This window comes from Pseudomonas frigoris (assembly GCF_047758635.1).
GTDB lineage: Bacteria > Pseudomonadota > Gammaproteobacteria > Pseudomonadales > Pseudomonadaceae > Aquipseudomonas > Aquipseudomonas frigoris.
Genome location: NZ_CP180479.1, coordinates 3714447 through 3771432, shown reverse-complemented (window position 1 = coordinate 3771432; position 56986 = coordinate 3714447). Strand labels below are relative to the sequence as shown.

The window sequence follows — 56986 nt, the reverse complement described above, 5'->3', positions numbered from 1 at the left end:
ATGCGCCAGATCTGCTTTGATCAACTGATTTGCGCGGGTTATCACTACATCGGTCTGGGGCAGTTTGTCCGGCCTGATGATGATTTGGCGGTCGCCCAGGAGCGAGGCCGGTTGCGCCGTACCTGTGAGGGTTTTTCCCGTCACGGCTATTGCGATCATGTTGGATTCGGTTTGGGTGCCATCAGCCAGATCGACGATTTGTACACGCAAAATACCGACGAGATTGAACGCTATCAGCAGCAACTGGACATGCGGCAATTGCCGACGTGTCGAGGCTGGCGCTTCGAGGCGGGGGATCAGATCAGGCAGATGGTCATGGAGCGTCTGGCCTGTGATCAGGAACTGGATATCCGCGCCATCGAGAGGCGCTACGGTCTGGTTTTTTCCAAGTACTTTTCCTCTGTCTGGCCGTTGCTGGAGCAATTGAGCCGGGATGGGTTGATTGAGTTGTCAGACCGTTTCATCAGCATCCTTCCCGCCGGTCGGCCGGAAGTGGATGCCATCTGCAACCTGTTTGAAAAGGATTTGGGCGGTGCGAAGCATTAACCCATTGCGAGTTGATCGATCATGAACACGACATTTGATTTCAATCGCGCCCTGGTCGAAAAGTATGACCGACCGGGGCCGCGCTATACCTCTTACCCCACGGCACCGCAGTTTCACCAGGCGTTTGCCGTTGACGACTATCAGCGTGCAGCCCGTGACAGCAATCAGGTGGCCGCGCCGAAACCGCTGTCGGTGTACATCCACATCCCGTTCTGCAAAAGCCTTTGTTACTACTGCGCCTGCAACAAAATCATTACCCAGAAAACCCATCGCGCGGTCGAGTACCTGAAGTACCTCAAGCGTGAAATCGCGATGCAGGCGGCCTTGTTCGACAGCACCCGCAAACTCACTCAGTTGCACCTGGGGGGCGGCACGCCGACCTATCTGACCAGCGAACAGCTGGCGGACCTGATGGACTGCCTGCACCAGGTGTTCAACATGGATGACAGCGATGACCATGAGTTCTCCATCGAGGTCGACCCACGGACCATCAGCACCGAGCAGATTCAATCGTTGTGCCAGTTGGGCTTCAATCGTTTGAGCTTCGGCGTGCAGGATTTCGACCCCGACGTGCAGGCAGCGGTCAATCGCCTGCAAAGTGAAGAGCAGATTTATGCGCTGGTCGCTGCAGCGCGCGAGGCGCAATTCAAGTCGATCAGCGTCGACCTTATCTACGGTCTGCCACTGCAAACCGTGCAGAGTTTCGACGTCACCCTCAGCAAGATCATCGCGCTGCGTCCAGACCGGATTGCCGCCTACAGCTACGCGCATTTGCCGGAAATGGTCCGCGCGCAACGGCTGATTCGCCCCGCCGACATGCCGCCACCGGAGCGCAAGCTGGAATTGCTCGAGCTGACCATCCGCCGTCTGACCGAGGCCGGTTACGTCTATATCGGCATGGACCATTTCGCCTTGCCGGAGGACGAGCTGGCGCTGGCCCGGGCCAATGGCACCTTGCAGCGTAACTTTCAGGGTTACTCCACCCATGCCGACTGCGATTTGATCGGCCTTGGGGTGTCGTCGATCGGCAAGGTCGGCGACAGCTACAGCCAGAGCGTCAAGGAGCTTTCGCAGTACTACGCCCGTATCGATCAAGGGTTGTTGCCAGTGCATCGGGGTTATCGCTTGAACGCCGACGACCTGCTGCGCCGCGAGGTGATCAGCGACCTGATGTGCCATGGCCGTATCGCGTTCGACAAGTATGAGGCGCGTCATGGCATTCGCTTCACCGAGTATTTTGCCGAGGCGCTGGCGCAGCTGGGCGAGCATGTGCGCGATGGATTGCTGCAGATTCACCGCGACGAATTGGTGCTGCTGCCACAAGGGCATTTGATGATGCGCAGTGCCGCAATGGCGTTCGACGCCTATCTGGGTGGTGAACAAAAAGGGCAGTTTTCACGCACGGTCTGAGACCCTGGAGCCTAATGCTGATCAGTTAAGAAATTGCAGCCGCAACGCAAACCTTGTAGCAGCTGGCGAAGCCTGCGTTCGGCTGCGTAGCAGTCGTGGAATCAGACGACAAGATGTTTCAGGAAGACCTCGCACTCAGCTTTTACGACTGCTACGCAGCCGAACGCAGGCTTCGCTAGCTGCTACAAAGAGCGTGTTTTGCCTGCAATTTCTTAACTGATCGGCATTACCCTGGAGCCTGTCTTCCGGGGCTACTTTCTTAAGTTGATTTCAATCAAGGGCAGGGGGCGCAACGCTCCCTAACATGACCGAAAGCCCTTTTGAAATCAGCGAACCCATGACAATCCATCAGCCTTCGATACACGGCAACCTGCGCGCCTGGGGCGTCGGGCTGGTGGTCCTGCTGATGCTGATGCTCGCCACCTTCGAGGCGGTGCAAGCCAAGCAATACGGTGACATCGAGCAGCAGCGCATTGAGAAAACCTTCCCTCAGACCGATTCTGTTTCCGCCCCCGAAGGCCCGTTCAAGGTGCGCACGCTGTCCGCCGCCGGCAAGGTCATCGGTTATGTGTTCCAGAGCCTGGACGTGGTGGATATTCCGGCCTACTCGGGCAAACCGATCAACACCCAGGTGATCCTCGACACGACCGGCATGATTCAGGATGCCTATGTGCTGGAACACCACGAGCCGATTCTGCTGATAGGCATCCCTGAGGCAAAACTTCACGGCTTCAGCGCCAAATACAAAGGCATCAAGGTCAGCCAGCGGGTCGTCGTCGGCCATTCCAGTGACCCGAACGCGGTCACCGTCGATGCGATTGCAGGGGCTACCGTCACGGCCATGGTGGTCAACGAGGTCATCATGCGCGCCGCCCACGAAGTGGCCGTATCGCTGAAACTGATCGAGGACACGGCCGGTGTGGCACGCAAGCCCGCCACCGTACGGCTGGACTTTTTCGAGCCCGCCACCTGGGAACAACTGACCGGCAACGGCGCCATCCGCCGCTTGAACCTGACCCGTGGCCAGGTCGATGCCGCCTTCAAGGGCACCGAAGCCGAAGGCGTCGAAAACGCCGCCGCCGACCAAGTGGATGAGACCTTTATCGAGCTCTACACCGCCGACCTGAATCCGCCGACCATCGGCCGCGCGCTGCTGGGCGACAATCAATATCGATTCCTCATGCAAGACCTCAAGCCCGGCGAACAGGCCATCGCGGTGCTGGGTCGTGGGCTGTTTTCCTATAAAGGCTCGGGGTATGTGCGCGGCGGGATTTTCGATCGGGTGCAATTGCGCCAGTTCGGTAACGTCATCAGTTTTCGCGACATGGACCATCAGCGGCTCTCCGACGTGTTCGCCAAGGGCATGCCGGAATTCACTGAAATGTCGATTTTCATTGTGCGCGAACCGGCGAAGTTCGATCCGGGATCGCCCTGGTCCCTGGAGTTGCTGGTGCGTCGCCAGACCGGGCCGCTCAGTGGCACGTTCAGCAGCTTTGAACTGCCTTATCAATTGCCCGAGCCGTACCTTGAACGGCCGCTGCCCAGCGCCGAAGAACTGGCCGCCCTCGAGGAAGCCGGTCGGCCGATGTGGTTGACCATCTGGTACCAGAAACACTTCCAGATCGGCGTCCTCGGGGCTGCGTTGCTGCTGCTGACGACCATCCTGTTCCTGCAAGACAAGTTCACCCGCCGGCCGCATTTTCTGCACTGGCTGCGCCGCGGTTACCTGGTCTTTACCGTGGTGTTTATCGGCTGGTATGCGCTGGGGCAGTTGTCGGTGGTCAATGTCCTGACCTTTGTGCATGCGCTGTTCGAGCACTTCCGCTGGGAGCTGTTTCTCACCGATCCGCTGATCTTCATGCTCTGGGTCTTCGCCGCCGCGAGCATTCTGCTGTGGGGTCGCGGCGTGTTCTGCGGCTGGCTGTGTCCGTTTGGCGCCTTGCAAGAGTTGATCAACGAGGCCGCGCGCAAGCTGAAAATCCCTCAATACGAATTGCCGTTCGCGGTGCATGAGCGCTTGTGGGCGATCAAATACATCATTTTGCTGCTGCTGTTCGGCATCTCCCTGGAGTCGATGTCCACCGCCGAACTGTTCGCCGAGGTGGAGCCGTTCAAGACCGCCATCACCCTCAGGTTCGACCGCCAGTGGTGGTTCGTGCTCTACGCGGTCGCGCTGCTGGTCATCAACATCTTCACGCGCAAAGTCTATTGCCGCTACATCTGCCCCTTGGGCGCGGCGCTGGCGATTCCGAGCAAATTTCGCCTGTTCGACTGGCTCAAACGCCGCAAGGACTGCGGCACGCCCTGCCAACTGTGCGCCAAGGAATGCGAGATCCAGGCGATTCATCCCGATGGCCGGATCAATGCCAACGAGTGCCACTACTGCCTCGATTGCCAGATGACTTACCAGAACGACAACAAGTGCCCGCCGCTGATCAACAAGCGCAAGAAGCGCGGCAAAGCGGTACCCGCTCCTGTGCAACTGATACCTGTCGTGGAAGTGACCGCTCTGGAATGAACCCCGCGAGCGCCCGTCCGCAGTGACCGTTTTTATCCCTTCAAGGAAAACACCTGATGAACGACACAGAATCCAAAAAGACCACTGAAGTGCCGGAACCGACCGGCCTCAGTCGTCGCGGCTTCCTGGGCACCAGCGCAGTGACCGGTGCGGTACTGGCCGGCGCCACGGCCATTGGTGGCGCGGTCTTCACCCGTGAGACATGGGCGGCAGCGGCCAAGGACGCGCAACTGAAAACCCACGTCGGGCCGGGCGAGCTGGACCAGTACTACGGTTTCTGGAGTGGCGGCCATCAGGGTGAAGTGCGGATCATGGGCATTCCGTCGATGCGCGAGTTGTTGCGTGTTCCGGTGTTCAACGTCGATTCCGCCACCGGTTGGGGCCTGACCAACGAAAGCAAACGGATCATGGGCGACAGCGCGCATTTCCAGAACGGCGACTGTCACCACCCGCATTTGTCGATGACCGACGGCAAGTACGACGGCAAATACCTGTTCATCAACGACAAGGCCAACAGCCGCGTTGCGCGTATCCGTCTGGACATCATGAAGTGCGACAAGATGCTCACCGTGCCCAATGTGCAGGCGGTTCACGGGCTGCGCCTGCAAAAGGTGCCGCACACGAAGTACGTGTTCGCCAATGCCGAATTCGTCATTCCGCACCCCAATGACGGCAGCACCTTCGACCTGCAGGACAAGAACAGCTACACCCTTTTCAACGCCATCGATGCCGAGAAAATGGAAATGGCCTTCCAGGTCATCGTCGACGGCAACCTGGATAACACCGACGCCGACTACACCGGCAAATATGCGGCTTCGACCTGCTACAACTCGGAGAAGGCCTACGACCTGGGCGGCATGATGCGCAATGAGCGCGACTGGGTGGTGGTGTTCAACATCGAGCGCATCGAAGCGGCGATCAAGGCCGGCAAGTTCATCACCTTGGACGGCTCCAAAGTCCCGGTAGTCGATGGACGCAAAAACGAGGGCAAGGACAGCGCGTTCACCCGTTACATCCCGGTGCCGAAGAACCCCCACGGCATCAATATGACGCCCGATGGCAAGTACTTCATTGCCGCCGGCAAACTCTCGCCCACTTGCACGATCATCGCCACTGCGAAGCTGGATGATCTGTTCGACGACAAACTCAAGGACCCGCGCGACGTGGTGGTCGGCGAGCCGGAACTGGGTCTGGGCCCGCTGCACACCACCTACGACGGCCGCGGTAATGCCTACACCACCTTGTTCATCGACAGCCAGGTGGTGAAGTGGAACGTGGAGGAGGCCATCCGTGCTTACACCGGCGAGAAGGTCAACTACATCAAGCAGAAACTCGATGTGCAGTACCAGCCAGGCCACAACCATGCCTCGCTGACCGAAACCCGTGAGGCCGACGGCCAATGGCTGATGGTGCTCAGCAAGTTTTCCAAGGACCGCTTCCTGCCGACCGGCCCGCTGCATCCGGAAAACGATCAGTTGATCGATATTTCCGGCGAGGAAATGAAACTGGTGCACGACGGCCCGGCCTTCGCCGAACCCCACGACTGCGTCATGGCCCGTCGCGACCAGATCAAGACCAAGAAGATCTGGGACCGCAACGACCCGTTTTTCGCCGAAACCGTGGTCATCGCCGCAAAGGACGGCATCAAGCTGGAAACCGACAACAAGGTCATCCGCGACGGTAACAAAGTCCGCGTCTACATGACCTCGATGGCCCCGGCCTACGGCCTGCCGGAATTCACCGTCAAACAGGGCAACGAGGTCACGGTGACCATCACCAACATCGACCAGATTGAAGACGTGACCCACGGCTTCGTGATGACCAACCATGGCGTCAGCATGGAAATCAGCCCGCAGCAGACCTCATCGATCACCTTCATCGCCGACAAGGCCGGCCTGCATTGGTACTACTGCAGCTGGTTCTGCCATGCGCTGCACATGGAAATGGTCGGTCGCATGAAGGTCGAGAAGGCCTGACCGTTGCCCATCGACAGGAGCGAAGCAATGACTAATAGCAAGGGAAACCCGGTGAAGGTCATTGCGCTTGCGCTCCTGTTGATGTCCGGCAGCGCGCTGGCGGTGCAACCCATCACCACGTTGCCGTTGACGGTGGATGCCGATCAACGCTGGCACCTGCCGGCAGGGGAATACCGTGGCTCGTTCAGCGTCGATCAACCGATGCAGATTGTCTGCGAGCCGGGCGCGGTATTTCAGGGCGAGGGGCAGGGCAACGGCTTGATCATCAGTGCGCCGGATGTCGGTATCGAGGGCTGCACCTTTCTGGACTGGGGGCACGACCTCACGGCCATGAATGCGGCGTTGTTCATCCAGCCCAAGGCCCATGGCGCGGTGATTAAAGGCAATCGCCTGCAAGGCCAGGGTTTCGGTATCTGGGTCGACGGCACTCAGGATGTGAGTCTGATCGACAACCGCATTCAGGGTGATCCGGCGATGCGCTCGCAAGATCGTGGCAACGGCATTCATCTGTATGCCGTGCATGGCGCCAAGGTCATTGGCAACCAGGTGCGCGACACCCGCGATGGCATCTACATCGACACCTCCAACGGCAACCTGCTGCAAGGCAATACCCTGGAAGACCTGCGCTACGGCGTGCATTACATGTTCGCCAACGATAACCAGCTGATCGGCAACACCACCCGCCGCACCCGCACCGGCTACGCCTTGATGCAAAGCCGCAAGCTCACGGTGATCGGCAATCGCTCCGAACAGGATCAGAACTACGGGATCCTGATGAACTACATCACCTATTCAACCTTGCGTGACAACTTCGTCACCGACGTGCGCGACGGCTCGACCGGCGACAGCATGATCAGCGGCGCTGAGGGCAAGGCGTTGTTCATCTACAACTCGCTGTTCAACAGCATCGAACATAACCACTTCGAGCACAGCGCTGTGGGCATCCATCTCACCGCCGGCTCGGAAGATAACCGTATCGCCGACAACGCGTTTGTCGGCAACCAGCGGCAGGTCAAGTACGTCGCCACCCGCTTGCAGGAATGGTCGGCGGATGGCCGGGGCAACTACTGGAGCGATTACCTGGGCTGGGACCGCAACAACGACGGCCTCGGCGATATCGCCTACGAACCCAATGACAACGTCGACCGACTGCTGTGGCTGTACCCGCAGGTGCGGCTGTTGATGAACAGCCCCGGCATCGAGTTGCTGCGCTGGGTGCAACGGGCCTTTCCGGTGATGAAATCGCCGGGGGTGCTCGACAGTCATCCATTGATGAAGTCATCCACTCAAACCCTGACCCAGGAGCCCACCTCATGAACGTCATCGACCTACAAGGCGTGAGCCAGCGCTATGGGCATGCCACCGTGTTGCATCAGCTCAACCTGAGCCTGGCGGAAGGTGAAGTGCTGGGCTTGTTCGGGCACAACGGCGCGGGCAAGACCACCAGCATGAAACTGGTGCTTGGCCTGCTCCAGCCCAGCGAAGGGCAGGTCAGGGTGTTCGGCCGTTTGCCCAGCGATCCCCACGTGCGGCGCCTGCTTGGTTATCTGCCGGAGAACGTGACGTTTTACCCGCAGCTGAGCGGTCGTGAGACCTTGCGCCATTTCGCGCGACTCAAAGGCGCCGCGTCCGCTCAGGTGGACGTACTGCTGGAGGAGGTCGGCCTGGCCGGTGCGGCGTATCGGCGGGTCAAGACCTACTCCAAAGGCATGCGCCAACGCCTGGGGCTGGCGCAAGCGCTGCTCGGCGAGCCGCGTTTGTTGCTGCTAGACGAGCCGACCGTCGGCCTCGATCCCATCGCCACCCAGGATCTTTATCGCTTGCTCGATCGCCTGCGCAGCCAGGGCACCAGCATCATTCTCTGTTCTCACGTGTTGCCGGGTGTCGAGGCGCACATCAACCGCGCAGCGATTCTGACCCAGGGCCGCCTGCTGGCTCTGGGCAGTCTGCACAGTTTGCGCGAGGAAGCCGGGTTGCCGACGCTGATTCGCGCCAACGGCCTGAAGCACGCCGGGCCCTTGCAGCAACGCTGGAACAACGCCGGGCACGTCACCGAGCGCTGGGGCGTCGAAGGTCTTGAAGTCGCCGCGCTCAATGGCAGCAAGCTTGGGCTGTTGCGCCAACTGCTCAATGAAGACGAACCGGCTGACGTGGAAATCCATCAGCCGTCTCTGGAAGATATTTACCGCTACTACATGAGCCGGGCCGCTGCGGCGCCGATCGGGGAGGCCGTATGAACGCTGTCTGGAACATGGCCCGCAAGGAATTCAGCGACGGTTTGCGCAATCGCTGGTTGCTGGCGATCAGTGTGTTGTTCGCGGTGCTGGCCATCGGCATCGCCTGGCTGGGCGCCGCGGCCTCCGGGCAATTGGGTTTCACCTCGGTGCCGGCTACCATCGCCAGCCTCGCCAGTCTGGCGACGTTTTTGATGCCGTTGATTGCGTTGCTGTTGGCCTATGACGCCATCGTCGGCGAGGACGAGAGCGGCACGTTGCTGCTGTTGCTGACGTATCCGCTGGGTCGCGGGCAGATCCTGCTCGGCAAGTTCGTCGGCCACGGGTTGATCCTGGCGCTGGCGACACTGATCGGTTTCGGCTGCGCCATGCTGGCCATCGCGGTGCTCGTGGACGATGTCGAACTGAGCCTGCTGCTCTGGGCCTTTGGCCGGTTCATGGCGTCGTCGACGTTGCTGGGCTGGGGGTTTCTGGGGCTGGCCTATGTGCTGAGCAGTGTGTCCGCCGAGAAATCCACGGCGGCCGGGCTGGCGTTGGGTGTCTGGTTCTTCTTCGTGCTGGTGTTCGATCTGGCTTTGCTGGCGCTGTTGGTGCTCAGCGAAGGGCAGTTCAACCCCAAAGTGCTGCCCTGGTTGCTGCTGCTCAACCCCGCTGACATCTACCGCCTGATCAACCTCTCCGGTTTTGAGCCCGGCGCCAGTACCGCGGGTGTGCTGACGCTGGGCAGCGATTTGCCGATGCCGGACTCGATGCTCTGGCTGTGCCTGTCGCTCTGGGTGGCGCTGCCATTGGGCTCGGCCTGGCTGTTGTTTCGTCGCCGGGCGACATGAATTTCCACTTTGATAGATTTGGAGCAGTTGACGATGAGTACGTTTTATCTGACGACGGTCCGCGCTGTGGTGGGCCTGATGATGTGTCTGTTGCTGACGGCCTGTGACAACCCGGCACAAGCCACCTACAGCAGCGCCGCTGCAGCCTTTCATCCCAGTGATGAATGCCATGTCTGCGGAATGATCATCAACGGATTCCCCGGGCCCAAGGGCGAGGTCGTCGAGCGGGCCGGGGTCAAGAAGTTCTGCTCCACGGCGGAAATGATCGGTTGGTGGTTGCAGCCGGAAAATCATCATGGCGATGCCAGACTGTATGTCCACGACATGGGCCGTAGCCCTTGGAATGCGCCGGATGACGCTCACCTGATCGATGCCAAAGACGCGTTCTACGTGGTCGGCACCCAACTCAAAGGTGCCATGGGCGTGGTGCTGGCGTCCTTCTCCAGTCGCGAGGCCGCTGAAAAGCTTGCCGCTGAACAGGGCGGTCACTTGCTGCGGTTCAGCGAGATCACTCCGGCGCTGCTGCAGCAACACTAACGACGTTGAAAAAATATGATCGCCGTCAAGTCGTTTTTTCTTTTCCTGTTCAAAGATAGGGGCTCGCTACGTCCCCAGTGCTTGGCATCCGTGATGCCCAGGATTAAATGATGAAAACCGAGTTTCAGGATCGTTTGGCGGTGGTCACGGGTGCCAGCTCCGGGATTGGCCTGGCACTGTGCGCCGCGCTGTTACCGCGCGGGGTCAAGGTGCTTGCGATGTCGCGGACCCTCGGTGAATTGCCGGCCTTGCAGCAGATCTACGGCGAACGGTTGCAGTGGTTTGCCGGGGACGTCACGAATCAGCAAGATCTGCGCGAACTGTCCGAGCGCGCGGCGGCGATGGGTCCCGTGGACTATCTGGTGCCCAACGCGGGGATTGCCGAAATGGCCGACAGCCTGGATATGCAGGCCTTCCAGCGTCAGTGGGCGGTCAACGGTGCCGGGGCGTTGAATACGCTGGCGGCGTTGCGGGGTGAATTGGCGAACCCGGCGTCGGTGGTGTTTGTCGGGAGTTTCCTGACCGGTTCGAGCTTTCCCGGGTTGGCCGCCTGCATTGCCAGCAAGGCTGCGCTCGCGGCTCAGGCGCGGACGCTGGCGGTGGAATTTGCGAGTTTTGATGTACGCATTAATCTGGTTTCCCCGGGACCGACGGCGACCTCGATGTGGGACAACCTGGGGTTGAGCGAAGATCAGCTTGAGGATGTCGCTACTAACCTCACCAAACGTCTGCTGCCCGGTCACTTTCTCGACGCGGCGGCGGTGGCCAATGTGATTGTGTTTCAGTTGTCGCAGGGCGCTCGGGGTGTCTACGGTCAGGACTGGAAAGTCGACAGCGGTTACACCTTGGTCTGAAGCCGCAGGGAGTCGCTGCGTATACCGGATCGCCAAGATCGCAGCCTGCGGCAGCTCCTACAGGGTGTACGCCATTCGAATGTAGGAGCTGCCGCAGGCTGCGATCTTTTGGGAGCACCGCAGAGCTAGTGCGAAGTCCCCTCGGCAAACTCAATCTTGTTCCCCACGTTGTACTTGCCCGAAGGCTTGTTCATCGGAATACGTTTGATCTCCTTCAGGGAGTTGCTGTCGTAAACGATCAGCGCACCGTCGGTGGCCCAAATGCTCAACAGCAGGAAACGGCCATCACGGGTGAACTCAACGTGAGCGGCGGTTTTACCGGGCATCGGGCGCAAGGTGTGGGCAATCTCCAGCGTCTGTTTGTCGATCAGGTGGATCGCATCGTTGTCGGGCCCGAAGAACACGTCGCTCCAGGCATACCGTGAGTTGACGTGACTGCGCATGAAGAAACCCGGCCCCAGGGTCGGGATTTCCTTGATCAGTTTCCAGGTCTTGAAGTCGATGACCGAGATCAGCCCCTTGCTGATATTCGGCGTGGCGAACACCCACTCGCCGTTGCGTTTCCAATAGGTCCCCGAGCCCAAATGCGGCATGCCTGGCAGCGGTATGTCGGTGACCACCTTGCCGCTGTCGAGGTCGATCACTTGACCGCCCTGGGCTTTGCGCGATGTGGCCAGCAACTGTTTGTAGTCCGGTGAAAAGGAAAAATCGTCGAGGAAATCCCCGGCCGGGATCCGCCGTGGTTTGAAATCCGGTGTGCCGGCCCAGGACAGTTCCCAGACTTCCTTCACGTCCTTGAGCGCCACGATAAAACTGTCCCGCGGCGGGGCGGAGTAGACCGCGCTGACCCGTGACTCGGTACCGTCCTGACCGATGGCGGGAATGGTTTGGACCAGCGACAGATCGCGGGCATCGAGCACTACAAGATTGCCGGGTAAATAATTGCCCACCAGCACCCAGCGTCCATCCTTGCTCACCGCCAGGTTGCGGGTGTTGAGACCAGCGCGGACCTCGGCGATCAGCTTCAGGTTGTGCAAGTCATACAGGCTGATCCAGCCGTCACGGGAGGCGAAGTAGACGAAGCGTCCGTCCGGTGAGAACTTCGGCCCGCCATGCACGGCGAAGTGCGAAGCAAACCGCGCCAACACCTCAAAGCGGTCACCGTCGAGGATGTCGATGTGATGGTCGCCAGCTTCCACCACCACGAACAGGTTCAACGGATCGGCGCCATGCTGGGGCGTGGTGGGCAGCTTGCCGAGATCCGCGAGCATCGAGTGACTGCCGAGAATGTCGTCATTGCTCCAGGTGGGCGGGGTGGCGGGCGGTTGCTGAAGGTAGTCCACCAGCGCATCGATCTGCGTGGGGCTGAACACGTTGGCATAGCCGGCCATCTGGCTCGCGGGGCGGCCGTTCTGGATCACGCTGCGAATTTCGTCCGGTTTGATCCGGCTGAGACTCTCCGGCAACAACGCCGGCCCCGCACCGCCGAGACGGTTAATGCCGTGACAGCTCTGGCAATGCTGCTGATAGTTTTCCGCCGCCTGTTCAAATGCCGGAGCCGCTGCGCCGGCCTGGGCCGTACTGACCCATAAAAGCTGGGCAAGGATCATGCGCCTCATATCGCCACCTTGGCGTGGCGTTGCAGTGCTTGGGCCGGGTAAAGCCGCGCCGGGTATTCCAGTTGTTCTGCGCCAAACAGATCGACCACGGTGCCGATCACCGTCAGTGTCGGAATGCCCGGTGGACAATCCAGCGCCAGGGTCGGTAATTGGTGCAGCTTGCCACGGGCGACGTGCTGGTCGGGACGCGTGCCGTTGCTGATCAGCGCCGCCGGTGTGTCGGCCGACAACCCGGCTTCGATCAAACGCTGAGCGATGATCCCCAGGTTCGACAAGCCCATGTAAAACACCAACGTCTGGCTACTGTCGGCGAGGCTGCTCCAGGGCAGCGACAACTCGCCATCGCGCTGCAAATGGCCGGTAATGAATCGGCAGGAATTGACCAGGTCGCGGTGGGTCAACGGTATGCCTGCGTAAGCGCTGCAACCCGACGCGGCGGTGATGCCCGGCACCACCTGGCAGTCGATGCCGCGTTGCAGCAGGTACTCCAGCTCCTCGGCGCCGCGACCAAAAATGAACGGGTCGCCGCCCTTGAGCCGGACCACGCGCTGCCCTTGATCGGCGAGGTCGGCCAGCAGTTCGTTGATCTGTTCCTGGGGCAGGCTGTGGCAGCCGCTGGCCTTGCCGACGTAATGGCGGGCGCAGGTGAGGGGGATCAACGACAGCAGTTCGGGGCTGATCAGTCGGTCGTACACTACGGCGTCGGCCTGCATCAACAGGCTCCAGGCGCGCAGGGTCAGCAGGCGTGGATCGCCCGGGCCGGCGCCGACCAGGGCAACTTCGCCCGGCCGGAACGGGGACTCAAGTGTGGCCGGTATAGCAATCGATGGAGGCATGGGACGTCCTTGGTGCTTCATCAGGTTGGCCGGCCCCAGCCTTTGTCAGGTGGTTGGCCGGACGGGCTATTCAGTGGGTGATGCAAGGGATGGTGGGTAATGGCGGCACACCGATTTCGTCATCGCTGAGGTGGCAGCCGGGGTCCTGACCCCACAAATCACCCTCGGCCCAAGCACGCGTGCGGGTGTTGCCGTTGCAGATGGGCAACCAGCGGCATTGCGCGCAACGACCGCCGACGGCGCGGGGATGTTCACGCAGGCGCAGCAGCAAGGTATCCGGCTGATCCAGCCACAGCGTGCGAAACGGCGTGCGCCGGACATTGCCCACTGAGTGCTGCCACCAGTAGGTGTCCGGGTGCACTTCGCCGGTGTTGTCGATGTTGGCAATGCCGCTGCCCGACGCGTTGCCGCCCCAGGCGCGCAGCATGTTTTCCAGGCGTGGGTATTGCTCGGGCAGACGAAGGCCTGCCCATTGCAGAAGCAAAATGGCGTCGGCATCGTTGTTGCCGCTGACAAAGTCGCTGTCGCGGCCCTGTTGGATGTCTTCCCAGGCGCGCTCAAAGATCAACGTCATGGCCTCGCGGCTCATCTGCTGGTGCGCGTCGAGTTTGCGGCTGCGTTTACCGCGCCCGCTGTAGTTGAGGTGCGACAGGTAAAACTTTTGCACGTCGTACTCGCGCATCAGCGCCAGCAGTTGGGGCAGTTGTTGATGGTTCTCCTGGGTCAGGGTGGTGCGCAGGCCAACGCGAATGCCCTGTTCGCGACAGAGCCGGATCGCCTGCATGGAGCGGGCGAAGCTGCCTTTGAGTTGGCGGAAGGCGTCATGGGTGGGCTCCAGGCCATCGATGCTGATCCCGACGTAGTCGAAATTCGCCGCGCTGATCTGCGCGATGTTCTGCTCATCGATCAGTGTGCCGTTGGTGGACAAGGCCACAAAGAAACCCTTGGTCCGGGCGTAGGCACTGAGCACAAACAGATCCTCGCGCAACAGCGGCTCGCCACCGGAAAGAATCAACACCTTCACCCCGGCATCGTGCAGGTCGTCGATCACGGTCAGCGCAGCGGCCGTATCCAGTTCATCGCGAAAGACACTGTCGGCCGAGGTGGCGTAGCAATGTTTGCAGGTCAGGTTGCAGCGCCTGAGCAAGTTCCAGATCACCACCGGCGCCCGGTTACTGCCCGGTGGACTGGTTCTGGGCGCAGGCGCCTGGCCGGCCAGCGCACGCAGGTATTGGCTGATCCTCAACATGTAACTCTCCTTGAGTCGGGAACGTGTTCAGCGCGAAGCAATAGTCAAACGCAAGCCTGATGCCCGTAGCAGCTGTCGAGCTTGCGAGGCTGCGTTCGGCTGCGAAGCAGTCGTAAAACCTGTGTGCGTGGTGTGTCTGACATACCGCACTGCCTGATTTCACGACTGCTGCGCAGCCGAACGCAGGCTTCGCCAGCTGCTACAAGGTATGCGTTGCTAACTGACCGGCATCAGGCGCAAGCCGGTTTTTTTCAGGATGCGGCTGCTCACCAGCATCTCGTCGGCCCCACAGGCGTCGCCCAGCAAGTAGCGCAGGTGCTCGCGGTAGCTGTTGATTTCATCGCTGCTGCGGCCATGAACCATGGCGAACAGGTTGTAGCGCCAGTCGGTTCGGCGCGGACGGCGATAGCAGTGGCTGACGAAGGGTTGCGCGCCGATCAGCGCGCCAAGGCGCGGCATCTCGGTGTCGCGCACATCCCAGACCGTCATGCCGTTATGGCGGTAGCCCAGTCGGTAGTGATTGGGCACGGCGGCGATACGCCGAATCGCGCCCTCGGCCTGCAAGCGCTTGAGCAGATCCAGGGTGGCTTCGATGTTCAGCCCCAGCTGTTCGGCGAGCCACGCCCACGGGTCGTCCAGCAGCGGCAGACCGGCCTGGGTCAACACGATCAGACGCTGGACGAGGGTGTCTTCAGGCCGGGAAATACAGACCGACATGGTAGGTCTCCTCTTTGGGCAGGTTGAGCAGCGGCAAGCCGGTCAGGGTTTCGATGCGGTGCAGGGTCTCGGTCAGGTCATGTTCAGTTGCGCAGGCGAGCACGAACCACATGTTCCAGGCGTGTTCGCGTCGGTAGTTGTGCGCCACTTCCGGCAGGCCATGCAGTTGCTCGGCGACGTCTTCAAAACGTTCTTCAGGGACCGCCAACGCGGCGAGGGTGAAGGCGCCGCCCAGGCGTTCGATGTCGAACATCGGGCCGAAGCGCGTGAGCATTCCGTCATCGAGCAGGGTATGCAGTCGGCCGAGTAGTTCAGTGCTGCTGGTCTCCAGTTCGGCCGCCAATACCCGCCAGGGGTGGCGCACCAGCGGCAGGCCCAGTTGCAAGCGGTTGATCAGGCGACGGTCGAGGTCATCCATGGGGCGGTGCTCCTGTTCGCGAGGGCGCAAAGCGGCCGCCGCACTGCTTGAAGACCTGGGTGCTGAACAGCAATTGATGGGGCAGGTCGCTCAGCAGATGCTCCTCCAGCAACGCCTGTATCTGCGCCTCCACCTGTTCACGTTGCCGCCCGTGCACCATGCAAAACAGGTTGTACCGCCACTGCGGCAAGCGCCGTGGCCGCTGATAGCAGAGGTTAATGCCGGGCGCTCGCTCCAGGCGCTGGCCGACTTCGTCGATCAGCGCATCAGGAATATCCAGCACCAGCATGGCGTTGGCGGTAAAGCCCAGCGCGCGATGGTGCAGCACCAGGCCGATACGGCGAAACAGCCCTTGCTCGCTCCACTGGCGCATTTGTTCGAGCACCTGGTTTTCGTCGGTGTTTATCCGTTCGGCGAGTTCCTGATAGGGGCGCGCTACCAGCGGCAATCCGCCTTCAAGGTGCCGGCGCAGCGCCAGCGCTTGTTTGGGGCTCAATCCAGGCTTCATGAGTTTTCTCCCAGGGCAAAGCCGAGGTCGATGCGGTAGGCGGTCAACATCGGCAGGTCCAGCGGCATGAGGCCGGTGTCGTCCTCCAGTTCTTTGAGCACACGGTCGATGTGTTGGCGATCAGGGCCGGTCAGCACAAACCACAGGTTGTAGAAATGCTCCCGTGCGTAGTTGTGATTGACCTCGGGGTACTGACTGACACGATCGGCCACCTGTTGCAGGTGTTCGGCGGGCACGGCGAGGGTGGCGAGGGTACTGGCCCCGGCGCGGCTGTGTTCGAACACCGGACCGATGCGTGAGAGGGTGCCGGCCCGGTCCATTTCTTCCAGGCAGGCCATTACTTGCGATTCGCGGCACCCGAGAATCCGCGCCATCTCTTTGTACGGTGTCGGGCACAGCGGCATGCCGTGCTGGAAGCGGTCGATGAGTTGGCGGCTGAGCAGTTCAAGGTCCATTTCAATACCCCATTTTCTGCGCGCGACTGCTAAAGAAGATGCCGCTTGGCGCGGAGGCTGGCAGGGTACTCAGCAGCTTCAGGCTGTACGGATCCCAGACCTGAACCTGATCGCCGTCGCGTAACGACAGCCACAGCTGGTCGCCGCGTGCGGTGAATTCCATGTGCAGCACCGCTGGCCCCGGGTGCAGATCGGCGACCACGGCATGGGTTTCGGTGTCTATGACCTGAACCCGATCATTGTCCGGGTAGGCGAAGTTGACCCACAGCTGCCGACCGTCCGGGCGCGACGTGACGAACACCGGTTGACCGGCCACCGGGATCACCGCGGTCTGCTGCCAGGTGCGTGAATCCATCACCAATACCTGATGACGACCCACGGCGGGCACGAAGGCCTGGTTGTCGGCAACGGCCCAGCCTTCCAGGTGCGGCATCTTGTAGACCGGGAGTTTCGCCTGGCCTCGTCCGTAGTCGCCGAGTACCCGTTGCACGCCGCGGTCTGGATGCCAGAGGTCGAGTTGCGCCATGCCGTCTTCACCGAACAGGCCGGCCATGTAATAGCGCCCATCGGGGGTAATCAGGGCGTCGTAGGGTTGCTCACCGATGCCGGTGAAACGGCTGATCTGCGGTGTGTTGCCCTGACTGAAATCGGCGGTCCAGATCTCGTCGGTATCGAACAGGCTGAACACAAAACGTTGCCCCGGTGCGTCGACCAGGCCAACCACCCGGGAGCGCTTGGTGCCGTCGGCGAGCGGCGTGGCCGGAATATCGGCCACCTGCTGCAGGGTGTCGGCATCGAACACCTTGACCCCGCCGGGCACGTAGTTGGACACCGCGATCAACTTGCCGTCCTGACTGATGGCCCCGCCAATGCTGTTGCCACCCTGGATAACTCGATGATCGATACGTCGGGTCAGCAAATCGATTTTGCTCAACCCGCCGTCGCGCCCGAACACATAGGCATAGCGCTGGTCACGCGAGAACACCACCGAGGCATGGGACAGGTCGCCGAAACCTTCGAGTCGGGCCAGCGCGGTGTGGGTGTCGCTTTCGATGATTTGCACGCTACCGGTGGCGCGCTCCACGACCACGCCCAGATCACCGGTGCCGCGCAACGGTGGTTGAACGCAAGCGGACAACAACAGCCCGGTCGCCGCTGACAGCAGGATTGAACGGATCATGATGCGGGATATCCCTGGAGAAGAAGATCGACCAGCCAACGGATGTCGCCGGGGCTGAGCAACGGGGCCCAACCGGGCATCGCGGTGCCGGGCCGGCCTTGGCTGACGGTGGCAATCAGGCTGTCCCGTGACTTGCCGGCCAGCGCTGCGCGCGTCAGTTCGGGGCCCAGCCCGCCGGTGAGGTGCAGCCCATGGCAGGCGCCGCAGTCCTGGGTCAGCAGGTGTTCGAGTTGCACCTGACGCTGGGCGTCCGGCGCCGCAACCGCGGTTGCGCAAATGAGGAGGAGGGCCGCCAGAATCACAGCGTGTCGATAAACCATCTTGACGCCCTCCAGGCGGTTATTTGAGTGTCAGTACCCAGGTCGCGAGAATTTTTGCTTCTTCTTCAGTGACAGGGTTTGCCGGCATGGGCATCGGGCCCCAATTGCCTTGTGTACCGTTCTTGATGTGGCCAGCCAGGGTGTCCACGGCCCCGGGTACGCCAGCGTTCTTGGCCGCTACATCCTTGAGCGCCGGGCCGACAATCTTGGTGTCGACGGAATGACAGGCTGCGCAGGGTTTGCTCTTGAACAGCTCCAGCGCGTCTTGGGCCATGGCCGGCTGCACGCTCAGCGCAGCGGTCAGGGCGAACAGTGAGAACAGAGTATTTTTCATGGTGTTTCCTTGCATTGATGGAGCTCAATAGATGTCGTGTTGGGTGTTGTAGACGTTGAACTTCCCGGTGGGTGTGATCAGTCGTTTGTCCTTGATGACTGACTTGAGCTTCAGGGTTTTGTCGTCGATCACCACCAGCGCCGACTCGTCTGCCTGGCCGCTCCACACGGAGAACCAGACTTCATCGCCGGCCTTGTTGTATTCCGGTTGCACAACGCGCATCGCGCCTTGCTTGATGCCCGCGTATTCGGCGATGGGCAGCACGGTGTAGCCGGCGTCGAGTTTGTCGATGTCGAACACCGCGACTGACTGGCTGAGTTTCGCGTCCGGGTTGAGGGTGGTGTCGACGTACAGGTGGCGAGAGTTGGGGTGGGTTTTGATAAACAGCGATCCGCCGCCCTGGCCCTTGAGCGAGGCGACCTGTTTCCAGGCGTATTGCGGGTGTTTGGTCGGGTCGGTGCCGATCAGCGAGATGCCGTCATCACCCAGGTGGCTGGTGGCCCAGACCGGGCCGTAGGTCGGATGGTTGAAGTTGGCGCCGCGACCCGGATGAGGGGTTTTGCCGACGTCCACCAGCGCGGTCAACTTGCGCTCCTTGGAGTCGATCACGGCGACCTTGTTGGAGTTGTTGGCGGCGGTCATGAAGTAGCGGTGCGTGCTGTCCCAACCACCGTCATGCAGAAAGGGCGCGGCGTCGATGTAGGTGACGGTGAGGTTTTTGATGTCCTGGTAATTGACCAGCATGACCTTGCCGGTTTCCTTGACGTTGACGATGAACTCCGGCCATTCGTGGGAGGCGATAATCGCCGCGACCCGGGGTTCCGGGTGATATTCCTGCTTGTCGACGGTCATGCCGCGGGTCGAGACGATCTGCTTCGGCTCCAGGGTTTCGCCATCCATGATGGTGAATTGCGGCGGCCAATAAGAACCGGCGATGGTGTACTTGTCCTCGTAGCCCTTGAACTTGGAGGTCTCGACCGAGCGTGCCTCGATGCCCACTTTGACTTCGGCGACCTTGGTTGGCTCGACCGGCCACAGGTCGATCATGTCGATCCGCGCGTCTCGGCCAATCACCAGCAGGTAGCGACCTGAGGCAGAGATCCGCGAGATGTGCACCGCGTAACCGGTCTCGATGAGTTTGACGATCTTCTTGCTGTCACCGTCGATCAGGGCGATCTTGCCGTCATCGCGCAACGTCACCGAAAACAGGTTGGGCAGGTTGAGTTTGCTCAGTTGCTTCTTCGGACGGTCCTCGGGTTTGACCAGCACTTTCCAGGTTTTCAGCGTCTCGGCCATGCCCCATTCCGGTGGCGTCGGCGGCGTGTGCTGAATGAAATTGGCCATGACCGTGATCTGATTCTTGGTCAGCGCATTGGACGTCCCCCAGTTCGGCATGCCCGCCGGTGAGCCGTAGGTAATCAAGGCCTCCAGATACGGTTGCCCGCGGCTCTGGGTAATGTCCGGTGTCAGCGGTTTGCCCGTGGCCCCTTTGCGCAAAACGCCGTGGCAGCCGGCGCAACGCTGGAAGTAGATTTCCTTGGACGAGTCGAACTCGGCCTGGCTCATGTCGGGAGCGCCAGCGGTTTTGACCATGGGCGGGTTGGCCGCAGCGGCGGCGGGCTCTTCAGCGCTGGCGGCATGACTCACCGCCAGGGCCAGTGCCGAACACAGCGTGGTCAGGGTCAGGGCAAACGTTTTTCTATTGCTGATCAGCATTCCATTTCTCCTCAGGCAAGACCTTTGCGATGTGCTGAAACGGCAGCGCAGAACGCAGGTTCTTAGTGCCGTGCAAGGCTATGCCCGAGCAGGCCAATGTTCGCTTGACGACGATCAAGTTTGCCGGCCATCTCACTTGCCAGGTTGTCGCAGGGGCCCGTAGCGTGTTCGTTGAATCCGCTTTTGGAACAGGCAGCCCATGGACCGTATCCAGTCTTGCGAACACCCGATCGAACCCTTCTACCAACCGCTCAATAATGAAGAGGCGCTGTTCGAACAAGCCTGGCGACACGGCATGCCGGTGCTGATCAAAGGCCCGACGGGGTGCGGCAAAACCCGTTTCGTCCAGCACATGGCCCATCGGCTGAAACTGCCGCTGTACACCGTGGCTTGCCATGACGATCTGAGCGCGGCCGACCTCATCGGCCGTCACCTGATCGGTGCCCAGGGCACCTGGTGGCAGGACGGGCCACTGACCCGCGCGGTGCGTGAAGGCGGCATCTGTTACCTCGACGAAGTGGTCGAGGCGCGTCAGGACACCGTGGTCGTACTGCATCCACTGGCCGATGATCGTCGGGAGCTGTTCCTGGAACGCACCGGCGAAGTGCTGAAGGCGCCGCCGTCATTCATGCTTGTGGTGTCTTACAACCCCGGTTACCAGAACCTGCTTAAAGGCATGAAACCCAGCACCCGCCAACGCTTCGTGGCGATGCGTTTCGGCTATCCGCCGGTGGCCGATGAGGAACGCATCGTTGCCCGAGAGGCTCAGGTGGACAGCGCACTGGCGGCGCAAGTGGTGCGGCTGGGGCAGGCACTGCGCCGGCTCGATCAACATGATCTGGAGGAGGTCGCCTCAACGCGACTGCTGATTTTTACCGCGCGGATGATCCGCTCCGGGATGAGCCCCCGTGAGGCGTGCATGGCCTGCCTGGCCGAGCCGCTCAGCGATGATCCGCTGACCGTTGCCGCGCTGATGGACGTGGTTGATGTCCACTTCGGCTGAGCCCACGGGCGTCTCGCGCCGTCACTTGCCGGGCGATCTGGCGATGTGGTTTTTCATTCTGGCCGAGCTGTCGGTATTCGCCATCCTTATCCTGACGTTCGCCGTGACCCAGGCGCTCAAGCCGCAGATGTTCAGTGAAAGCCGTCTGTTGCTGAACACCTCCACCGGGCTGGCGATGACCCTGAGCCTGCTCACCGCGGGGCTGCTCGCCGCGCTGGCGCAGGAGCAAGTCAGGCGCTCACGATCCCGTTACGGCGCCGTCTTCCTGCTGATGGCGTTGCTCGCCGCCAGTGTCTACGTGGGGCTGAAACTCACGGAATACCGACACTTGCTGGCCTCGGGGCTGGGCATGGAGCACAACACCTTTTTCACGCTCTACTGGATCCTTACCGGTTTTCATTTTCTCCACGTAGTGCTCGGTATGGTCATTCTCGGATGGCTGGCCGAGCGCTGTCGCCGTGGCCTGTACGACGCCAGCAAGCGCAGTGGCTTTGAATCCGGCGTGCTGTATTGGCACATGGTCGATCTGATCTGGGTCATGCTGTTTCCGCTGGTCTACGTGCTGAGTTGACGAGGTTCTCATGTCTGTTTCCAGGGTTTTGCTCGTCTGTTGGGCAGCGCTCGCGACGTTAAGCGTTTGCACCGTGGTGCTGGCTCAAGCCGGGGCGACGTGGTTGTTGTCGATTGCCATTTTGCTGGTGGCAGTCGGCAAGGCGTGGCTGATCACCGATGGCTTCATGGAGATGCGCCACGCTCCGCGACTGTGGCGCCGGTTGATGTTGAGCTGGGCGCTGGTGTTGGCGGCCGTTGTGGGGCTGACACTGGTGTCGTTCCACTGAAGGAACACCGTCTGTAAAACACCGCAACTCCAATGTGGGAGCGGCGGTGCGGCGATCCGACTTGCTCGCGAAGGCGGTGTGTCAGGCACATCAATTGCGACTGACACACCGCCTTCGCGAGCAAGCCCGCTCCCACATTCGATCGGCGTTGTCGGCAATACCCGACCAAAACCATCTGCCTTTCTTGATCGCCATCAAGCAGGTTTCAACCCTTCGCTTCCTATCATGGACGGGCCTAGCAAAGAGGAAGCGACCATGTCAGACACCTTCACCAAAGGCATGGCCAGGAATATCTACTTCGGGGGAAGCATTTTCTTCTTCCTGATATTCCTGGCCTTGACCTATCACACGGAACAGACCTTTCCGGCCCGCAGCAATGAAGCGCAGCTCACCGAGTCAGTGGTGCGCGGCAAGTTGGTCTGGGAGCAAAACAATTGCATCGGCTGCCACACGCTGCTGGGCGAGGGCGCCTACTTCGCGCCTGAGCTGGGCAACGTGTTCCAGCGGCGCGGCGGAGAGGCGGGCTTCAAACCCTTCCTGCATGCCTGGATGAAAATGCAGCCACTGGGCGTACCGGGCCGGCGCGCGATGCCGCAGTTCAAGTTGAGTGACCAGGAGGTGGATGACATCGCCGAGTTCCTCAAATGGAGCTCAAAAATCAACACCAATGGCTGGCCGCCAAACAAGGAGGGCTAAGCGATGAGCATTGCTAATCCGCATCTGAAATTCGCTTCGCAAGCCGTGGCCAAACCGTACTTCGTGTTCGCCCTGATCCTGTTTCTCGGCCAGGTGCTGTTCGGTTTGATCATGGGCCTGCAATACGTGATAGGGGACTTTCTGTTCCCGATCATTCCCTTCAACGTGGCGCGGATGGTGCACACCAACCTGCTGATCGTCTGGCTGCTGTTCGGGTTCATGGGCGCCGCCTATTACCTGATTCCGGAAGAAGCCGACCGCGAACTGCACAGTCCGAAACTGGCGATCATCCTGTTTTGGGTATTCGCCGCCGCTGGTGTGTTGACGATCCTGGGCTATCTGCTGGTGCCGTATGCCGGCCTGGCCAAACTGACCCACAACGAGCTGCTGCCGACTATGGGACGAGAGTTCCTGGAGCAGCCGACCATCACCAAGATGGGCATTGTGGTGGTGTGCCTGGGCTTCCTCTACAACATCGGCATGACCCTGCTCAAAGGTCGCAAGACCACCGTCAGCATGGTCATGATGACCGGGCTGATCGGGCTCGCGGTGTTCTTCCTGTTCTCCTTCTACAACCCAGGCAACCTGGCCCGCGACAAGTTCTACTGGTGGTGGGTGGTGCATCTTTGGGTGGAAGGTGTGTGGGAACTGATCATGGGCTCGATGCTCGCTTTCGTCCTGATCAAGATCACCGGTGTAGACCGGGAAGTCGTGGAGAAATGGCTCTATGTGATCATCGCCATGGCGCTGATTACCGGGATCATCGGCACCGGTCACCACTTCTTCTGGATCGGTGCGCCCGAGGTCTGGTTGTGGGTCGGTTCAATCTTCTCGGCACTCGAACCGCTACCGTTCCTGGCCATGGTGATCTTCGCCTTCAGCATGGTGAAGAACCGTCGCCGGCAACACCCGAACCGCGCCGCCACCCTGTGGGCCAAAGGCACCACGGTCACCGCGTTCTTCGGTGCAGGCGTCTGGGGTTTTCTGCACACCCTGGCTCCGGTCAACTTCTACACCCATGGTTCGCAACTGACGGCGGCTCACGGTCACCTGGCCTTTTACGGTGCTTACGCGATGATCGTGATGACCTTGATCAGCTACGCCATGCCGCGATTGCGCGGGCTGGGTGAAGCGGCTGACGAGCGCTCGCAAACCTACGAAATCTGGGGCTTCTGGTTGATGACCCTGTCGATGGTGATGATTACGCTGTTCCTCACCGCAGCGGGTGTCGTACAGGTTTACCTGCAACGCTGGCAGGCCGATGGAGTCGCGTTGCCATTCATGGCCACGGTCGAACATCTGCAGGTGCTGTTCTGGGCCCGTCTGGGTGCCGGTCTGGGGTTCTTCGCCGGGCTCGCGTGTTACCTGTTCAGCTTCAAGCAGCGTGGCCGCGCAGCCTTGCGCGCCCCGGCTGCCGTGGTTCCTTCATGAGCCGTTGTAACGGCTAGAAAAGGTCGGCCCGGCTGATACAGCGGGCCGTTTTTTTGCTTTACAAAAAGGGCAAGTACCATGGCCTTTACCGTCGAACTGGAAGAGTGGGTAGGCAGTGTCTGGCATCGCTTCATCACCCGGCGCGCCAGCCCGGACTTCCCTGAAGCCCGCGTCGAGCTGGCCAGTCAACAACGACCACTGGCGCTGCTGTTTCGCGCCATGGGCGGCGCCAGCGGCATCGGTGTCGAAGCCGCCAGCGACCGCGATCTGCTGTTGCGACGCAACGTGCTGCAGCAGATCGCCGGCACCTGCAAACAAGTGCCCTTGGCGTGGTGCGACGAGGCGAACCTTCGCCTGCCGTCGAGCCTCGCGGTGTTCCCTGAAGTCGCACTGAACGAGGAACTTTATCGTTGGCTCGCGTTGCTGGCAGCCCAGGCCGGTCAAATGCGGCACTGGGGTCGAGACAATCAGCGCTGGACGCAACAGCTGTTGCGGCGCTATCCCGCGTTACGTGCCCGGTACAAACGCCTGGTCGATGCGCATCTGCAATTGCGCCCGGATCCGGCAACATTGAATACCGGCGAAGCTGCGTTGGAACGAGCGTTATGTCAGGCGCTACGCGATCCCGGCAGTGTCGAACATTTTCCCCGCAGCGAACGGGCCGCCTGGCCGCTGCCGCTGTGGTTGTACCCGCCGCAACACCTCGCGAGTCCGCAGGCGGCCGACCTCGGTGACGAGTCGGAAGAGTCGCTGACGACCCCTCCCGGTGAGCAGAAAGGTGGAAGCAAACGCGCCAAGCGGATCGATGAAGGCAACCGAGATGGCGGGTTGTTAATCGTGCGCCTGGAGAACCTGTTCAGCTGGACCGAACACGTGGACCTGGATCGCTGGTCAGACGACAGCGAAGACCCGGACGCGGCCAGAGTCGCCGAGGACCTGGACGAATTGAGCCTGTCGCGCACCCGTCTGCGCAAGGGCGGCGGCCTCAAGCTGCACCTGGATTTGCCGCCCGCCGATGTTGACGATATTCCCCTGGGCGAAGGCATCAAGTTGCCGGAGTGGGACTATCGCAAACAACAGAGGCAGGACGCCTTCGTCAATCTGCAAATGATGGTGCCCCGCGATTGTGAGGCGCAGCCACTGCCGCCACGTCTGAAATCCTCGGCGCACCGTCTGCGCCGCCAGTTCGAGCAATTGCGCAACGACCGCCAATGGTTACGCCAGCAACCTCAAGGGTCTGAACTGGACATGCAGGCCTGGCTGGATTTTCACGTTGAACGCGAGCATGGCCAGTGTGCGGAACGCGGTCTGTTCATGGAACAACGGCAGACGCGCCGCGACCTGGCGTGCCTGTTGCTGGCTGATGTGTCGATGTCCACCGACGCGCATTTGAACGATGAGCATCGGGTGATTGATGTGATCCGCGACAGTTTGCTGCTGTTCGGCGAAACCCTGTCGGTGCTCGGCGATGATTTCGCCCTGTACGGGTTTTCCTCGCTGCGTCGTCATCAAGTGCGCATGCAGGAACTCAAATCCTTCACCCAGCGTTATGACGACAACACCCGCGGTCGCATTCAAGGGCTCAAACCGGGTTATTACACCCGCATGGGCGCCGCCATCCGCCACGCCACCCAGCTGCTGGGCAAGAGCAAACGACGCAGCAAACTGTTACTGCTGCTGACAGATGGCAAACCGAATGATCTGGATCTGTATGAGGGGCGCTACGGCGTTGAAGACACCCGCGAGGCGGTGCTGGAGGCACGGCGTCAGGGGTTGACGCCGTTCTGTATCACGATTGATCGCGAGGCTGGCGATTACCTGCCTTACATGTTCGGTGCCAATGGCTACACCTTGATCCGCCAGCCCGAGCAATTACCCCTGCGCTTGCCGCAGTTGTACCGTCAGTTGACCCAACCGTGATCGACACGGTCTCTGTAGCAGCTGACGAGCCTGCGAGGCAGCGTTCGGCTGCGAAGCAGTCGTCAAACCAGTCGCCGCGGTGTGTCAGGTAAAAAGGGGACTCAGGATTTACGACTGCTGCGCAGCCGAACGCAGCCTCGCAGGCTCGGCAGCTGCTACAGGGGAAATGTGCGGGGATCAGATACTGCGTGGCAGCCAGAAAAACATCGCTACGCAGAAGATCGTCAGGCCGATGCAGAACCACATGAATCGGCGCAGCCGACGTTGCGCCGCGTGTGCAGCCAATGCCGGCAGGGGCATGCCGCATTGGCGGCACTCGGTTTCTTGCGCAGGGTTTACGTGTTGGCAATACAAACAGACGGGCATGGCACTCACTCGAACTGTTCCAGGCGCAGACGATCGAGAATGGCGATCTGGCGGCCGTCCTGGGTGATGATGTTTTCATCGATCAGGCGACGGATGATCCGCGAAAAGGTTTCCGGCTGGATCGACAGATGCCCGGCAATCAATTGCTTGGCCATCGGCAGCTCGAATTGGCTGTCAACGGTTTGCTGGCGCACCAGCTGCGTCAGCAGATAGCGCACGACCCGGTGGGTGGCGTTTTTCAGGGACAGGGTTTCAATTTCGTTGACCCGTTGATGCAGGCGAACGCAGAGCTTGCCGAGCAGCGCAAAGGTCAGTCGACTATTGCTCTGCAGCAGTCGCATGTAGGTGTTGTTGGATAACCGATAGAGCTGAGTCGGGCAGATCGCTTCTGCCGAGGCCACATAGTTCGGGGTGTCCATCAGCATCATCGCCTCGGCGAAGGTTTGCCGATCGCTGATCACCTCAAACACTTTCTCCTGCCCATCCGGTGTCAGGCGGTAGATTTTCACCGCCCCGGCAATGATGAAATAAAACGAGTCTGCCGGCTCACCCTGACGGAACAACGGTTCGCCTTTGTCGATGCTCAACAAGTGGCTGGTACTCATCAATTCATCCAGCTGTTCTTCGTTCAGCGGCTCGAACAAGTGATGACTGCGCAGAATCTGGTGATGGACGCGATGAAGCACCATAAGAATTCATCCTGAGGATTGAGGAGGGGATGGCGATCAAGTCAAACGAGGCCCAGTGAGACGCCGCTGGCCAACGCCAGAACCGAGGTCAACACCACAAACCAGGCCAGTGGCTGGATGACTTTTTTCATGACGACTCCTGGGGATCGAGAGGGATCAAGGTTTGTTCGATTGCCGAAAGCTTGAGCAAGACGCGGGCCATGCCTGGAGGCCCTTGTTTATTAGGGTTGTCAGATAAGAGGGTAAAAACGACCACAAGCTTTATGGTTTAAATAACCATTAAAGGGTCATTTGTACCCTGAGCCGATCAGCCCTGTGGGAGCGAGCTTGCTCGCGATAGCGGCGGGTCAGCCGACATTGATGCTGAATGTACCGCTGTCATCGCGAGCAAGCTCGCTCCCACAAGGGCAAACTCCCTCGCCACTGGAAAACGAGAAAGCTGCGGGGCACGCCCCTTGCACACTTGATCTGCGACAAAGGCAATTGATCGTCAATACCCGATCATTGCCCCCGGACTTACCTTGACGCGTGCGGGTTTGCGTCAGGTCAGCAGCAAGGTAAAGGAGTGGTTTTATGCAAGTGCTTGACCGCCGTAAAGCGATGGCCATCGCGCCGCTGTTACGTTTGGCCTTTCGGCCATTTTTCCTCGCCGGCTGCCTGCTGGCCGTGCTGGTCATTCCGCTCTGGCTGGCTGCCTTCAGTGGTGGGCTTTCCGGTTGGCAGCCAGCGGGTGGCTGGCTGGGCTGGCATCGACACGAATTGTTATTCGGGTTCGGCTTGGCGATCATCGCGGGTTTTCTGCTGACGGCCGTGCAAACCTGGACCGGTCGTCCCGGCATCAGCGGGCGACCCCTGGCCGCGCTGGCATTGCTGTGGTTGTTGGCGCGCGCGGCCTGGCTGGTTAATGCTCCGTGGCCGGTGCTTGCGGTACTGGAATTGGCGTTCCCGCTGGCGGTGGCCGCGCTCATGGGTTTCACCCTGTGGAAGGTGCGGCAGACACGTAACTACCCGATTGCGGTGGTGCTGCTGTTGTTAGCGGCGGCCGACGGGTTGTCCCTGTACGGCCTGGTCGAAGGTCATGAAGGCTGGCAGCGTCAAGGCGTGCTGACCGGCCTCTGGCTGGTGGCGGCGATGATGGGGTTGATCGGCGGGCGGGTCATTCCGTTCTTCATCCAGCGCGGCCTCGGCAAGGTCGAAGGCGTTACCCCCTGGCCGTGGCTGGATTGGCTGCTGCTGATTGGCTCACCGCTGGTGGCGTTGTTGTATGCCGCCGGACCTGCGCTTGACCCCAATCTCTGGGTGGGCCTGTTGTTCGCCGCGTTGGCCGCCGGGCATCTGGTGCGTCTGGTTCGCTGGCATGATCGCGCCCTCTGGCGCGTGCCGTTGCTGTGGTCGTTGTACCTGGCGTATGCCTGGTTGGCGGTGGCCTGTCTCGCAATGGCGCTGTGGCATTTCGGCGTGCCGGTGAACCCGAGTCTGGCGGTGCATTGCCTGACGATCGGCGCCATGGGCGGCCTGGTGTTGGCGATGATCGCGCGGGTCAGCCTGGGACATACCGGCCGCTCGCTGGAGCCGCCGTCGGGCATGACTTTGGCGTTCATTTTGCTCAACCTGGCGTGCTTGAGCCGGGTCGTGTTGATCCTGTTCTTTCCCCTGCCTGCGTTGTGGCTGGCCGGTCTGTGTTGGGCGCTGGCGTTTGCGCTGTACGCCTGGCGCTATGGGCCGATGCTGCTGCGAGCCCGGGTGGACGGCCATCCAGGCTAAGCAAGTGAATTGATGGAGGCTGCCGGTGTTATATCCCTTTTTACTGGTCACCCACTTGCTGGCGGCGATTGCCTTCATCGGCACGCTGTTTTTCGAGGTGGTGATCTGGCACCGCGCCCGCCAGCAGTTGGCGGATGCCGCGCAATCGACCGCAGATCAAGCGATTGCAGTGCGTTCGCGCAAGGTGCTGCATGGCGTGGTGTTGCTGTTGTATGGCGCCGGCATCAGCCTGGCGTGGCAGCACCGTGGCGTATTGAGTCAGCCGCTGGCCAGCAGTTTTGGCACGTTACTGAGCCTGAAGATCGTCCTGGCCCTGAGCATCATCGGCCATTACTTCCTGCTGGCGTACTGGCTGAAAAGCGCACGACTGACTGCGCCCCGTGCCAGCTGGATTCGCCGCAGCATCCTCGTGCACATGGTGTTGATCGTGATCCTGGCCAAGGCGATGTTCTATTGGCACGGTTGATCGCCAGCCGTCCCTGACAGACAAAACCCACGTCAACCGGTGGGCTGGCGCGGGTAGGGTGTGAGCGGCAATCGATCAATGACGACGGTTCAAGGCGTTAACAAACAACACGTTGTTTTCCAGATGGATGTGTTGCATCAGGTCGTCACGAAACTCCAGCAGCCCACGATACAGGGCACGCCAGGTGTTACAGGCATCGGGCGGCGGGGTGATGTTGTTGGTCAGTGCGAGCAGCTTTTCGAGGGCTTCGCCATGTTGATCATGTTCAAAGCGCAGCACCTGGATCGGCGGCGCGGCCTGAGGGCCGATGCCCTGTTGCAGCATCGGGAAGAGCACTTGTTCTTCCTTGAGCATGTGGCCTTCGAGTTCTTGTTGCATGTCGGTCAGCAGATCGGCCAGGCCGTTGGGGCAGCTGCTGCGCGGACCGTGGACCTGCTCAACGCGACGGGCCAGGCGGATCAGTTCCGGCAGTTGCTCGCGATGGCGAGCGTGGTAGCGCGCCAGAAGGTGGGCGATCAACAGCTCCGACGGTTCGTTGCGCCAGTCGTGTTGGGTTTCGCCGGTGTCTTGCAGCCGGTGCAGCGCATCGGCAATCAGGACCGGATCGAGGTCTTTGCCAGCGGCTGCTTCGCGCAGGTTTTTATGCCCGCCACAACAGAAGTCCAGTTTGAAGGTGTGAAAAATCCGCGTGGCGCCGGGAATGTCGCAAGCCAGTTGGCCGAGGCTTTGTTCCAGTAGGGTCAGGCTCATCAGGGGTTCCTTGTTTGGATTTCAACGGTTCCCCAGGCTCATTGCATCCGGCATGCCATATTTAACGTGTTGAAAAATAACGCTTATTTATTAGTTGTGGTGATAGGCACCCGGACGCTTTAGGGTGAATCCAACCATAGAGGGTAATAACTACCATGCTGCGTGAAAGCCTGGCGGCCGACCTGATTGTCGAGTTGCCCAATGCTGTGCGGTTGCAACGACTGGTCCAGACCCTGCGCGAGTACTTCAACAGTGGCGCCGTGGGATTGCTGCGTCTGGATGACGACAGCCTGAGGCCGGTTGCGACGGTGGGGCTGGTGCATGAAGCGTTGGGGCGCCGGTTCGTCATCGCCCAGCATCCGCGGCTGGCGGCGATCATGGCGTCGCGCGAACCCACCTGGTTCGAGCCCGACAGTCGCCTGCCGGATCCCTATGACGGCTTGCTCGACAATCACGCCGGCGAACCGATGCCGGTGCACGACTGCATGGGCGTGAGCCTGTACGTGGAGGGGCGGATCTGGGGCGCGATCACCCTCGATGCGCTGCACGCCGGGACCTTCGACAGCCGTGCGCGGGAAGAACTCAAGCGCTGCACCTTGCAGATCGAAGCCGCCGTGCGAGTCACCCGGCTTGAGCAGGAAAACCGCAGCCTGCGCTTGTCCCGCAGCGATATTCAAGACGTGCGCAGGCCGGCTGATGAAGGCGAAATCCTCGGGCAGAGTGAGGTGCTGCATCAGTTGCTCAATGAACTGGACGTACTCGCCGATTCCGAGCTGCCGGTGTTGCTGCTGGGCGAAACCGGCGTCGGCAAAGAGCTGTTCGCCCGGCGCTTGCATCGTCTGTCGCGCCGCAGTCATAAGCCTCTGGTGCAGGTCAACTGCGCCGCTTTGCCGGAGTCTCTGGCAGAGAGTGAATTGTTCGGCCATGTCAAAGGCGCGTTTTCCGGCGCCACCAGTGACCGTGCCGGACGTTTCGATGCGGCCAACGGTGGCACGCTGTTTCTCGACGAAGTCGGTGAATTGCCATTGGCTGTGCAAGCGAAGCTGCTGCGCACCCTGCAGAACGGCGAGATCCAGCGCCTCGGCGCCGACAAGCCGTTGCATGTCGATGTGCGCATCATCGCCGCGACCAACCGGCACCTGCCGGATAGCATCCGCGACGGCTTGTTTCGGGCCGATCTGTATCACCGGCTTTCGGTGTACCCGGTGCCGATTCCGCCGCTGCGCGAGCGGGGCAACGATGTGTTGATGCTGGCCGGGCATTTCCTTGAACTCAATCGGGCGCGGCTCGGCCTGCGCGGTTTGCGTCTGTCGCCGGCGGCCGAGCGGGCGCTGCTGGCTTACAGCTGGCCGGGCAACGTGCGCGAGCTGGAACATGTGATCAGCCGAGCCGCATTGAAGCAGCTCAGTCGCGGCACGAGTCGCACCCTGATCATGACGCTGGAACCCGAGATTCTGGACCTCGACAGTGCCATGGGCGGGCAGGGCGCGGTCGTCGAAAGTCCCCTGGACGTGATGGCTGATGAGCCGTTCCAGCCCCTGGGTGAAGCGGTCGACGATTACCAGCGCAAGAAAATCCTCCAGGCCTTGAGCCTGTCCGGGGAAAACTGGGCCAGCGCTGCGCGGATTCTGGAAGTCGATCCCAGCAACCTGCACAAACTGGCTCGGCGTCTGCGTCTCAAATAAGGCTGGGCATGCTCAGTGTTGATGGTGGTCAAGGTGGTCTTGCGCAGTGCATCGCACACTGGGCAGAACCTTTTTGGAGATCACCGGCATGCCCCTTTCCCTGGCACAGATGCGCCGCAACTACACCCTTTTTGGCCTGCAAGACGAGTCGGAGCTGGACGACCCGATGACCATGTTCCGGCAATGGATGCAACTGGCCCGCGACACCGAGCGCGCGCCTGTCGAAGCCAACAGCATGGTGTTGGCGACGGTCGACAGTGAAGGTCGCCCACACTGCCGGGTCCTGCTGCTCAAGGGCTTGAGCGATGAAGGCTTCACATTTTTCGGCAATTACCAGAGTGACAAAGGCCAGCAACTGGCCGCCAACCCGCATGCCGCCATGACCTTTTTCTGGCCGGGGCTGGAGCGTCAGGTGCGTATCGAAGGCCAGGTCTCCAGGCTCGACCCGACGCTGTCGGATGCGTACTTCGATTCCCGCTCACAGGACAGTCGCCTGGGCGCCTGGGCTTCACCGCAAAGCCGGCCGTTGGCCAATCGCGCCGAGCTTGAATCGCTGTTGATACAAACCACCCAACGTTTTGCCGGCAAGACCGTGCCGCGGCCCGAGCATTGGGGCGGCTACTGCCTGCACCCTGATCGTCTGGAATTCTGGCAAGGCCGTGCCGACCGCTTGCATGACCGTCTCGATTACCGTTTGCGCGATGGTGTATGGCAACGCAATCGCCTGGCGCCTTGAGATCCACTGCGCAGGTCATGTAGCGACGCAGGTCAATGTGGGAGCGGGCTTGCTCGCGAAGGCGGTGTGTCAGTCACCATTGATGTTGCCTGACACACCGCCTTCGCGAGCAAGCCCGCTCCCACAAGTTATGTACCCTGTGGAGGTACCTCCTTGGAGGAATAGGCTCACTGCGGATTCCGGTTCAGGCTTTGTCCCATACCCTCATTCACGGGAAGGCTTGGATATGGCCCATCTGGCGCAACGCACGTTTGAACCGCTGAACATTGCCGTGCTGACCATCAGCGATACGCGCACCTTTGACACCGACACCTCGGGGCAGACCCTGACGGATTTGCTGCAAACGGCCGGGCATGTATTGATCGATCGTGGTCTGGTCAAAGACGACATTTATCAGATCCGCGCCAAGGTCTCCCACTGGATCGCCGACCCTCAGGTTCAAGTGATACTGATGACCGGCGGCACCGGTTTCACCGCGCGCGACAACACTCCGCAAGCGGTTTTGCCGTTGCTGGACAAACACGTGGAAGGCTTCGGCGAATTGTTCCGCCAGGTGTCCCTGGCGGAAATCGGCATGTCCAGTCTGCAGTCACGGGCATTGGCCGGGATGAGCAATGGAGTGCTGGTGTGCTGCGTTCCGGGTTCGCCCGGCGCGTGTCGAACCGCCTGGAACCAGATCCTGCTCGAACAGTTGGACAGCCGCACCGGCCCGTGCAATTTCGCCCCGCATTTGAAGCCGCAAGGGCAACGGGTCATCGACGCCTGCGAGACCCGCTCATGACTGGCCGGGTGTGCGACCTCGGCCACCTGATGCCAGTGGACGAGGCCATCAGCCGTCTGCTGGATCAGGCTCCGCCGCCGCCCCTGGCGCAAAAGATCGGGCTGGATCAGGCCTTGGGGCGGGTGCTGGCGGCGGACATTCATTCCCCCGTCAACCTGCCGGCCTGGGACAACAGTGCCATGGACGGTTATGCCCTCAGGGCCGCTGACCTGCCACCGGACGGTGGCTGTTTGTTGATTGGCGGACGAATCGCGGCGGGGGACCAGGCGTGCTCGCCCTTGCTCGCGCAGCAGACGGTACAGATCTTTACCGGCGCGCCATTGCCGCCGGGTGCCGACACGGTGGTGCCGCAGGAGCGCTGCCGGATCGAGGGCGAGCGTGTCTGGTTTCCGCCCGTAAACGCCGGCGATCACGTGCGCAAGGAAGGTGAGGAGGTTCGCCGAGGAGACCTGTTGCTCCAGGCCGGTAAACGCCTGCGTGCGCAAGAAGTGGGGTTGCTGGCCGGCGCTGGCATTGCGCGGGTCGAGGTTTATCGACCGCTGCAGGTGTGCTTGCTCAGCAGCGGCAATGAACTGTGTGAGCCGGGCGATCCATTGGCGCCGGGGCAGATTTACAACAGCAATCGTTACTGCCTCGCGGCGTTGTTGAGTGGCTGGGGCGTCGAGGTGCATGACTATGGCGTCATGGCCGATGAGTTGGCGGCCAGCCGGCATGCCTTGAGCCTGGCGTCTTCGGAATGCGACCTGCTGTTGAGTTCCGGTGGCGTCTCGGTGGGCGAGGAAGATCACCTCAAACAGGCCATCGAGGAACTCGGCAGTCTGGATTTCTGGCGGCTGGCCATTCAGCCGGGTAAACCGCTGGCCTTCGGCGAAGTGGCCGGAAAACCGTGGATCGGCATGCCGGGAAATCCTTCGGCGGCGCTGATTACCGCGTTGGTGGTGGTGCGTCCGTTCTTGCTCAGGGCACAAGGCGTGGTTGACGTGTTGCCGCGGCCATTGGCCGTGCCCGCCGGGTTCGACTGGTTGCAGCGTAACAAGCGTCGGCAGTACCTGCGGGCTCGGCTGACGCCTGGTGCTGACGGCCAGTTGAGTGTGGAGCTGCACCCTCAGCAAAGCTCGGCGATGTTGACCGCCGCGTGTTGGGCTGACGGGCTGGCGGTGATCGAGTGCGAGCAGCAAGTGCTCAAGCACGACAGCGTGATGTTCCTGTCCTTCGCCGACCTGATGCATTGATCGCAATTGATTGCCGTCAAGGCTCTGCCTGCCGGTCTCGCTAGACTGGCAGCGCCTTTTTCGATCGCTGCGCCACAGGCATCGATTGAGGGTCGAGACGCGATTTTCCATGAGGATTACCCATGCAACTGGTCTGCCCGGCAGGGAACCTGCCTGCGCTAAAAGCGGCGGTGCGCCAAGGCGCCGATGCCGTTTATGTCGGTTTTCGCGATGACACCAATGCCCGGCATTTCGCGGGGCTGAACATGGACGACAAACAGTTCGACGCGGCGGTCGCCCACATTCGCCAGCATCAACGCAAACTCTACGTCGCGGTCAACACGTACCCGCAACCCAAGGGCTGGGAACGCTGGCAGCGCGCGGTCGATCGTGCCGCCGATTTCGGTGTGGATGCGCTGATCGCCGCCGATCCCGGCGTGCTCAACTACGCCAGCCAGCGGCATCCGCAGCTGGCGTTGCACCTGTCGGTCCAGGGCTCGGCGACCCATGCCGCGGCATTGGAGTTTTATGCGCAGCGCTACGGGATTCGTCGCGCGGTGCTGCCGCGGGTGTTGTCGCTGGCGCAGGTACGCCAGGTGGCTGCGAGTAGCCCGGTGCCCATCGAAGTGTTTGGCTTCGGCAGCTTGTGCATCATGGCCGAAGGGCGTTGCCATCTGTCGTCCTACATTACCGGCGAGTCGCCAAACCTGTGCGGTGTCTGTTCGCCAGCCAAAGCGGTGCGCTGGAGCGAAGACGCTGAAGGCTTGAGCGCACGGCTCAGTGAAGTGCTGATCGACTGTTACACCCCTGATGAACCCGCCGGTTACCCAACCCTGTGCAAAGGCCGCTTCCTGGTCGGCGGCAAACGCTTTCATGCACTGGAAGAACCCACCAGCCTCGACACTCTGGACTTGCTGCCGGAATTGACGGCCATCGGCGTCGAAGCGATCAAAATCGAGGGCCGGCAACGCAGCCCGGCCTATGTGGAGCAAGTCACCCGCGTCTGGCGCGCGGCACTGGATGCCCATCGTGGCTCGCCGGGCAGTTTTCGGGTCAAGGACGAATGGCGCCGGGTGCTGGCCGGTTTGTCCGAAGGCAGCCAGACCACCCTGGGTGCTTACCATCGATCATGGCAATGAGGGAGGCGACATGAAGCTCAGCCTTGGACCGGTCCTGTTTTATTGGGACAAAGAGCAACTCAGCAACTTTTACGCCGAGATGTCGGCCTTACCCCTGGATGTGATTTATCTGGGGGAAACCGTGTGTTCGAAACGCCGGGCCTTTTCACTGGATCAATGGCTGGGTCTGGGGCGCGAGTTGCAGGAATGCAGCCAGGCACAGTTGGTGATCTCGAGCCTGACGCTGATCGAAGCAGCGTCCGAGCTCTCCAGCCTGCGGCGGCTCTGCGACAACGGCCAATTGCTGGTGGAGGCCAACGACATGGGCGCGGTGCAGTTTCTGGCCGAGCGCAAGCTGCCGTTCGTGGGCGGTCCGGCGCTGAATTTGTACAACGGTCATACGCTCGCGCAACTGCTGGACTGCGGGATGACCCGTTGGGTGCCGCCAGTGGAGTGTTCGGCGGCGCTGATTGGCGATGTGCTCGATCAGGTGCGCGAACTGGGCCGTGAGGTTCCGGAAGTTGAAATCTTTGCCTATGGGCATTTGCCGTTGGCCTATTCCGCGCGCTGTTTCACCGCTCGGGCGGAAAACCGGCCCAAGGACGACTGCCAGTTTTGCTGCATCAACTACCCCGACGGCCTGCCGTTGACCAGTCAGGAAGGGCAGGCGCTGTTCACCATCAACGGTATTCAAACGATGTCGGCCGAGGTGACCAATCTGCTGGCGGATTACACCGGGCTGGTGGCCTGTGGCGCTGACTTGTTGCGTCTGAGCCCTCGCGCTCAGGGCATGGCCGAGGTCATTGCCGCCTATCAACGGGTACGTTTGGGCGAGACGCCGCCGCTGTTCGTCGACGGTTGCAACGGCTACTGGCATGGCCAGGCCGGTATGTTGCGCGTCGAGGAGGTCGGCCTGTGTTGAATCGGAAAAAGTGGCTGTTGAAAGGTGCCGACCGGTTGTTGCCGCTGGTGCGCCGGGTGCCTTTTGCGGTGCAGCGCCTGGCGTTGCAGCAGGCGCTCAATCGCTGCCTCGCCGAGCCGTTGCGCGATGGTGAATTCGAGGTGTTGCGCGGGCGTTGGATGTGCCTGCGGATTCCGGACCTGGGGTTGTCCTGGTTCCTGACGCTGACCCGTGAAGGGTTGCGAATTGCTGAGCGCGCCAACGCGCACGTGACCATCAGCGGTAACTGGCGCGAGTTTTTATTGCTGGCCAGCCGTCAGGAAGATCCGGACACGCTGTTCTTTCGCAGGCGTCTGGTGATCGAGGGTGATACGGAGTTGGGGCTGGCGCTGAAGAACTTGATCGACAGCCTTGATCCTGATGTGTTGCCGGTGTGGCTGTGGCGCAATCTGGAGCGGGCAGGGAAGGGGTTGGCGGCGCAGTAGAACCTGCGCCCCCCGATCCACTGTGGGAGCGAGCTTGCTCGCGATGACGGCGGCACATTCAACATTGATGTCGACTGTTCTACCGCTATCGCGAGCAAGCTCGCTCCCACAGTGGTTTTTCGTTGGCCGTCAGGCCAAAGTTTCCTGCTGGTTTACATGCTGCCGAGCATCACTGGCAATCAACTGCTTGATCCCTTCAAACAACTCATCCCCCTGCGCCTGCGTGCAGTCCTCGCCGTAGCGCTTACGCAACCCGTAATGGCTAAGAATCAAGTGCACATCCGCGTGCAGACCATGCTGCTTCAGGCAGTTTTCAACGCATTGCAACGGGCAACCATCCAGCGCAAAAATCCGCCGTCCCGAGCGTGCCTTGTTGACCAGTGCCGCCACATGCCCGCCAACCCCGACGATGCAGGACATTTCAGCCAGGCCACTGCGATCAAGCCGCACGGCCAGGGTGTTGGCCAGTTGGGCGACGTTGGAGCAGCCTGAGCAAGAGTAAATCAGAGGCAAGGTTGAACGGGACATGAGCGCTCTCCATGGATGGACTTCTTCAGTGTGCAAGGCCGGTGGCGTTGCGCATTGACTGCGGTCAATTCCGTCTACTGGAAGGCCGCCAGATCCTCTTCGGCGAGGATGCTGATGTTGCGCCGTTCCATCGCGATCAGGCCGCTGTCCACCAGTCGGTGCAAGATCCGCGAAAAGGTTTCCGGCTGGATACCCAGCTTCGAGGCGACCAGGCGTTTGGACACCTGCAAGACAATCAAGCCGCTGACCGGGTTGCGTTCCTGGAACAGAAAGTTGATCACCCGACGGCTCGCACTGGCCATGGTCAAGGTGTCGATGTCGCGAAGACGCAGATGCAAATGCACGCTCATGCTCGCCAGGATCGCCAGGCAAACTTTCGGCTGGTCTTCCAGGGCGTTGCGGTAATGGCTGCCCTCGATACTCACCAGCACGCTGTCCTTCAGCGCCGTGGCGCTCACCGGGTAGAGACGGGCCTGGCTGAACAGCAAGGCTTCGGCAAAGGTCTGGCCGGGCTGAATGATCTCCACCAGGTTTTCCTGACCTTCGCCGGTAAGCCGGTACAACTTGATCTGGCCGCTGACCAGCAGGAAAAAGCGCTTGGCCGGATCGCCTTGGTGCATGAGTGTGCTGTGACAGGCCAGGCGTTTGAGCATCGCCAGGCCGCAGACTTCCTCGAAGATTTTCTCCGGGAGCTGGCTGAACAGATGATGACGGCGCAACGTTAAAACGATGGAAGGGTGGGTCAGCATGGCGTACCTCCGCTGACGCTCATAGTAGAGAGCGCCGGACGGATGACCTATGCCTCTGCCGGCCTACCTCCAAGGAGGCATGCCCGTCAGCCGGCATTGCGCAGATGCTCCATGGCCCACACCGCCGCCTCGACCCGCGAGCGCAAGCCGAGTTTGTGCAGCAGGTTTTTCACGTGAACCTTGACCGTGCCTTCGGTGATGCCCAGCTTGTGCCCGATGACTTTGTTGCTGAAGCCGCTGGCGATGGTTTTCAACACCTGGCGTTCACGCTCGGTCAGTTCCACCACGGTCTGACGCTGCGGTGAGCGCAGCGCCTGGGCCATGACTTGGGTCAGCCCCGGGCTGATCACCAATTCGCCGTTCAAGGCATTGCGGATGTACTGAATCAACAGTTCGGGCTCCATGTCCTTGAGCAGGTAGCCGTCGGCATCCAGACGCAGCGCGTCGCGAATATCGTCTTCGGCATCCGAGACCGTAAACAGCAGCACCTTGCCGGTGTAGTGCATCGCCCGTAATTGGCGCAGGGTTTCAATGCCATTCATCAGCGGCATGTTGTTGTCGAGCAACACCAGGTCCGGTTGCAGCGGCTCGATCAGTCCGAGCGCTTCTTCACCGTTGCTGGCTTCACCGACGATCAGGAAATCGTCTTCGAGTTCGAGCATCTGGCGGATGCCATGCCGCATCATCGGGTGGTCGTCGACCAGCAGGATGGTGTGTTGCAGGGACGGGTTCATGTGACGCTACCTTCTGTTTGCTGCCCGAGAAACTCCGGGTGGAATTCCAGTTGGACGAGGGTGCCTTGCGGCTCCCTGGAGCCTATTTCGAGTTGACCGCGCAAGCTGCGGGCCCGCTCATCCATGATTTTCAGGCCATGGTGTTCGCGTTGGTCGACGTTGCCGCTGAAGCCGCGCCCGTCGTCTTCGACGATGAGCCTCACGGTTTCACCGTCCTGACGCAGTTGCAGCCAGGCGTTTTGCGCATGGGCGTGGCGCAGGCAGTTGGAGAGCGCCTCGCGGGTGATCTGCAAGATGTGGATTTGCTCGCTGGCCGATAACTGAAAGGCCAGTGCGTCGACGTGCAGGTGCACCTGGAATTCCCCGCGACGGGAGAACTCCTCGGCGGTGTCCTTGAGTTCCTGCACCAGCCCCGCATCGTGAATCTGCAAGCGAAAGGTGGTCAGCAACTCGCGTAACTGGCGGTAGGCATTGTTCAGCCCCTCGCGCAGTTCGGCAGCCACGTTTTCCAGGGTTTCGACCGGTTCGCCACGACGCATCAGGGTTTGCAGGCGGCTGACTTGCAGCTTCATGTAGGACAGGGCCTGGGCCAGTGAGTCGTGCAGTTCGCGGGCGATGATCGTGCGCTCGTCGAGCAGCAGCAGGCGATGATCCTGTTCCCGTTGACGCTTGAGCGAGAGCGAGGTGCCGATCAGGTTGGCCAAGGCCTGGATCAGTTGGGTTTCCCAGGCTTGCGTCGGGTGCCCGTCGACAAAATGCGCCTTGAGTTCACCCAGTTCGCTGCCCTGATTGCTGATGCTGAAGGTTTGCGGGCTGGCTTTATGGTGCTTCTGACACGTGGCGCAATCGCTGCTGGCGCAGACTTCCCGGATGTTCGCACCGTGGAGGGCGAGCAACTGCTGGGCCGGTGCCTGCAATTGCCCTTGCAGACACAGCGACAGGCGCAAGCCGGGCAGGCGCTGCTGGAAGCGTCGGATCAACTCATCCAACCCTTCGGCATTGGCCAGGCGAGTGGCCAGGCTTCGACTGCTTTGGTACAGCAACTCGAGGGCGGCATTGGCTTGTTGCAGGTTCAGGGTTTTTTGCTGGACCTGACTCTCAAGGGTGCGATGCGAGTCTTCGATCGTCTCGGCCATGGCGTTGAAGCTCATGGCCAACTGGCCCAGTTCGTCTTGGGACTGATGGTTGACCCGCACCTTGAAATCGCCGCGACGAAAGCGCTGGGTCGCATCCACCAACTCTTTCAAGGGCATGACGACCCCGTACTGCAATTCGTAGAGCCCAATCAGCAGGACGAACAGGGTGGTGAACAGGGCCAGGCCCTGGATCACCTGTTGCCAGCCTTGCTTCTGTTCGCTTTGGCGCTGTAACAGGTTGACGAACTGGTTCAGTTGTTCAATGAAGGGCAGGGCCTGGACCTGAAAATAGGCGGCATCACCGCGCTCCAGTGCCGGACGCAAATCCTCGTTCCAGTGTTGCTGGATTTGCCCATAGCTGATTTGCAGGGCGGCGGTCGGGCCATCTTCCAGCACAGCCTTGAGCGACTGGCTGGTGAGACGGGTTTGCAGGCTGTCGGTGATGGCGATGATTTCTTCGCCGGTTGCACCTGCGGCCAGTTTCCAGCTCAGGTGGTAAGTCTCCATACGCACCGAGCCTGCAGTGTTGATGGCGGCCGCATCGCCCTGGCTGAACCAGGCGATCAGTCCGGCGCTCAACGAGCTGGCGAGGGCGAGCACGGCGATCAGGATCACCGCCAGCCCGGCGCGAGCGGGCAGGGAGCTGCGCAACCAGCGGATCATCAGCGCAGGTCTCGGAGAAAGACAGGAAAACAGAGCATGTGCAGCTCCAGGGTGGGGTTTTGCCGCCGATCCCGGGCGCGCTACCTCTAAAGAGTTGTCGACTGATCCTTGTCAGCAAAAACCTTGGCAGGAAACCTTAAGACGCTGATAAACCGCCGGTTTTAGGGTTTCCCTGTACTACCTCCTTGGAGGTAGACAGCACAAGCATAGGCCTATGCCCCCTAGGGCTTCGTTGACATGGATCAAGTTTTTGCGGGGTTCGCCTCTCTAGTCTGCCGCCATGGCTAATTGATTGGAGAGCATTTGTGAACCCACCGCGTGTACGACAAGGCTTGGTGCTGGGCATGAGCACGCTGGCCTTCACTGTGTGTTTCATGGTCTGGATGATGTTTGCCGTGCTCGGTGTACCGATCAAGGACCTTCTCCAGCTCAACGAAACCCAGTTCGGCCTGCTGGCCGCGACCCCGGTGCTGACCGGCTCGCTGGTGCGTTTGCCACTGGGACTGCTGACCGACCGTTTTGGCGGGCGCAGCGTGTTCTTCCTGCTGATGCTGGCCTGCGTGACGCCGCTGTACCTGATCAGTCATGCCACCGCTTACTGGCAGTTCCTGGTGCTGGGCTTGTTCGTCGGCCTGGCCGGCGGCTCGTTCTCGGTCGGGATTGCCTACGTCGCCAAATGGTTCGACAAAGAGAATCAGGGTTTTGCGATGGGCATCTTCGGTGCCGGTAACGCCGGAGCCGCGGTCACCAAGTTTCTCGCCCCGGCGCTGATTGCTGCCGGCAGCTGGCAGCTGGTGCCGAAAGTCTTCAGCGCGATCCTGTTTATTACTGCGCTGTTGTTCTGGTTCCTCAGCGCAGAAAACAAGGACCACCGCAGTGCCACCGGCGCCAGTTTGCGTGAGCAACTCAGCTCGCTGAAGGACCCGGCGGTGTGGCGCTACTGCCAGTACTACTCGATCGTCTTCGGTGGTTATGTCGCCCTCGCACTGTGGATGACCAAGTACTACGTGCAGGAATACGGTTTCAGCCTGCAAAGCGCGGCGCTGCTGGCGGCGTGTTTTTCCCTGCCCGGTGGCGTGCTGCGTGCCGTCGGCGGCTGGATGTCGGATCGCTGGGGTGCGCAAAGCGTGACCTGGTGGGTGTTGTGGGTCAGCTGGATCTGCCTGTTCCTGCTCTCGTATCCGCAGACCCAACTGCAAGTGCAAACGATCAACGGCCCGGTGGACTTCCACATCGGCCTCAATCCCGCGCTGTTCACCGTGCTGCTGTTCGTCATGGGCATCGCCTTCGCGTTCGGCAAGGCCTCGGTCTTCAAGTACATCGCCAACGACTACCCGAAAAACATGGGCGCGGTGTCCGGCATCGTCGGCCTCGCAGGTGGCCTGGGCGGGTTCGTGTTGCCAATCCTGTTCGGCGCCCTGGTGGACCTCACCGGCGTGCGCTCTTCCTGCTTCATGTTGATGTACGGCGTGGTCTGGGTCTCCCTCACCTGGATGTACTTCAGCGAAATACGCAAAAGCGCGGTGCTGGGTAAAGCGCCGCTGCTGACCCCGTCCCCGATTTCCAGCATTGCCCTAGGAGAAGAACATGTCCGTTCTGCAAAAGCCTGACAAAGGCCCGGTCATTCATGACTGGCGCCCCGAGGACCCAGCATTCTGGGGACGTAGCGGCAAACAGACCGCCACGCGCAACTTGTGGATTTCCATTCCTGCGCTGCTGCTGGCTTTTGCAGTGTGGATGGTCTGGAGCACGGTGATCGTGCGTCTGAACGCCATCGGTTTCACCTTCACCACCGACCAACTGTTCTGGCTGGCGGCGTTGCCGGGGCTGTCCGGTGCGACCTTGCGCGTCTTCTATTCCTTTATGGTGCCGATCTTCGGTGGCCGTCGCTGGACGGCCCTGAGCACCGCGTCCCTATTGTTGCCATCGATCTGGATGGGCTTCGCCGTGCAGGACCCGAGCACCTCCTACAGCGTGTTCGTGTTGATTGCCTTGCTCTGCGGTTTTGGTGGCGGCAACTTCGCCTCGAGCATGTCCAACATCAGCTTCTTCTACCCCAAGTCGCAACAGGGCACAGCCCTTGGCCTCAATGCCGGGCTGGGTAACCTGGGCGTTTCGGTGATGCAGTTCTGTGTGCCGCTGGTGATTACCTTCGGTGTGTTCGGTTTCATGGGCGGCTCGCCGCAAGCGCTGCCGGACGGCGGTCAGTTGTGGTTGCAGAACGCCGGTTTCATCTGGGTGCCGTTTATTGTCCTGGTGACGGTGCTGGCCTGGTTCGGCATGAATGACTTGTCCAGTGCCCGCGCTTCTTTCAGCGAGCAGGCCGTCATCTTCAAACGCAAACACAACTGGCTGATGTGCTGGTTGTACCTGGCGACCTTCGGTTCGTTCATCGGTTTCTCTGCCGCGTTTCCGTTGCTGATCAAAACCTCGTTCCCTGATGTCATCGCGTTGAAATTCGCCTTCCTCGGCCCGTTGGTAGGTGCGCTGGTACGCCCATTGGGCGGCTGGCTGGCGGACAAGCTCGGTGGCGCGAAAGTGACCTTGTGGAACTTCGTGACAATGATCGTGATGGTCTTCGGCGTCATGCACTTCCTGCCGCAGAACGGTGAGCCCGGCAACTTCTACGGCTATCTCGGCATGTTCATGCTGCTGTTCATTACCACCGGCATCGGCAACGGCTCCACCTTCCGCATGATCCCGGTGATCTTCCGCACCCAGCATGAAAAAGCCTCGGCCGGCAAACCACCCGCCGTGCGCGAACAAGCGCTGAAGAATGCCGGCAAAGAGTCAGCCGCCGTCCTGGGCTTCAGTTCGGCCATGGGCGCCTTCGGTGCGTTCTTCATTCCCAAATCCTTCGGCACTTCGATGGCCCAGACCGGCGGCCCGGAGATGGCCTTCTACATGTTCGTCGGCTTTTACCTGAGCTGCATCGTGGTGACCTGGTGGTGGTACGCGCGCAAAGGCGCTGCGACACCCTGCTAAGACGACCCGAATCCAACCATTGCGTGGGCGGGGCACAGAACCCCGCAGCAAGCCTGAGAGGACTACACCGTGAGTCATTTACTGGATCAACTGAAGTTTTTCAATCGCAAGCAAAACGAGTTTTCCGACGGTCATGGCGAGACCCGCAAAGAGTCTCGCGACTGGGAAAACGTCTACCGTTCACGCTGGCAGTACGACAAGATCGTGCGTTCCACCCACGGGGTGAACTGCACCGGCTCGTGCTCGTGGAAAATCTACGTCAAGAACGGCCTGATCACCTGGGAAACCCAGCAGACCGACTACCCGCGTACCCGTAACGATCTGCCGAACCATGAGCCCCGTGGCTGTCCGCGTGGTGCCAGTTACAGCTGGTACATCTACAGCGCCAACCGGCTCAAGTACCCGAAAATCCGCAAGCCGTTGCTCAAGCTCTGGCGCGATGCGCGGCAAACCATGGCGCCGGTGGAAGCCTGGGCCAGCATTGTCGAGGACAAGGTCAAGGCCGACTCCTATAAAAGCAAACGCGGCATGGGTGGCTTCATTCGCTCCAACTGGGAGGAAGTCAACGAGATCATCGCTGCGGCCAACGTCTATACGATCAAGCAATACGGCCCTGACCGGATCGTCGGCTTCTCGCCGATCCCGGCCATGTCGATGGTCAGCTACGCCGCAGGTTCGCGTTACCTGTCGCTGATCGGTGGCGCCTGCCTGAGCTTCTACGACTGGTACTGCGACTTGCCACCGGCCTCGCCGATGGTCTGGGGCGAGCAGACCGACGTGCCGGAATCGGCCGACTGGTACAACTCCAACTACATCATTGCCTGGGGCTCCAACGTCCCGCAGACCCGCACCCCCGATGCGCACTTCTTCACCGAAGTCCGTTACAAGGGCACCAAGACGGTCGCGATCACTCCGGATTACTCGGAAGTCGCCAAGCTCACCGACCTGTGGCTGAACCCTAAACAAGGCACCGATGCGGCGCTGGCCCAGGCGTTCAACCATGTGATCTTCAAAGAATTCCACCTGGATAAACCGAGCGCCTATTTCACCGACTACGCCAAGCGCTTCACCGATTTGCCAGTGCTGGTGCTGCTCAAGCAAATGGTCGACAAGGCACCGGGCGCCGGTTACCAGCCGGACCGCTTCCTGCGCGCCAGTGACCTGACCGACAACCTCGGCCAGGAAAACAACCCGGAATGGAAAACCATCGCCCTGGATGTCAGCGGCGAACTGGTGTCCCCTCAGGGTTCCATCGGTTATCGCTGGGGCGAGAAGGGCAAGTGGAACATCCTGCCCCGTGAAGGCGGTGAAGGCCGTGAGATCGATCTGACGCTGAGCCTGATCGGCGATGACGTCGCCGAAGTGGCGTTCCCGTATTTTGCCGGCGAGTCCCACGAGCACTTCCAGCACGTGGCCGGCGATGCCGTGCAATACCGCCGCGTGCCGGTGCATAACGTGGTGCTGGCGGATGGCAGCGTGGCCAAAGTCGCCACCGTGTTCGACCTGTCGGCCGCCAACCTCGCCATCGATCGCGGCCTCGGCGGCGATAATGTGGCCAAGGATTACGACGACGCCTCGGTGCCCGGCACCCCGGCCTGGCAGGAGCAGATCACCGGCGTCAGCCGCGAGAAAGCTATCCAGATTGCCCGTGAGTTCGCCGACAACGCCGACAAGACCAAGGGTCGCTCGATGATCATCGTCGGCGCGGCGATGAACCACTGGTACCACATGGACATGAACTACCGCGGACTGATCAACATGCTCATGCTCTGCGGCTGTGTCGGTCAGACCGGCGGCGGTTGGGCGCACTACGTCGGTCAGGAAAAACTCCGTCCGCAATGCGGCTGGCTGCCTCTGGCGTTCGGCCTGGACTGGAACCGTCCGCCTCGCCAAATGAACGGCACCAGCTTCTTCTACGCCCACAGTTCGCAGTGGCGTCACGAGAAGATGAGCATGCACGACGTGCTCTCGCCGCTGGCGGATAAATCAAAATTCCCCGAGCATGCCCTGGACTACAACATCCGCGCCGAACGCGCCGGCTGGTTGCCCAGCGCACCGCAACTCAACACTAACCCTTTGCACATTTGCCGCGACGCGGCTGCGGCCGGCATGGACCCGAAAGACTACGTGGTCAAGTCGCTGCAGGACGGTTCGCTGCGCTTCTCCTGCGAACAGCCGGACAGCCCGGTGAACTTCCCGCGCAACATGTTCATCTGGCGTTCCAACCTGCTGGGCTCCTCGGGCAAGGGCCACGAGTACATGCTCAAGTACCTGCTCGGCACCAAAAACGGGGTAATGAACGAAGACATCGGCCAGGTCGGTGACTGCAAACCCGAAGAAGCCGAATGGGTCGACGAGGGCGCCATCGGCAAGCTCGATCTGGTCACCACCCTAGACTTCCGCATGTCCTCGACCTGCGTCTATTCCGACATCGTGTTGCCGACCGCAACCTGGTACGAAAAAGACGACATGAACACCTCGGACATGCACCCGTTCATTCACCCGTTGTCAGCCGCGATCGACCCGGCGTGGGAATCGCGTTCCGACTGGGAAATCTACAAAGGCATCGCCAAGGCGTTCTCCAGCATGTCCGAAGGGCACCTGGGCGTTGAAAAGGACCTGGTAACCATCCCGTTGATGCACGACAGCGTCGGCGAACTGGCCCAACCGTTTGGCGGCACCGACTGGAAAAGCGCCGGCGTGGCTCCGGTGCCGGGCAAGAACGCACCGAACCTGCACGTGGTCGAGCGTGACTACCCGAACATCTACAAACAGTTCTCGTCCCTCGGGCCATTGCTGGAGAAACACGGCAACGGCGGCAAGGGCATCAACTGGAACACCGAAGACGAAGTGAAATTCCTCGGTGAACTCAATCACAAAGAAGGCGATGCCGGTATCAGTCACGGCCGTCCGAAAATCGACACGGCCATCGACGCCGCTGAAGTGATTCTGTCCCTGGCGCCGGAAACCAACGGCCAGGTTGCCGTGAAGGCCTGGGCTGCATTGTCGGAATTCACCGGTATCGACCACAGCCACCTGGCGCTGTCCAAGGCCCACGAGGCGATTCGTTTCCGCGACATTCAGGCACAGCCGCGCAAGATCATTTCCAGCCCGACCTGGTCAGGGCTCGAAGACGATCACGTCAGCTACAACGCCGGTTACACCAACGTTCACGAAGGGATTCCATGGCGCACCATCACCGGTCGCCAGCAGTTCTACCAGGATCACCCGTGGATGCAGGCGTTCGGCGAGCAACTGATGAGTTATCGGCCGCCGGTCAACACCCGCACCATCGAAGGGGTGAAAGGCAAGCGCAGCAATGGCGAGATCGAAATCGTCCTGAACTGGATCACCCCGCACCAGAAATGGGGCATCCACAGCACCTACAGCGACAACTTGCTGATGCTCACCCTCAGCCGTGGCGGGCCGATTGTCTGGCTCTCGGAGAACGACGCAAAACGCGCCGGTATCGAGGACAACGACTGGATCGAGTGCTTCAACATCAACGGTGCACTGACTGCCCGTGCGGTGGTCAGCCAACGGGTCAAGGACGGCATGGTGATGATGTACCACGCCCAGGAACGGATCGTGAACGTGCCCGGTTCGGAAACCACCAAGACCCGTGGCGGTCACCACAACTCGGTCACCCGAGTGGTGCTCAAGCCGACCCACATGATCGGCGGCTATGCCCAGCAGGCCTACGGTTTCAACTATTACGGCACGGTCGGTTGCAACCGCGATGAATTCGTTGTGGTGCGCAAAATGTCCAAAGTCGACTGGCTCGATGGTTCAAGTGGCGATGACCTGCCGCGTCCACTGCCGACCGATATTGAGGAGAACTGAGATGAAGATTCGCTCACAAATCGGCATGGTTCTGAACCTGGACAAATGCATCGGTTGCCACACTTGCTCGATCACCTGCAAAAACGTCTGGACCAGCCGCGAAGGCATGGAATACGCCTGGTTCAACAACGTCGAATCGAAACCCGGGATCGGCTACCCGAAAGAATGGGAAAACCAGGACAAGTGGAAGGGCGGCTGGATCCGCAATGCCAACGGCACGATCAACCCGCGCATCGGCGGTAAATTCCGCGTGTTGGCGAACATTTTCGCCAACCCGGACCTGCCGAGCCTCGACGACTACTACGAACCGTTCGACTTCGATTACCAGCACCTGCACACCGCGCCGCTGGGCGAGCACCAGCCCACTGCGCGCCCGCGTTCGCTGATCTCCGGTAAGCGCATGGAGAAGATCGAGTGGGGCCCGAACTGGGAAGAAATCCTCGGCACCGAATTCGCCAAGCGCCGCAAGGACAAGAACTTCGACAAGATCCAGGCGGACATTTACGGCGAGTACGAAAACACCTTCATGATGTATTTGCCGCGCCTCTGCGAGCACTGCCTCAACCCGACGTGCGCCGCGTCGTGCCCGAGCGGTGCGATCTACAAGCGTGAAGAAGATGGCATCGTCCTGATTGACCAGGAGAAATGCCGTGGCTGGCGGATGTGCATCAGCGGCTGTCCGTACAAGAAGATCTATTTCAACTGGAAGAGCGGCAAGTCCGAGAAATGCATCTTCTGCTACCCGCGTATCGAAGCCGGGATGCCGACCGTTTGCGCAGAAACCTGCGTCGGGCGCATTCGCTACCTCGGTGTGCTGCTATATGACGCCGATCGCATCAGCGAAGTGGCAAGCACCGCCAATGAGCAGGACCTGTACGAGAAACAACTGGAGATCTTCCTCGATCCGAATGACCCGGCGGTGATTCGCCAGGCTCTGGAAGACGGTGTACCGCAATCGGTGATCGATTCAGCGCAACGTTCGCCGGTCTACAAAATGGCCGTGGACTGGAAACTTGCACTGCCGCTGCACCCGGAATACCGCACCTTGCCGATGGTTTGGTACGTACCGCCACTGTCGCCGATCCAGAACGCTGCCACTGCCGGCACCGTCGGTATGAACGGGGTGATCCCGGACGTCGACAGCCTGCGTATTCCACTGAAGTACCTGGCCAACCTGCTGACGGCGGGCGATGAAAAACCGGTCAAGCGTGCGCTTAAACGCTTGCTGGCGATGCGCGCCTACAAACGTTCCGAGCAAGTCGATGGCGTTCAGGACCTGCAAGTGCTGAAGGATGTCGGTTTGAGCGTGGCCCAGGTCGAGGAGATGTATCGCTACCTGGCAATTGCCAACTATGAAGACCGCTTTGTGGTACCGAGCGCGCACCGTGAAGACGCCATGAGCGACGCTTTTGCCGAGCGCTCCGGGTGTGGCTTCAGTTTCGGCAGCGGCTGTAGCGGCAGTTCCGACACCAACATGTTCGGGGCCAAGAAAGCCAACCGCCGCGACATCCTGAAAACCGTCCAGTTGTGGGAGGAATGAGCATGCAAATTCTCAAAGTGATTTCGCTGCTGCTCGATTACCCGACCGAGACGCTGATTGGCGGTCGCGACGAACTGGAGCAAGCGATCATCCAGTCACGGGAAATCAGCCCGACGCAGCGCGGTGCGTTGTTCGAATTGCTCGAGCTGATCTGCGCCAATGACCTGATGGACGGGCAGGAGCACTACGGTGCGCTGTTCGGTCGGGGGCGCTCGTTGTCGCTGCTGTTGTTCGAGCATGTGCACGGCGAATCCCGCGACCGTGGCCAGGCCATGGTCGACATGATGGCGCAATACGAAGAAGCCGGTTTTGCCATCGGCGTCAAAGAGTTGCCCGATTACATCCCGCTGTACCTGGAGTTCCTCTCCACCCGCGAAGACATCGAGGCCCGGGAGGGCCTCGCGGATGTTTCGCACTTGCTGGCCTTGCTCGCCGCGCGTCTGGAAGAGCGCGAAAGCGCCTATGCCAGTTGCTTCCGGGCGCTACTGCAAATTGCCGGGGCCGAGCCGCATCAGGCGGTCGCCGACCTGCGGGCGCAGGTCGCGGCGGAACCTCGCGACGACTCCCTCGAAGCCCTCGACAAGATCTGGGAAGAGGAGGCCGTGGACTTTCTCCAGGCTGAACAGCAGGACCGCTGCAGTGGACTGCCAAGCGCACCGGGCAAGGCCCGTGAGGAAAGCGCGGTGCCGTTGCACTGGGTGGATTTTCAGCATGAAGGGCTGGCCGCTGTGCCAGCCAAGGAGGTAGGCAATGTCTAAATGGAATCTGTTGTTGTTCGGGGTCTATCCCTACGTCGCCCTGGCGATTTGCCTGATTGGCAGCTGGGCGCGCTTCGATCTGTCGCAATACACCTGGAAGGCGGGCTCCAGCCAGATGCTCAATCAGCGCGGCATGCGCGTGGCGAGCAACTTCTTCCACATCGGTGTGTTGTTCGTGCTGGCCGGACACTTCGTCGGCCTGCTGACCCCAGCGTCGATTTATCACCATGTGATCAGCACTGAGAACAAGCAGTTGCTGGCAATGGTCTCGGGCGGGTTCTTCGGCCTGCTGTGCCTGATCGGCCTGCTGATGCTGGTTAACCGGCGGCTCAGCGACCCTCGGGTTCGCGCGACTTCCAGCCCTTCGGACATCCTGATTCTGCTGGTGCTGCTCGCGCAATTGCTGCTCGGTCTGCTGACCATCGTCGCGTCCACCGGGCACATGGACGGCTCGGTAATGGTGATGCTCGCCGATTGGGCGCAGAACACCGTGCTGTTGCGTCCGGTAGAAGCAGCGGCGGCCATCGCGCCGGTCGGGCTGATCTACAAGTTGCATGTGTTTCTCGGTTTGACCCTGTTTGTGCTGTTCCCCTTCACCCGTCTCGTACACATGATCAGCGCACCGATCTGGTACCTGGGGCGTCGTTATCAAATCGTTCGTCAGAAGTACTGAGGAGACAATCATGTCAGGTGGATGTGGATGTGGTGGCGGTAACGGGGGCAGCGGTGGCTGCGGTTCTTCAAAAAAAGCAGAGGTCGTTCTCGACATCGCGCCGGTCGCACAGGCGCAGTTTGAAGCACTGCCGGTTGAGCCCGCAGCGGCCGATGATGCCCCGGCGCAGTTGATCGCCAGCAGTGAACAGGAGTGGCCGATCATCAACGTCAACGAGGTGTCGATCACCCCCGAGGCGATGGCCCAGGAGCTGCAATATCACCCGGCCGAAAGCCGGGAGGAGGCGGTCTACCTGGCCGCCCGGGCGCTGGTGATCCGTGAGTTGTTGCAGCAGCGCATCACCGAGCTTGGTGTGTCGCTGGTGATCGGCGCCGGTGAGAACGAAGAAGAAGCGGCCACGCGCTTGCTGCTCGAACGTGAGGTGAAAGTGCCGCAGTGCGACGAGGAGTCGAGTCTGCGTTACTACGAAAACAATCGCGGACGCTTCCACAGCGCGCCGTTGCTGGCGGTGAGGCACATCCTGCTCGAATGCGCGCCGGACGATGTCGAGGCCCGGGAGCTTGCGCATGGTCAGGCGGAAGTCCTGCTGCAGCAACTGGATGAGTTTCCCGGCAGTTTCGCCGAGCTGGCCGTGAAATATTCGGCCTGCCCGTCGAAGGCTCAGGGTGGTTCTCTGGGGCAGATCAGCAAGGGCCAGACCGTGCCCGAACTGGAGCGTCAGCTGTTCACCCTGGCTCCGGGCCTGGCCAGCAAACCGCTGGAAAGTCGCTACGGCTGGCATGTGGTCAGTGTCGATCAGCGAATCGAAGGCATGCCGTTGCCCTACGAAGTGGTGTCGACGGCGATCCGCACGCAGTTGCAGCAAGGCGTCTGGCAGAAAGCGCTGGTGCAATACCTGCAAACCCTGATCGGTGCAGCCGATATCCGTGGCATCCACTTGCAGGGCGCCGACTCACCGCTGGTGCAGTGAGCATTGGGCAAACCGGGAGAAGTGATGAACGCTGTGATGCAGGATGGTTTTGGGCGGCAGATCGATTATCTGCGGATGTCGGTGACGGACCGCTGTGATTTTCGCTGTGTGTATTGCATGGCGAAAAACATGACGTTCCTGCCGCGTCAGCAGGTGCTCACGCTGGAGGAATTGCAGCGTTTGGCGACGCTGTTCGTCGGCCTGGGTGTACGCAAAATCCGTCTGACCGGCGGCGAGCCGCTGATCCGCCCCGGCATTGTAGGACTGTGCCGCAACATCGCCGCCTTGCCCGGTTTGCGCGAACTGGTGATGACCAGCAACGGCTCGCAGCTGGGCCGTCTGGCCCGGCCGTTGGTCGACGCCGGGGTCAAGCGGATGAACATCAGCCTCGATAGCCTGGACGGGCAGAAGTTTCGGGCGATCACCCGTAACGGTGATCTCCACCAAGTGCTCAACGGCATTGAAGCGGCGCGGGACGCGGGGTTCGAGCGGATCAAGCTCAACTGTGTGGTGATGAAGGGACGCAACTTCGATGAAGTCCCGGCGCTGGTGCAATACGCCATCGACCAGCGCATCGACATCAGTTTCATCGAAGAAATGCCCTTGGGCGACGTCGGTCGTTCCCGGGGCGAATCGTTCTGTTCCAGCGACGAAGTGCGCACGCTGATCGCCAGCCAGCATCGGTTGCTCGACAGCACCGAGAACAGCGGCGGACCGGCGCGCTATGTGCGTCTGGAACGCCATCCTGAGACACGCATTGGTTTCATTTCGCCCAATAGCCATAACTTTTGTGGCAGCTGTAATCGGGTGCGGATGACTGTTGAAGGGAAGTTGTTGCTGTGTCTGGGCCAGGACGATGCCCTGGATTTGCGTGGATTGCTGCGGCGTTATCCGTTGGATGATCAACCGGTGATCAATGCGGTGCAGAAGGCCTTGCGCGGTAAGCCGTTACGCCACGATTTCAGCCCCGACGGGGAGGTACAGATTGTGCGGTTCATGAACATGAGTGGGGGTTGAACTGTCCTTCACGGTTCATAAGAACACAGATGATCAAATGTGGGAGCGGGCTTGCTCGCGAAAGCGGTCTATCAGTCAACAATGATGTTGAATGTGATGGCCTCTTCGCGAGCAAGCCCGCTCCCACATTAGATCCTCACTAGCCACAGGATCTCTGCCGCCTTAGGGCGGTTTTTTTTCACCGACAAATCTTGATATCGATCAATTGCAGATCAGCACTTTGTCCGTAGCCTTCACTGCATGTTGTGGTTTTAAGTTTTATTAAGTCTATATGTAGTGTCTGGAGGCCAAATGCAGAGCACGCTGATCGCAGTAGGATGTAACCGCTTGCACAAACGCGATGGCAGTCAGGTCGCCTTCGATGCCGACAAAATCCGTCAGGCATTGATCGCCGCCGGCAAGGCGACGGGGGAGTACGGCGAGGTTGAGGTTGAAGGCTTGCTTCAGGCGGTATTGGCCAGGCTCGAAGGGTTGCCGAGGCTGCACGTCGAGCAAATCCAGGACCGTGTTGAACGGGTGTTGATGGACGCGGGTTTTTTCCTCGCCATGCGGGCCTACATCGTCTACCGCGAACAGCACGGGCGCTTGCGCCGCGACCGTCGGACCATGGTCGAAGTGGCGACCTCGATGAACGAATACCTGGACCGTGAAGACTGGCGGGTCCAGGCCAACGCCAATCAGGGGTATTCCCTGGGCGGTCTGGTGTTGAACGTGTCGGGCAAGGTCACCGCCAACTACTGGCTGGACGAGGTGTACAGCGAGGCCATCGGCCAGGCTCACCGCGAGGCGGATTTGCATGTGCACGACCTGGACATGCTCGCCGGTTATTGCGCCGGCTGGTCGCTGCGCACCCTGTTGCACGAAGGGCTCAACGGTGTACCGGGGCGTGTCGAAGCCGGTCCGCCAAAGCACTTGAGCAGTGCCCTGGGGCAGATGGTGAATTTCCTCGGCACCCTGCAAAACGAATGGGCCGGCGCCCAGGCGTTCAGCTCGTTCGACACCTACCTGGCACCCTATGTGCGCAAGGATCAGCTGAGTTTTCAGGAGGTGCGCCAGGCGATCCAGGAGTTCATCTACAACCTCAACGTTCCCTCGCGCTGGGGCACCCAGACGCCTTTCACCAACCTGACCTTCGACTGGGTGTGCCCGCAGGATTTGCGTGAGCAGATACCCGTCATCGGCGGTGAGGAAATGCCGTTTGCCTATGGCGACCTGCAAGTCGAAATGGAGTTGCTCAATCGCGCCTACATCGAGGTGATGCAGGCCGGCGATGCGAAAGGGCGGGTGTTCACCTTTCCGATCCCGACCTACAACATCACCCACGACTTTCCGTGGGACAGTGAAAACGCCGACCGCCTGTTCGAGATGACCGCGCGTTACGGCCTGCCGTATTTCCAGAACTTCCTCAATTCGGACCTGCAACCCAATCAGGTGCGCTCGATGTGCTGCCGTTTGCAGCTGGATGTTCGCGAGTTGCTAAAGCGTGGCGGCGGCTTGTTCGGCTCGGCGGAGCAGACCGGATCGCTCGGCGTAGTCACCATCAACTGCGCGCGGCTGGGCTATGTGTTCAAGGGTGATACCAGCGGTTTGCTGCAGCGCCTGGACACGCTGATGGAACTGGCGATGGAAAGCCTGGAGGTCAAGCGCAAGGTGATCCAGCACCACATGGATGCCGGTTTGTACCCGTACACCAAGCGCTACCTCGGAACCCTGCGTAACCACTTCTCGACCATCGGCCTCAACGGCATGCATGAAATGCTGCGCAATTTCACCGGCGACGAGGAGGGCATGCACACCGAGCACGGCCGGCAGTTTGCCCTGAAGATGCTCGATCATGTGCGTGCCACGTTGCTGCGTTTCCAGGAAGAAACCGGCCACATGTACAACCTGGAAGCGACGCCGGCCGAGGGCACGACCTACCGCTTCGCCAAGGAAGACCTCAAGCGCTACCCCGACATTCTCCAGGCCGGCAGCGCGCAAGCGCCGTATTACACCAACTCCTCGCAACTGCCCGTGGGCTACACCGAAGACCCCTTCGAGGCGCTGGAACTTCAAGACGAGCTGCAATGCAAATACACCGGCGGCACGGTCTTGCACCTGTACATGGCCGAGCGGATTTCTTCGACCGAGGCCTGCAAGCAACTGGTGCGCAAAGCCCTTGGGCGCTTCCGCCTGCCGTACCTGACCGTGACCCCGACGTTTTCCATCTGCCCGGTGCACGGCTACCTCGATGGCGAGCATGAGTTCTGCCCCAAGTGCGACGAAGCACTGCTGCTGCAAGAACAGAAGCTCGGCACCGTTCATTGAATTCGATCCACTCTACTGCAAGGAGCTTCACCATGACTGCATCGCAAACATTGCCCCAGGCTCAACGTCAACGCTGCGAAGTCTGGACCCGGGTAATGGGCTATCACCGCCCTGTGTCGGCGTTCAATCCGGGTAAACAGTCGGAGCATCGCGAGCGGGTGCACTTCACTGAAAGCGCGGCGCTGGCCGGGCGCCAATGAGTCGAACGCTTCGGGTCGGGGGCATGGTGCCCCTGACCACTATCGACTATCCGGGACAGCTCGCCTGCGTGCTGTTTTGCCAGGGTTGCGCCTGGCGTTGTCGTTACTGCCATAACCCGCAGTTGATCCCGCCTCGTGGCACAGACGAAGTGGATTGGCGGCGGGTGCTGGCGTTTCTGCAACGGCGTCAGGACCTGCTCGATGCGGTGGTGTTCAGTGGCGGAGAGCCCACCTTGCAGGATGGTTTGCTCGGCGCCATGGATGAGGTGCGGGCGATGGGATTTCGCATCGGCTTGCACAGCGTGGGCATCAAACCCGCAGCGTTCGCCAAGGCACTGACCGGGGCCGATTGGGTCGGTTTCGATGTCAAGGCGTTGCCCGAGGATTGCCAGGCGATCACCCGGGTCGAGGGCAGCGGAACCGCCAACTGGCGCAGCCTTGAGCATCTGCTGGCCAGCGGTGTCGACTACGAATGTCGCACCACGGTGCATTGGCATCTGTTCGAACCGGCGCGTCTGCTGATCCTCGCCAAACGCTTGAGTGAACTCGGCGTCAAACGCTTCGCCGTGCAGTTGGTCCGCACCGAGCGGATGTTCGATCCGCTGCTGCCGAGTGTTTCGGCACAAGCCTTGCTGCCTGAGCTGTGGGAGGCCATGCGCGAGTTGTTTCCAGCCTTCGTGTTACGGGGGTAACCGAGGCTGAGGTTTAACGTTTAGCGGTGAGATCCACCATTAGGTTTTCAAAAGCGCTGCCAATCAGCAGGTATCAAACGGGGAGCATTTGATATGGCCAAATTAACTACGGCACAACGTATCGTCATCGGTTTTGCAATCGCGCCGCTGGCATTGATGGGCATGGCGTTTTACGCGTTGCACGATCTGGCAACGCTCAAGGATCAGGCAGTGGTCATCGTCAAGCAGGACTGGCCGAAGATCGATCCGATCATGATCATTGCCACCGGCGTGCGCGATAACGCCAGGAACACCCGGGATTTACTGATCGATAAAGACAATCAGCAAGTGCAGCAGTCGATCGATGCCACCAAGAAACGGATCACTCAGGCGCTCGAAACGCTTGAACCGTTGTTCTATTTGCCAGAGGGCAAAACCACTTATGCCGCGCTGAAAAAGAATCGCGAAGCCTACGTTGCGGCGTTCACTCAAGTGCAGGTGTTGATCCGGCAAGGGGCCTTCGATGACGCCATGGCACAGCTGAAACAAAAGGTCGTGCCGGCCGAGCGCGAGGTTTATGGCAGCCTGGATCAGTTGATGGTGCTGCAAGGCAAAATATTCGCCGACCGGGAACAGTCGGCGAAGGCACTGTACAGCGATGCCCGGCGCAATATGCTCGCGTTGTTTGTGTTCTGTGTGGCGCTGATCATCGCCGCCGCGGTGATCGTCACGCGCAGTGTGACCCGGCCACTGGGTGGCGAGCCGGATGATGCCGCACGGTTTTTGAGTCAGATCGCTCAGGGCGACCTGACAATTGAGGTGCCCGTGAACTCAAGTGTCGGCGGCAGCGTGATGATGAACATGCATCAGATGCAGCAAAGTCTGAATGCCATGGTCAGGCACATCGCGACCTCGGTGGACCAGGTGGCCAGTTCCTCCGAAGAGCTGAGTGCGGTCAGCAGCCAGACCAGCAGTAACCTGCAATTGCAGGGGCTGGAGATCGAGCAGGCAGCCACCGCGGTGAACCAGATGACCGCTGCGGTCGATGAAGTGGCGCGCAATGCGGTCAGCACCTCCGAGGCCTCGCGGCAGTCCGAGCAAACCGCACAGCGCG

54 protein-coding genes and 1 pseudogene (2 of these 55 only partly in view) are annotated in these 56986 nt (G+C 60.7%); 37 read left to right on the top strand and 18 right to left on the bottom strand.

Features of this window, described 5'->3' with window-relative positions:
- The 9 genes from ACMXYH_RS17310 to ACMXYH_RS17270 all read left to right on the top strand — a co-directional run.
- Positions 1 to 546 carry the final stretch of a coproporphyrinogen III oxidase gene (locus tag ACMXYH_RS17310; protein ID WP_415764261.1) on the top strand. Its footprint begins 801 nt before the window's first position, so the window shows 546 of its 1347 coding nt (coding positions 802-1347); its start codon lies off the left edge, out of view; its stop codon occupies positions 544 to 546.
- Between the two features lie 21 nt (positions 547 to 567).
- A complete protein-coding gene (gene hemN, locus ACMXYH_RS17305) occupies positions 568 to 1956 on the top strand; it encodes an oxygen-independent coproporphyrinogen III oxidase (protein ID WP_415764260.1) in 1389 nt (462 codons plus the stop codon).
- A gap of 304 nt (positions 1957 to 2260) precedes the next feature.
- Entirely contained in the window at positions 2261 to 4474 is a 2214-nt protein-coding gene (gene nosR / locus ACMXYH_RS17300) for a transcriptional regulator NosR (RefSeq protein ID WP_415764259.1), read from the top strand.
- 53 nt (positions 4475 to 4527) lie between these two features.
- Positions 4528 to 6450, top strand: a complete 1923-nt coding sequence (nosZ, locus tag ACMXYH_RS17295; RefSeq protein WP_415767715.1) for a TAT-dependent nitrous-oxide reductase — start codon at positions 4528 to 4530, stop codon at positions 6448 to 6450.
- A gap of 27 nt (positions 6451 to 6477) precedes the next feature.
- Positions 6478 to 7767 (top strand): nitrous oxide reductase family maturation protein NosD, encoded by a 1290-nt coding sequence (locus tag ACMXYH_RS17290; RefSeq protein WP_415764258.1) that lies wholly within the window; start codon positions 6478 to 6480, stop codon positions 7765 to 7767.
- Entirely contained in the window at positions 7764 to 8687 is a 924-nt protein-coding gene (locus ACMXYH_RS17285; RefSeq protein ID WP_415764257.1) for an ABC transporter ATP-binding protein, read from the top strand. The genes ACMXYH_RS17290 and ACMXYH_RS17285 overlap by 4 nt, the downstream gene beginning before the upstream one ends.
- On the top strand, positions 8684 to 9514 hold the full coding sequence (locus tag ACMXYH_RS17280) for an ABC transporter permease (protein ID WP_415764256.1): 831 nt from the start codon (positions 8684 to 8686) through the stop codon (positions 9512 to 9514). Before ACMXYH_RS17285 ends, ACMXYH_RS17280 begins: the two co-directional genes overlap by 4 nt.
- 33 nt (positions 9515 to 9547) lie before the next feature.
- Positions 9548 to 10051, top strand: a complete 504-nt coding sequence (locus ACMXYH_RS17275; RefSeq protein WP_129444732.1) for a nitrous oxide reductase accessory protein NosL — start codon at positions 9548 to 9550, stop codon at positions 10049 to 10051.
- Between the two features lie 110 nt (positions 10052 to 10161).
- Complete coding sequence (locus tag ACMXYH_RS17270) at positions 10162 to 10905, top strand: SDR family NAD(P)-dependent oxidoreductase (RefSeq protein ID WP_415764255.1); 744 nt, start codon at positions 10162 to 10164, stop codon at positions 10903 to 10905.
- A 125-nt stretch (positions 10906 to 11030) separates the two neighbouring features.
- On the opposite strand, the gene ACMXYH_RS17265 is transcribed toward ACMXYH_RS17270, so the two are convergent.
- From ACMXYH_RS17265 to ACMXYH_RS17215, 11 genes are all read right to left on the bottom strand, one after another.
- Positions 11031 to 12524, bottom strand: a complete 1494-nt coding sequence (locus ACMXYH_RS17265) for a cytochrome D1 domain-containing protein (RefSeq protein ID WP_415764254.1) — start codon at positions 12522 to 12524, stop codon at positions 11031 to 11033.
- The gene (cobA, locus tag ACMXYH_RS17260) at positions 12521 to 13360 is read right to left on the bottom strand and encodes a uroporphyrinogen-III C-methyltransferase (RefSeq protein ID WP_150655768.1); all 840 of its coding nucleotides are present in this window, start codon (positions 13358 to 13360) and stop codon (positions 12521 to 12523) included. Before cobA ends, ACMXYH_RS17265 begins: the two co-directional genes overlap by 4 nt.
- A 70-nt stretch (positions 13361 to 13430) precedes the next feature.
- Complete coding sequence (nirJ, locus tag ACMXYH_RS17255; protein WP_415764253.1) at positions 13431 to 14609, bottom strand: heme d1 biosynthesis radical SAM protein NirJ; 1179 nt, start codon at positions 14607 to 14609, stop codon at positions 13431 to 13433.
- 216 nt (positions 14610 to 14825) lie between these two features.
- Positions 14826 to 15326 (bottom strand): siroheme decarboxylase subunit beta, encoded by a 501-nt coding sequence (ahbB, locus tag ACMXYH_RS17250; RefSeq protein ID WP_134420280.1) that lies wholly within the window; start codon positions 15324 to 15326, stop codon positions 14826 to 14828.
- Complete coding sequence (locus ACMXYH_RS17245) at positions 15301 to 15744, bottom strand: Lrp/AsnC family transcriptional regulator (protein WP_415764251.1); 444 nt, start codon at positions 15742 to 15744, stop codon at positions 15301 to 15303. The genes ahbB (ACMXYH_RS17250) and ACMXYH_RS17245 overlap by 26 nt, the downstream gene beginning before the upstream one ends.
- Complete coding sequence (gene ahbB / locus ACMXYH_RS17240) at positions 15737 to 16252, bottom strand: siroheme decarboxylase subunit beta (protein WP_415764250.1); 516 nt, start codon at positions 16250 to 16252, stop codon at positions 15737 to 15739. The genes ACMXYH_RS17245 and ahbB (ACMXYH_RS17240) overlap by 8 nt, the downstream gene beginning before the upstream one ends.
- Entirely contained in the window at positions 16249 to 16707 is a 459-nt protein-coding gene (locus tag ACMXYH_RS17235; protein WP_415764249.1) for an Lrp/AsnC family transcriptional regulator, read from the bottom strand. The genes ahbB (ACMXYH_RS17240) and ACMXYH_RS17235 overlap by 4 nt, the downstream gene beginning before the upstream one ends.
- A gap of 1 nt (position 16708) precedes the next feature.
- Positions 16709 to 17887: a cytochrome D1 domain-containing protein gene (locus ACMXYH_RS17230; protein ID WP_415764248.1), complete on the bottom strand. Its 1179-nt coding sequence runs from the start codon at positions 17885 to 17887 to the stop codon at positions 16709 to 16711.
- Entirely contained in the window at positions 17884 to 18207 is a 324-nt protein-coding gene (locus ACMXYH_RS17225; RefSeq protein ID WP_415764247.1) for a c-type cytochrome, read from the bottom strand. The genes ACMXYH_RS17230 and ACMXYH_RS17225 overlap by 4 nt, the downstream gene beginning before the upstream one ends.
- A 19-nt stretch (positions 18208 to 18226) precedes the next feature.
- On the bottom strand, positions 18227 to 18541 hold the full coding sequence (locus tag ACMXYH_RS17220; RefSeq protein ID WP_033062188.1) for a c-type cytochrome: 315 nt from the start codon (positions 18539 to 18541) through the stop codon (positions 18227 to 18229).
- Between the two features lie 24 nt (positions 18542 to 18565).
- Positions 18566 to 20257 (bottom strand): cytochrome D1 domain-containing protein, encoded by a 1692-nt coding sequence (locus tag ACMXYH_RS17215; RefSeq protein ID WP_415764246.1) that lies wholly within the window; start codon positions 20255 to 20257, stop codon positions 18566 to 18568.
- 199 nt (positions 20258 to 20456) lie between these two features.
- Between ACMXYH_RS17215 and ACMXYH_RS17210 the strand changes: the two genes are divergently transcribed.
- The 6 genes from ACMXYH_RS17210 to ACMXYH_RS17185 all read left to right on the top strand — a co-directional run bounded on the left by ACMXYH_RS17210 (position 20457) and on the right by ACMXYH_RS17185 (position 26146).
- Positions 20457 to 21260 (top strand): CbbQ/NirQ/NorQ/GpvN family protein, encoded by an 804-nt coding sequence (locus ACMXYH_RS17210; protein WP_415764245.1) that lies wholly within the window; start codon positions 20457 to 20459, stop codon positions 21258 to 21260.
- On the top strand, positions 21244 to 21831 hold the full coding sequence (locus ACMXYH_RS17205; RefSeq protein WP_415764244.1) for a cytochrome c oxidase subunit 3: 588 nt from the start codon (positions 21244 to 21246) through the stop codon (positions 21829 to 21831). Before ACMXYH_RS17210 ends, ACMXYH_RS17205 begins: the two co-directional genes overlap by 17 nt.
- 10 nt (positions 21832 to 21841) lie before the next feature.
- Positions 21842 to 22099 (top strand): cytochrome C oxidase subunit IV family protein, encoded by a 258-nt coding sequence (locus ACMXYH_RS17200; protein ID WP_415764243.1) that lies wholly within the window; start codon positions 21842 to 21844, stop codon positions 22097 to 22099.
- A gap of 255 nt (positions 22100 to 22354) precedes the next feature.
- Complete coding sequence (locus ACMXYH_RS17195) at positions 22355 to 22795, top strand: c-type cytochrome (protein ID WP_415764242.1); 441 nt, start codon at positions 22355 to 22357, stop codon at positions 22793 to 22795.
- Positions 22796 to 22798: 3 nt separating this feature from the next.
- On the top strand, positions 22799 to 24226 hold the full coding sequence (locus tag ACMXYH_RS17190; RefSeq protein ID WP_150655782.1) for a cbb3-type cytochrome c oxidase subunit I: 1428 nt from the start codon (positions 22799 to 22801) through the stop codon (positions 24224 to 24226).
- A 78-nt stretch (positions 24227 to 24304) separates the two neighbouring features.
- The gene (locus tag ACMXYH_RS17185) at positions 24305 to 26146 is read left to right on the top strand and encodes a nitric oxide reductase activation protein NorD (RefSeq protein ID WP_415764241.1); all 1842 of its coding nucleotides are present in this window, start codon (positions 24305 to 24307) and stop codon (positions 26144 to 26146) included.
- Positions 26147 to 26323: 177 nt separating this feature from the next.
- Here ACMXYH_RS17185 and ACMXYH_RS17180 read toward each other — a convergent pair whose 3' ends face one another.
- A complete protein-coding gene (locus tag ACMXYH_RS17180) occupies positions 26324 to 26521 on the bottom strand; it encodes a protein DnrP (protein WP_415764240.1) in 198 nt (65 codons plus the stop codon).
- Entirely contained in the window at positions 26518 to 27201 is a 684-nt protein-coding gene (locus ACMXYH_RS17175; RefSeq protein ID WP_282381557.1) for a Crp/Fnr family transcriptional regulator, read from the bottom strand. Before ACMXYH_RS17175 ends, ACMXYH_RS17180 begins: the two co-directional genes overlap by 4 nt.
- A 573-nt stretch (positions 27202 to 27774) precedes the next feature.
- Here ACMXYH_RS17175 and ACMXYH_RS17170 point away from each other — a divergent pair.
- Entirely contained in the window at positions 27775 to 28965 is a 1191-nt protein-coding gene (locus ACMXYH_RS17170; protein WP_415764239.1) for an NnrS family protein, read from the top strand.
- Positions 28966 to 28990: 25 nt separating this feature from the next.
- Positions 28991 to 29431 (top strand): CopD family copper resistance protein, encoded by a 441-nt coding sequence (locus ACMXYH_RS17165; RefSeq protein WP_149629718.1) that lies wholly within the window; start codon positions 28991 to 28993, stop codon positions 29429 to 29431.
- Between the two features lie 75 nt (positions 29432 to 29506).
- Here the strand turns inward: ACMXYH_RS17165 and ytfE are convergent, their stop codons facing one another.
- Positions 29507 to 30181: an iron-sulfur cluster repair protein YtfE gene (ytfE, locus tag ACMXYH_RS17160; protein WP_415764238.1), complete on the bottom strand. Its 675-nt coding sequence runs from the start codon at positions 30179 to 30181 to the stop codon at positions 29507 to 29509.
- A 155-nt stretch (positions 30182 to 30336) separates the two neighbouring features.
- Between ytfE and norR the strand changes: the two genes are divergently transcribed.
- The 7 genes from norR (at position 30337) to ubiT (ending at position 37098) form a co-directional block, all read left to right on the top strand.
- Complete coding sequence (norR, locus tag ACMXYH_RS17155; RefSeq protein WP_415764237.1) at positions 30337 to 31866, top strand: nitric oxide reductase transcriptional regulator NorR; 1530 nt, start codon at positions 30337 to 30339, stop codon at positions 31864 to 31866.
- An 88-nt stretch (positions 31867 to 31954) separates the two neighbouring features.
- Positions 31955 to 32602, top strand: coding sequence for a pyridoxamine 5'-phosphate oxidase (pdxH, locus tag ACMXYH_RS17150; RefSeq protein ID WP_415764236.1), 648 nt, complete (start codon positions 31955 to 31957; stop codon positions 32600 to 32602).
- Between the two features lie 226 nt (positions 32603 to 32828).
- A complete protein-coding gene (gene moaB / locus ACMXYH_RS17145) occupies positions 32829 to 33383 on the top strand; it encodes a molybdenum cofactor biosynthesis protein B (protein WP_149629722.1) in 555 nt (184 codons plus the stop codon).
- Positions 33380 to 34615 (top strand): molybdopterin molybdotransferase MoeA, encoded by a 1236-nt coding sequence (locus ACMXYH_RS17140; protein ID WP_415764235.1) that lies wholly within the window; start codon positions 33380 to 33382, stop codon positions 34613 to 34615. The genes moaB and ACMXYH_RS17140 overlap by 4 nt, the downstream gene beginning before the upstream one ends.
- A 122-nt stretch (positions 34616 to 34737) precedes the next feature.
- Complete coding sequence (ubiU, locus tag ACMXYH_RS17135) at positions 34738 to 35733, top strand: ubiquinone anaerobic biosynthesis protein UbiU (protein ID WP_415764234.1); 996 nt, start codon at positions 34738 to 34740, stop codon at positions 35731 to 35733.
- A gap of 10 nt (positions 35734 to 35743) precedes the next feature.
- Positions 35744 to 36634 carry a U32 family peptidase gene (locus ACMXYH_RS17130; RefSeq protein WP_415764233.1) on the top strand — a complete coding sequence of 297 codons (891 nt, stop codon included), beginning with the start codon at positions 35744 to 35746 and terminating at the stop codon, positions 36632 to 36634.
- A complete protein-coding gene (ubiT, locus tag ACMXYH_RS17125; RefSeq protein ID WP_415764231.1) occupies positions 36628 to 37098 on the top strand; it encodes a ubiquinone anaerobic biosynthesis accessory factor UbiT in 471 nt (156 codons plus the stop codon). Before ACMXYH_RS17130 ends, ubiT begins: the two co-directional genes overlap by 7 nt.
- Before the next feature lie 129 nt (positions 37099 to 37227).
- Here ubiT and ACMXYH_RS17120 read toward each other — a convergent pair whose 3' ends face one another.
- From ACMXYH_RS17120 to ACMXYH_RS17105, 4 genes are all read right to left on the bottom strand, one after another.
- A complete protein-coding gene (locus ACMXYH_RS17120) occupies positions 37228 to 37626 on the bottom strand; it encodes a putative zinc-binding protein (RefSeq protein WP_415764230.1) in 399 nt (132 codons plus the stop codon).
- A 74-nt stretch (positions 37627 to 37700) separates the two neighbouring features.
- Positions 37701 to 38375, bottom strand: coding sequence for a Crp/Fnr family transcriptional regulator (locus ACMXYH_RS17115; protein ID WP_033059073.1), 675 nt, complete (start codon positions 38373 to 38375; stop codon positions 37701 to 37703).
- An 86-nt stretch (positions 38376 to 38461) separates the two neighbouring features.
- Positions 38462 to 39109 (bottom strand): two-component system response regulator NarL, encoded by a 648-nt coding sequence (gene narL, locus ACMXYH_RS17110; protein ID WP_129444700.1) that lies wholly within the window; start codon positions 39107 to 39109, stop codon positions 38462 to 38464.
- The gene (locus ACMXYH_RS17105; protein WP_415764229.1) at positions 39106 to 40908 is read right to left on the bottom strand and encodes a HAMP domain-containing protein; all 1803 of its coding nucleotides are present in this window, start codon (positions 40906 to 40908) and stop codon (positions 39106 to 39108) included. The genes narL and ACMXYH_RS17105 overlap by 4 nt, the downstream gene beginning before the upstream one ends.
- Positions 40909 to 41213: 305 nt before the next feature.
- Here ACMXYH_RS17105 and ACMXYH_RS17100 point away from each other — a divergent pair, with 305 nt between their 5' ends.
- The 13 genes and pseudogenes from ACMXYH_RS17100 to ACMXYH_RS17040 all read left to right on the top strand — a co-directional run.
- Positions 41214 to 42518 carry an MFS transporter gene (locus ACMXYH_RS17100; protein WP_282482943.1) on the top strand — a complete coding sequence of 435 codons (1305 nt, stop codon included), beginning with the start codon at positions 41214 to 41216 and terminating at the stop codon, positions 42516 to 42518.
- Positions 42496 to 43893 (top strand): NarK family nitrate/nitrite MFS transporter, encoded by a 1398-nt coding sequence (locus ACMXYH_RS17095; protein ID WP_415764228.1) that lies wholly within the window; start codon positions 42496 to 42498, stop codon positions 43891 to 43893. The genes ACMXYH_RS17100 and ACMXYH_RS17095 overlap by 23 nt, the downstream gene beginning before the upstream one ends.
- 69 nt (positions 43894 to 43962) lie before the next feature.
- Positions 43963 to 47736 (top strand): nitrate reductase subunit alpha, encoded by a 3774-nt coding sequence (locus ACMXYH_RS17090; protein ID WP_415764227.1) that lies wholly within the window; start codon positions 43963 to 43965, stop codon positions 47734 to 47736.
- 1 nt (position 47737) lies between these two features.
- Positions 47738 to 49276 (top strand): nitrate reductase subunit beta, encoded by a 1539-nt coding sequence (gene narH, locus ACMXYH_RS17085; RefSeq protein ID WP_415764226.1) that lies wholly within the window; start codon positions 47738 to 47740, stop codon positions 49274 to 49276.
- A 2-nt stretch (positions 49277 to 49278) separates the two neighbouring features.
- On the top strand, positions 49279 to 50034 hold the full coding sequence (narJ, locus tag ACMXYH_RS17080; RefSeq protein ID WP_134420228.1) for a nitrate reductase molybdenum cofactor assembly chaperone: 756 nt from the start codon (positions 49279 to 49281) through the stop codon (positions 50032 to 50034).
- On the top strand, positions 50027 to 50707 hold the full coding sequence (gene narI / locus ACMXYH_RS17075) for a respiratory nitrate reductase subunit gamma (RefSeq protein ID WP_128871529.1): 681 nt from the start codon (positions 50027 to 50029) through the stop codon (positions 50705 to 50707). Before narJ ends, narI begins: the two co-directional genes overlap by 8 nt.
- Positions 50708 to 50717: 10 nt before the next feature.
- The gene (locus tag ACMXYH_RS17070) at positions 50718 to 51677 is read left to right on the top strand and encodes a peptidylprolyl isomerase (protein WP_415764225.1); all 960 of its coding nucleotides are present in this window, start codon (positions 50718 to 50720) and stop codon (positions 51675 to 51677) included.
- Positions 51678 to 51701: 24 nt separating this feature from the next.
- Positions 51702 to 52694 carry a GTP 3',8-cyclase MoaA gene (gene moaA / locus ACMXYH_RS17065; protein ID WP_134420224.1) on the top strand — a complete coding sequence of 331 codons (993 nt, stop codon included), beginning with the start codon at positions 51702 to 51704 and terminating at the stop codon, positions 52692 to 52694.
- A gap of 291 nt (positions 52695 to 52985) precedes the next feature.
- Complete coding sequence (locus ACMXYH_RS17060; RefSeq protein ID WP_415764224.1) at positions 52986 to 55001, top strand: ribonucleoside triphosphate reductase; 2016 nt, start codon at positions 52986 to 52988, stop codon at positions 54999 to 55001.
- Between the two features lie 32 nt (positions 55002 to 55033).
- Positions 55034 to 55201: an anaerobic ribonucleoside-triphosphate reductase gene (gene nrdD, locus ACMXYH_RS17055; protein WP_017338867.1), complete on the top strand. Its 168-nt coding sequence runs from the start codon at positions 55034 to 55036 to the stop codon at positions 55199 to 55201.
- Positions 55198 to 55893: an anaerobic ribonucleoside-triphosphate reductase activating protein gene (locus ACMXYH_RS17050; protein ID WP_415764223.1), complete on the top strand. Its 696-nt coding sequence runs from the start codon at positions 55198 to 55200 to the stop codon at positions 55891 to 55893. The genes nrdD and ACMXYH_RS17050 overlap by 4 nt, the downstream gene beginning before the upstream one ends.
- Positions 55894 to 55986: 93 nt before the next feature.
- Positions 55987 to 56514: pseudogene (locus tag ACMXYH_RS17045) on the top strand (MCP four helix bundle domain-containing protein); the annotation flags it as partial.
- Positions 56515 to 56544: 30 nt separating this feature from the next.
- Positions 56545 to 56986 carry the 5' end (the start) of a methyl-accepting chemotaxis protein gene (locus ACMXYH_RS17040; protein WP_415767714.1) on the top strand. It continues 620 nt past the right edge of the window, so the window shows 442 of its 1062 coding nt (coding positions 1-442); its start codon is at positions 56545 to 56547; its stop codon lies beyond the right edge, outside the window.

Bases quoted from the DNA above. Each gene is read 5' to 3' on its own strand.
- hemN (WP_415764260.1), top strand. From the start codon at position 568: ATGAACACGACATTTGATTTCAATCGCGCCCTGGTCGAAAAGTATGAC.
- nosR (WP_415764259.1), top strand. From the start codon at position 2,261: ATGACCGAAAGCCCTTTTGAAATCAGCGAACCCATGACAATCCATCAG.
- ACMXYH_RS17290 (WP_415764258.1), top strand. From the start codon at position 6,478: ATGACTAATAGCAAGGGAAACCCGGTGAAGGTCATTGCGCTTGCGCTC.
- ACMXYH_RS17285 (WP_415764257.1), top strand. From the start codon at position 7,764: ATGAACGTCATCGACCTACAAGGCGTGAGCCAGCGCTATGGGCATGCC.
- ACMXYH_RS17280 (WP_415764256.1), top strand. From the start codon at position 8,684: ATGAACGCTGTCTGGAACATGGCCCGCAAGGAATTCAGCGACGGTTTG.
- ACMXYH_RS17275 (WP_129444732.1), top strand. From the start codon at position 9,548: ATGAGTACGTTTTATCTGACGACGGTCCGCGCTGTGGTGGGCCTGATG.
- ACMXYH_RS17270 (WP_415764255.1), top strand. From the start codon at position 10,162: ATGAAAACCGAGTTTCAGGATCGTTTGGCGGTGGTCACGGGTGCCAGC.
- ACMXYH_RS17265 (WP_415764254.1), bottom strand. From the start codon at position 12,524: ATGAGGCGCATGATCCTTGCCCAGCTTTTATGGGTCAGTACGGCCCAG.
- cobA (WP_150655768.1), bottom strand. From the start codon at position 13,360: ATGCCTCCATCGATTGCTATACCGGCCACACTTGAGTCCCCGTTCCGG.
- nirJ (WP_415764253.1), bottom strand. From the start codon at position 14,609: ATGTTGAGGATCAGCCAATACCTGCGTGCGCTGGCCGGCCAGGCGCCT.
- ahbB (WP_134420280.1), bottom strand. From the start codon at position 15,326: ATGTCGGTCTGTATTTCCCGGCCTGAAGACACCCTCGTCCAGCGTCTG.
- ACMXYH_RS17245 (WP_415764251.1), bottom strand. From the start codon at position 15,744: ATGGATGACCTCGACCGTCGCCTGATCAACCGCTTGCAACTGGGCCTG.
- ahbB (WP_415764250.1), bottom strand. From the start codon at position 16,252: ATGAAGCCTGGATTGAGCCCCAAACAAGCGCTGGCGCTGCGCCGGCAC.
- ACMXYH_RS17235 (WP_415764249.1), bottom strand. From the start codon at position 16,707: ATGGACCTTGAACTGCTCAGCCGCCAACTCATCGACCGCTTCCAGCAC.
- ACMXYH_RS17230 (WP_415764248.1), bottom strand. From the start codon at position 17,887: ATGATCCGTTCAATCCTGCTGTCAGCGGCGACCGGGCTGTTGTTGTCC.
- ACMXYH_RS17225 (WP_415764247.1), bottom strand. From the start codon at position 18,207: ATGGTTTATCGACACGCTGTGATTCTGGCGGCCCTCCTCCTCATTTGC.
- ACMXYH_RS17220 (WP_033062188.1), bottom strand. From the start codon at position 18,541: ATGAAAAATACTCTGTTCTCACTGTTCGCCCTGACCGCTGCGCTGAGC.
- ACMXYH_RS17215 (WP_415764246.1), bottom strand. From the start codon at position 20,257: ATGCTGATCAGCAATAGAAAAACGTTTGCCCTGACCCTGACCACGCTG.
- ACMXYH_RS17210 (WP_415764245.1), top strand. From the start codon at position 20,457: ATGGACCGTATCCAGTCTTGCGAACACCCGATCGAACCCTTCTACCAA.
- ACMXYH_RS17205 (WP_415764244.1), top strand. From the start codon at position 21,244: ATGTCCACTTCGGCTGAGCCCACGGGCGTCTCGCGCCGTCACTTGCCG.
- ACMXYH_RS17200 (WP_415764243.1), top strand. From the start codon at position 21,842: ATGTCTGTTTCCAGGGTTTTGCTCGTCTGTTGGGCAGCGCTCGCGACG.
- ACMXYH_RS17195 (WP_415764242.1), top strand. From the start codon at position 22,355: ATGTCAGACACCTTCACCAAAGGCATGGCCAGGAATATCTACTTCGGG.
- ACMXYH_RS17190 (WP_150655782.1), top strand. From the start codon at position 22,799: ATGAGCATTGCTAATCCGCATCTGAAATTCGCTTCGCAAGCCGTGGCC.
- ACMXYH_RS17185 (WP_415764241.1), top strand. From the start codon at position 24,305: ATGGCCTTTACCGTCGAACTGGAAGAGTGGGTAGGCAGTGTCTGGCAT.
- ACMXYH_RS17175 (WP_282381557.1), bottom strand. From the start codon at position 27,201: ATGGTGCTTCATCGCGTCCATCACCAGATTCTGCGCAGTCATCACTTG.
- ACMXYH_RS17170 (WP_415764239.1), top strand. From the start codon at position 27,775: ATGCAAGTGCTTGACCGCCGTAAAGCGATGGCCATCGCGCCGCTGTTA.
- ytfE (WP_415764238.1), bottom strand. From the start codon at position 30,181: ATGAGCCTGACCCTACTGGAACAAAGCCTCGGCCAACTGGCTTGCGAC.
- norR (WP_415764237.1), top strand. From the start codon at position 30,337: ATGCTGCGTGAAAGCCTGGCGGCCGACCTGATTGTCGAGTTGCCCAAT.
- pdxH (WP_415764236.1), top strand. From the start codon at position 31,955: ATGCCCCTTTCCCTGGCACAGATGCGCCGCAACTACACCCTTTTTGGC.
- moaB (WP_149629722.1), top strand. From the start codon at position 32,829: ATGGCCCATCTGGCGCAACGCACGTTTGAACCGCTGAACATTGCCGTG.
- ACMXYH_RS17140 (WP_415764235.1), top strand. From the start codon at position 33,380: ATGACTGGCCGGGTGTGCGACCTCGGCCACCTGATGCCAGTGGACGAG.
- ubiU (WP_415764234.1), top strand. From the start codon at position 34,738: ATGCAACTGGTCTGCCCGGCAGGGAACCTGCCTGCGCTAAAAGCGGCG.
- ACMXYH_RS17130 (WP_415764233.1), top strand. From the start codon at position 35,744: ATGAAGCTCAGCCTTGGACCGGTCCTGTTTTATTGGGACAAAGAGCAA.
- ACMXYH_RS17120 (WP_415764230.1), bottom strand. From the start codon at position 37,626: ATGTCCCGTTCAACCTTGCCTCTGATTTACTCTTGCTCAGGCTGCTCC.
- ACMXYH_RS17115 (WP_033059073.1), bottom strand. From the start codon at position 38,375: ATGCTGACCCACCCTTCCATCGTTTTAACGTTGCGCCGTCATCATCTG.
- narL (WP_129444700.1), bottom strand. From the start codon at position 39,109: ATGAACCCGTCCCTGCAACACACCATCCTGCTGGTCGACGACCACCCG.
- ACMXYH_RS17105 (WP_415764229.1), bottom strand. From the start codon at position 40,908: ATGATCCGCTGGTTGCGCAGCTCCCTGCCCGCTCGCGCCGGGCTGGCG.
- ACMXYH_RS17095 (WP_415764228.1), top strand. From the start codon at position 42,496: ATGTCCGTTCTGCAAAAGCCTGACAAAGGCCCGGTCATTCATGACTGG.
- narH (WP_415764226.1), top strand. From the start codon at position 47,738: ATGAAGATTCGCTCACAAATCGGCATGGTTCTGAACCTGGACAAATGC.
- narJ (WP_134420228.1), top strand. From the start codon at position 49,279: ATGCAAATTCTCAAAGTGATTTCGCTGCTGCTCGATTACCCGACCGAG.
- narI (WP_128871529.1), top strand. From the start codon at position 50,027: ATGTCTAAATGGAATCTGTTGTTGTTCGGGGTCTATCCCTACGTCGCC.
- ACMXYH_RS17070 (WP_415764225.1), top strand. From the start codon at position 50,718: ATGTCAGGTGGATGTGGATGTGGTGGCGGTAACGGGGGCAGCGGTGGC.
- moaA (WP_134420224.1), top strand. From the start codon at position 51,702: ATGAACGCTGTGATGCAGGATGGTTTTGGGCGGCAGATCGATTATCTG.
- ACMXYH_RS17060 (WP_415764224.1), top strand. From the start codon at position 52,986: ATGCAGAGCACGCTGATCGCAGTAGGATGTAACCGCTTGCACAAACGC.
- nrdD (WP_017338867.1), top strand. From the start codon at position 55,034: ATGACTGCATCGCAAACATTGCCCCAGGCTCAACGTCAACGCTGCGAA.
- ACMXYH_RS17050 (WP_415764223.1), top strand. From the start codon at position 55,198: ATGAGTCGAACGCTTCGGGTCGGGGGCATGGTGCCCCTGACCACTATC.